Origin of the sequence: Stutzerimonas urumqiensis (assembly GCF_003640395.1) — a bacterium.
GTDB lineage: Bacteria > Pseudomonadota > Gammaproteobacteria > Pseudomonadales > Pseudomonadaceae > Stutzerimonas > Stutzerimonas urumqiensis.
Map to the genome: position 1 here is coordinate 1 of NZ_RBZQ01000010.1, position 57,671 is coordinate 57,671.

A 57,671-nucleotide genomic window follows, 5' to 3' on the forward strand; every position below is an offset into this window, starting at 1 on the left:
CGCATTCTACAGCAGCCCTTCTTCGCGTCAAGCACTTTTTCGAAAATCTCTTTTCTACTCAACCGCTTGCCCCGCAGCCAGTACAACCTCCCTGACTGCGAGGCCGCGAATCATACAGCCATGGATTTTACTGTCAACAGTTTTTAGCAGCCGTATTTCATCTGACAGCCTGCCAGGCTACTTGACCCTCACTAACCCTCAAGCCCAATATACTGTATATGCATACAGTTATCTGAGTTGCCATGCTGCCTGTATTTATCGGTACTCCTCCGATTGATGATTGGGAAAGCGAGGGAAGCCTCCCAAGAGGCATCCTGCCCACGGGTCATACCATGCTGGATCAAAGTTTACCCGCCGGTGGCTGGACTTCCTCTGCGTTGAACGAAGTGCTCATCGATACGTGCGGGGTCGGCGAGTTGCGGTTGATGTGGCCGGCGCTGGCAGATTTGACAGCCCGCGGTGAGCACGTGGCGCTGATAGCGCCTCCATATCGTATCTACCCTCCAATCTGGATCAGGGCGGGTATCGATTCACGTCGACTATTGCTCGTTCAGGCAAACGAGCCCGAAGCCGCATGGGCTGCCGAGCAATGTCTGCGTTCAGGCAGCTTTGGCGCCGTCATATGCTGGCCGCAACAAGCGAACGATCGAGCACTTCGCCGGCTGCAGGCGGCAGCAGAGGCCGGGTGCGCTTTCGCTTTCGCGTATCGCTCCATTCACGAAGCAGTGAACCCTTCGCCAGCGGCCCTGCGGCTGGTCATAGAAACCAATCCGCTCCAGTTGCGCATTCTCAAATGTCGGGGCGCTCTCCATAAGACGAGGCCGCTTCCAGCCTCCGCGTGGTCATGAGATGCGAAGCCATATGCTCTGGGCTTGCATTCTGCTACCGCAACTGGCGCTGGATGGCGTGCTACGCACTCGCAGCGATGCCGACACGCCCCTAGCGCTGCTGACTGGCACTTCGCAACGGCGCACACTCAAGGTTGTGAACCCAGCCGCACGCGCGCTTGGCCTGAAGCCAGGGCAGACACTGCGTGCCGCGTTGGCACTGACCAATGATTTCGCCACAGCGGAATACGACCTGACCGAGATAGACCGCTCGCTGCAGCTCCTTGCCGCCTGGGCGTACGGCTTCAGCTCACAAGTCAGCTTGCGTTATCCGCGCTGCTTGTTGATGGAAGTAGGCGCCAGTCTCGATTTGTTCGGCCCCTGGCCGCGCTTCGAAGCGCGACTTCGGCAGGAGCTGGATACGCTGGGCTTTCGGCACCGCATAACTGCTGCCTCCAATCCGGCTGCTGCACGCGCATTGGCGAACAGTCATGAGCGCTTGGCCGTCACCGAAGACACTTCCTTGCGCGCGGCGCTCGAAGCGCTGCCCGTCGCCCATTGCGGACTGTCGCCAGACGCCACAACAGGCCTCATCCGCATGGGGATCAAAAATCTCAAGCACCTGCTTTCCATGTCTCGCGACAGTCTGGCCAGAAGATTCCCTGCCGAAGTGCTGGTGCAACTCGATACCCTGCTGGGTCATCGCGCACTCGCCCTGGATTTCTACTCCCCGCCCGACCTGTTCGATGCGCGAGTCGAGTTGAATTTCGAAGTTACCTCTCACCAAGCCCTGTTGTTCCCGTTGCATCGCCTGATTGGCGACCTTGCGATCTACCTGACGGCTCGTGATAGCGGCGTGCAACAGTTCGACCTCATCCTCGAGCATCGTGATCGGAGCGAAACCCGGGTCCCCGTGGGCCTGCTCAATGCTGAGCGCGACCCAGACATGCTGCTCGAAGTGACGCGAGGGCGCCTTGAGCACTTGCAACTTCCTTCGCCGGTTTTGGCCTTGCGGCTCGTTGCCCGAGACCTGCCCGCCTTCACCCCGACTGCCCGCGGGCTGTTCGATAAACGCCCTCAGCAATCGCTCTCCCGGGATCAACTATGCGAACGCTTGCGTGCACGGTTGGGAGACGATGCCGTGCAGAGCGTCGCCGCGCTGGCTGATCATCGGCCCGAGTGCAGCGGGCTGTTTCAGCCGATCGGACAAACTGGGCATGACGAGCAGATCGCAGCGTTGCCGGAGACAGGCCCCCGTCCTGCCTGGTTACTGCCTAAGCCAATCCCGCTCAATGAATCTTCGGTACGGATCCTTTCCGGACCCGAGCGCATCGAATCGGGTTGGTGGGATGGCGACGATATCCGGCGCGACTATTACCAGATCGAAACCCGCAAGGGCCAGGTGGGCTGGGCCTATCGTGACCTTCGCGGCGATGGCCGCCTGTACCTGCATGGCTGGTTCTCATGACGCCCGCCTATGCCGAGCTTCATTGCCTGTCCAACTTCAGCTTTCAGCGCGGGGCCTCCAGCGCCGAGGAGCTGTTCGAGCGCGCCGCGCGTCTTGGCTATCACGCACTGGCGATCACCGATGAATGCACGCTGGCCGGTATCGTGCGGGCTTGGCACGCGTCTCAGCAAACCGGTATTTCACTGATCGTGGGCAGCGAATTTCGGATCGAAGGCGGGCCCAAGTTCGTTGCGCTGGTGGAGAACCTGCTCGGTTACCAAGCGCTCTGCCGGCTGATCACCCGCGCACGTCGTCGTGCCGCCAAAGGCCAATATCGATTGCTGCATGAGGATCTGGACGAATCGTTGGAGGGCCTGCTGGCCATCTGGCTACCCAAGCGGGCCGATGAAGATGCCGATGGCCATTGGCTGCAGGCCCGCTTCCCGGAACGCCTGTGGCTGGGCGTCGAATTGCATCGCGGAGCCGGCGACCAGGCTCGACTACAGGCATTGCAGGCCCTCGCCTCGCGCATGGGCATTGCCGCCGTGGCCTGTGGCGACGTGCACATGCACGCTCGCGGACGCCGCGCGCTGCAGGATTGCATGACGGCGATTCGTCATCATTCGACCGTCATGGCCAGCGGCGCCCATCTATATCCCAATGGCGAACGTCATCTGCGTACCCGCGACGATCTGGCCGGCCTTTATCCCGAGCCGCTGCTGGCCGAGACACTGAGAATCGCCGCCCGCTGTCACTTCGATTTCGCGCAGCTCCAGTATCAGTACCCCCACGAGCTGGTTCCGGCCGAGCACGATGCCGCCTCCTGGTTGCGCGTGCTGGTCGAAGAGGGCATGCAGTGGCGCTGGCCCGACGGCGTGAGCGCCTCTATCCGAAAGCAGCTGGACCATGAGGTGCGGTTGATTTCCGAGCTGGAATACGAAAGCTATTTCCTAACCGTCCATGACATCGTCCGGTTCGCCCGAGAGCGAGGCATTCTCTGCCAGGGCCGTGGATCGGCCGCCAACTCGGCGGTCTGCTACGCGCTGGGCATCACCGAGATCGACCCCACGCAGGCCAATTTACTGTTCGAACGATTCATCTCCCGCGAGCGCAACGAGCCGCCCGACATCGATGTCGACTTCGAGCATGACCGGCGGGAAGAAGTGATCCAATACATCTTTAGCCGCTACGGCCGGCAGCGTGCAGCCCTGACGGCCGTCGCCAGCACCTACCACGCCAGTGGCGCCATCCGTGATATCGCCAAGGTCCTCGGATTGACACCCGAGCTGATCGATACGCTGGCCGGTTGTTGCGGACGCTGGAGCGATCGAATCCCCGATGAAGAGCGGCTACGCGAAGCCGGTTTCGATCCCGCCAGCCCCTGGCTGCATCGGATATTGGTGCTGGCTGGCGAATTGATCGGCTTTCCGCGGCATCTTTCGCAACATCCCGGTGGTTTCGTCATTTCCGAACATGCGCTCGAAACTCTGGTGCCGGTCGAGAATGCCAGCATGCCCGAGCGCACGGTCATTCAATGGGACAAGGACGATCTCGACCGGGTCGGCCTGCTCAAGGTCGACATCCTCTCCCTCGGCATGCTGAGCGCACTTCGGCGCTGCTTCGCGCTGATCGAGCGCTACCGGGGCATCACCTGGACACTCGCCAGTCTTCCCAAAGAGGACCGGGCGACCTACGAAATGATCAGCCGCGCCGACACGGTCGGCGTCTTCCAGATCGAATCACGTGCACAGATGGCGATGCTTCCGCGGCTGCGCCCAAAAACCTTCTATGACCTGGTCATTCAGGTCGCCATCGTGCGCCCGGGGCCCAATCAGGGCGACATGGTCCATCCCTATCTGCGGCGACGTAATGGAGAGGAGCGGGTGGTGTATCCCTCCGACGAGCTCCAGCCTGTTTTCGAGCGCACGCTTGGCGTACCGCTCTTCCAGGAGCAAGTGATGCAACTGGCGATCATCGCGGCCGACTACACGCCCGGCGAGGCCGATGAACTTCGCCGGGCGATGGCCGCCTGGAAGCGTCATGGCGGGCTGGAGCCCCATCGGAAAAGACTGACCGAGCGCATGCTCGCCAAGGGCTACGAGCAGGCGTTCATCACGCGCATCTTCGAGCAGATCAAGGGTTTCGGCAGCTATGGCTTTCCCGAGTCCCACGCGGCCAGCTTCGCCCTGCTCACCTATGCCAGCAGCTGGTTGAAATGCCACGAACCGGCCGCCTACGCCTGCGCGCTGATCAACAGCTGGCCGATGGGCTTCTATAACCCTGACCAGATCCTTCAGGACGCACGCCGCCACAGCCTGGAGATCCGCCCGGTCGATGCCTGTCGCAGCGATTGGGATTGCACGCTGGAAGCGAGCGAGGGCGAACAGCCGGCCATTCGGCTCGGACTGCGCCTGATCCGCGGCTTCCGCCAGGCCGATGCACACCGAATGACGGAGGCTCGACAGGGGGGTCCGTTCATGGACGTCGAGGACCTCTGCAAGCGCGCCGCACTCGACAAGCGCGCCCGAGCAAGCCTGGCCGATGGCGGGGCTCTGCACAGCCTGACCGGTCATCGCCACCAGGCACGCTGGACGATAGCCGGCATCGAGCCGCAGCTTCCGCTGTTCGCCAACGTGGTAACGCCCGAACCGTCCGCATCGCTTCCGCCACCCAGTGTCGGCGAAGACCTGCTGGCCGACTACGCGAGCCTCGGTACCACCCTCGGCCCACATCCGCTCGCCCTGCTGCGCCAGGAATTGCGCGCCCGCCGCTGTCGCAGCTCGCGCGAGCTCACCGAGCTTGCACAGGGTCGACTCGTCAGCGTGGCCGGCGTGGTGATCGGGCGGCAGCGGCCACAGACCGCCAGCGGCGTGATCTTCGTCACCCTGGAAGACGAGTTCGGCATGATCAACGTCATCGTCTGGCATGACCTGGCCGAGCGCCAACGTCGCGTGCTGCTGAACGCCCGCCTGCTGCGCGTCGACGGCAATCTGGAAGTGGCCAGCGGCGTGCGGCATGTCATCGCCGGCCGCCTGAGCGACCTCACGCCCCTGCTGACCGGCCTGGACGTGCGCAGCCGCGATTTCCAGTGAACGCGCTCCAGACCGAGACGCGCTCCCTGATTGCCGTTGCCGCACAGGTTCTTCGCCAAACGCTCGTTTCGAAGAGCGCCGACTGGTTATCACTTTGCCGCCTCGCCGCTCCGCCGCCGATGACACAGTCACGACCTCACCGCATCATGCCCGGCAGTTCACGAGCGCCATGTTTCGCAGGACAAGGATCGACCCTTCGCAATGCTCACCCTCGTCACGACCGATTCGCTGCACGCCGCCGGACTCACGTCGCCGGGGCGAGTACGCGAGCACAACGAAGATGCCCTGCTCTGCTCTAGTGCACTGGGCCTTTGGGCCATTGCCGACGGCATGGGCGGCCACCAATGCGGCGAAATTGCCAGCACCCTGGCGCTGACCGCGCTGGAGCAGGCGATCGGGCGCGGCGAAACGCTCGAGCAGGCCGTAGGAAAGGCAAACGATGCCGTGCTGGCCGCCACCACCCAGCACGACATGGGCACCACCTTGGTTGCGGTGCATTTCCAGGGCGCCGACTTCCAGCTCGCCTGGGCCGGCGATAGCCGGGCCTACCGGATCACCACGAGCGACATCACACCGCTGACCCGCGACCATAGCTGGGTTCAGGCGATGATCGATGCCGGGGAGCTGGACCCTGCCACCGCCCATTGTCACCGCCTGCAAAACGTCATTCTGAAATGCCTCGGGCGAGACGAAGCACTGGAAGCGGGCATCCTCGACGGCACCCTGCAGGCCGGCGAACTGCTGTTGCTGTGCAGCGATGGCCTTACCCGCGAACTGAGCGATGCGCAGATCCATGCGCTGTGCCGAACCACCGACACCCTCGAGTGCCTGGTCGAGCAGCTGATCGAACACGCCAATGCCCAGGGCGGCCGAGACAACGTGTCGTGCATCGTGATCGCCCGCACGACGCCACCGGCAGAGGCGCCGTCCCCCGGCCGCCGATTGCTGGACAAACTGCTGAAACCCCTCAAGCCGTAGAAGTCGAGCGCTTGCATGACTGACCGAATGCTGCAAATACCCGGCTATCGCCTGCACAAGCGCTTGGGCAAGGGCGGAATGGCCGAGGTCTACCTGGCCACCCAGCTCTCCCTCGATCGCGAAGTCGCGCTCAAGATTCTGCTGGACACCGAGGATGCCGCCTTTGCCGAACGCTTCATCCAGGAGGGCCACATCGTCGCCTCCCTGCGCCACCCCGCCATCATCACCATCCATGACATCGGCCAGCTCGACGGAGGCCGTCATTACCTGGCGATGGAATACGTCGGTGGCGGTGACCTGGCTCAGTACCGCGGCACGGTCCTGGCCCCCGCTCGAGCGCTGGACATCGTTCGCCAGTTGGCCGGCGGGCTGGCCGTGGTGCACGACAACGGGCTTGTCCACCGCGACGTGAAGCCCGGCAACATCCTGTTCCGCGACGACGGCAGCGTCGTGCTCACCGACTTTGGCGTCGCCAAGGCCCTCGAGCTGGACAACGAACTCACCCAGTTCGGCATCGCGGTCGGCAGCCCGGCCTATAGCAGTCCCGAGCAGGCCAAATGCGAAGCGCTCGACGCGCGCAGCGATATCTACAGCCTCGGCGTGATCCTGGCCGAGATGCTCACCGGCGCCAATCCATACCGCGCCGCCAGCTATCCCCAGACCGTCATCAATCACCTGCAGATGCCCGCGCCTCAATTGCCTCCCGCGCTCTGCATCTACCAGCCCTTGCTCGAGCGCATGCTGGCCAAGGATCCGGTCGAACGCTTCGCCAGTTGCCGGGACCTGCTGCAGGCGATCGATGCGCTGAGCGAACTGGACATGGACCTGACACTCGTCGCGCCGGCCATTGCGCTCCCTCCGACGCCCGAACGACCGGCTCGGCCTCGCCGGCCGAGACTCTGGCTCACGGCGATGGCCACGCTCTCGCTTGTGGCGCTGCTCGGTGTCGGTGGCTACCAGTGGCATCGCCACGAGCGCATCGGTGCGCTGCTGACCCTCGCAGAACAGCGACTGGCCGAGGGCATGCTCGTCTCGCCGCCCCTCGATAATGCCGACCATTACTTTCGCCAAGTGCTGCACCTGAATGCCGACAACGCTCAGGCAGCGGACGGTTTGTCGCGTGTTCTTCAGGCCCGCATCGCCGGGTACCTGGCCCTGGCCGAACAGCGGCTTGCCGAAGATCACCTCTACGAGCCGGCCGAAGACAACGCCATCCACTATTACCGCCAGGTGCTGGCCTGGATGCCGCAGCATGAGGCAGCGCTCGACGGACTCGCCCGCATCGCGGCGCGCTATGTCGAGCTGAGCGAAGGGGCCTTTCGCCAACGCGAGTACGGCATGGCACTGGAATACATCCATCGCGGCCTGGAGGCCAGCCCGGACGATCCCACCCTCCTGGCCCTGCGAGACGACCACCCGCGTCGCGTCGCCGATGCCAGGGCCACCCGGGTGACCGCGCGAACCCCTGCCGTGCACGCATCTCGTAGCGAATCGGCGGAGCCACCGGCCAACCCCATCAAGCGCCTGTGGAACCGCGTGTTCAAGCAATGAGCGGACACCCCCACGCGACCACCGTCACCCCTTCAGCGTCAGGTAGAGGCAGACATGCTAAGAATTCACTTCGTGGACAATCGCCAGGCCCCGGTCTGGCTTGCCGACGAACAGGTCACGCTCGGCCGCGACAGCCGCAACGACCTGGTGCTCGATGCGCCAGGCATCGAGGCGTTCCATGCGAAGTTGTACAAGGAGAACGGCTTCCATTACCTGACCGACCTGGGCTCGGCGGCTGGCAGCTATATCAATGACGAGAAGGTCGGCGAGCGTTACCAGATCCGCTCGGGCGACCGGTTGCGCCTGGGCACGCTCGAGTTGCAGATCGTCGATCCGGCCAAGGTCGGCGCAAAAGTCCGCACGGCGCCACGCTGGCTGCTCGAAGTGCTGCATGGCGAAAACCAGGGCCACAAGTATCACGTCACCGGTTCGATGACGTTCGGGCGCTCGGTCAAGTGCGAACTCTGCTTCAGCGACCCGCAGCTGTCGCGCCGGCACGCCGAGTTCTACCTCAAGGGCGACATCCTCGAAGTGAAGGATCTGGCGTCGGCCAATGGCCTGCGCGTCAACAACCAGAAGGTCGCCAGCGCCGTCCTGCAGCCCGGTGACAAGGTCCACCTGGGTGGCATCACCCTCCTCGTCATCGGCCCGAAGGTCAGCGTGCCGGAAGCCATCGACGAGGATGCGACGGTGTTCATGCGCGCTGCCGAACTGCCCACACCAGCGGCCACGCCCGCGAAGCCCGTCCCGCCGCGTCCTGCGAGCCCCAACCCGCTCCATGTCGCTCCGGCGGCGCCAGCCCCTGCCGCCTCGACCGGCAGCGTACGGTTGAAGCTCATGCTTGCCTGCCTGGCGTTCGCCCTGCTCGCTGGCGCAGCGGTGCGGCTTTGGCTCTAGCCATCCGAACGTAGAACGGAACGCCGTGCCTCATCAGAGGATCGGCCCCTCCGACGTTCCGCCACCGCGTCGGCATCGCGAACGAAACCCTCCGTCACATCCGCTAGCCCAACCCCACGATGACGCCATGCAAGGCCACCACCGCCAGGCTGGCGGATAACACGGCCAGCATGAGCCCGGCCGCCACGCCAGGGTGACATCCCCGCCGCGCCAGGACTCGCAGGTAACCGGCGTAGCGCTTGCTACCGCTGCCCGCGATGGCGCCGACAGCGACCAGCGAGAGGCCCGCCAGCACGCACGCATGCAGTGGCAGACGCTCGTACCAGCGAAGCGCCAGGCAGGCTATCAAGGCCAACGACACTTGGGTCCTGCGCCAGGCAAGCCAGGTTCGTTCGGCCTGGAGCCCTTTATCCGCTTGCGCTTTTCGCACGATGGCTAGGGCAACAACCAGCGCAGGGTGAGCGCCGCGCCGGCTATCGTCCCGACCGATAGCACCGGCACGAGCAGCGGCACCGGCAAAGGAGCGCTCTGCCTGAGTGCCCGCTCGATGCTGAGCCATCGCCAGCACGCGCCGATGCTCAGCACCGCACTGAGAAGCAACAGGCCGATCACCAGGAGGGTTCGCTGCGCTGCCGAAAAGACACCGACCGCGAAACTCTCGAGCGCGATGGCGCCGCCGAGTAGCGCCAGCGCGGTGCGAGTCCAGGCCAGGTATGTCCGTTCGTTGGCCAGTGTGAAGCGAGGGTCTGGCTCCTCGCCCCCGCCCAGCAACAGTCGAACCGGAGCCGGGCGCGGATGCCGCCCGCGTCGCGTCTCGTCGCTCATCGCAACCCGGCACTGCGCAAGGCGCCCGGCGAGTAATCCGAAGCGGTCGCCTGGTAATCGAAGTCATACGGTTCCGATTGCTCGTTGGTCATCCCCGAGGCGATGTAGCGGCCGCTCTGCAGGTCGTAGAACACCTCCATCGCCGTCAGCTGGGCCTGCACGCCAGGATGGAAATAACCGTGGCTCTCGCCGACCCGCCAGAGCTCGCCGCGGCTGTCGTAATGGTCCGCCTCGACGATGGCCCAGGTGTCTTCGTCGATGAAATAGCGGCGCTTGGAATAGATGTGGCGCTTGCCGGGCTTGAGCGTCGCCTCCACCACCCAGCAGGCGATGCGCAGCGGCACGCTCAGGTCCGGCAGGATCAGCGCCATCGACAGCAGCCCGCTGGCGATTAGGCATACCGAGACGAATACGCCGCGCGACAGACTCGACGGCACGCCCCGGCGCAGCAGCCGCTGCGACCACCAGGCCATGAACAGGCTGAGCGGCGTGGTGACCAGCACGAACAAGCCGAACAGCCGTCCGGTGTTCAGCGAATCGATGCCCAGGCCTGTCTCCAGATACGCCGGCACCCAGGTCAGGGTCAGTGCCAGCGACCAGTTGGCGGCGAAGTGGCAGAGGTAATTGCCCAGCACCGTGCCGTCACGCAGTAGCCGCCGGTAGGGCATCGGCGCCGAGCCCGGGCCGGCCGGTGCCTTGCCGACCAGCCGATCCAGCCCGCCTTCGCGACCGAACTTGAGCCAGAGCAGACACCAGACGAGGCCGACCACGGCCAGCACGGCGAAATTGGCTCGCCAGCCATAGTGCAGGCTGACCCAGGGAATCATGATGCCGGCCACCAACAGGCCCATCGCGCTGCCCGAATGCAGGAGCGCCACCGGCAAGCTGCGGCGATCGTCGGGGAACCACTTGTACAGCGCGTGCGTGGCGACCGGCGAGGCCGGGCCTTCGCCGATGCCGAGCAGCACGCGACAGGCGACGATCGCCCACAGCGACGAGACGAACAGCATCGGCAACTGCACCAACGCCCAGAACAGCCCAATGCCGAGCAGCAGCGTGCGGGTCGGCTTGCGGTTGGCGAGAAAGCCGCCGGCCACCGCCGAGATCGCGAACAGCCAGTGCAGGCTGCCGCCGATCAGGCCGAACTCGGTCGGCGTCAGCTCGAGGTCCTTCATCATCGGCACGGCCACCAGCCCGATGACCACCTTGTCGAGGAAGTTGACCAGCATCATCACCGCCAGCAGGCCGGCGATGGTCCAGGCGGCGCGCGGCCGATAGCTGTTTTCGAGATTGTTCATGGCGCTCTCTGATTCTTGTTTTTGGCCGCCCTCGGGCGGGTATGGGCGCGGCTACCGAGCGGGCATCAGCAGCCCTTTGGCGATGGTGTTGCGCTGGATTTCGCTGGTGCCGGTGAGGATTCGCATCATTCGGGTCGCACGGAACAGCCATTCCACCGGATGCCCCGGGATCAGCCCGGCGCCGCCATGCACCTGCACGGCGCGATCGGCGATGCGGAACGCGGTCTCCGAGCAGAACAGCTTGCACATCGAGGCCTGCACCTTGATGTCACCGCCTTCATCGTTCAGCGCGGCGGTGGCGAACATCATGCTGCGCGCCGCGTACAGCTCGGTCGCCATGTCCGCGAGCATGTGGTTGACCGCCTGGAACATGGCGATCGGCTTGCCGAACTGCATGCGCGTGCGGGCGTGGTCGAGCGACAGGTTCAGCGCCAGCCCGGCCATGCCGAGCATGGTGGCGCAGTGCAGCAGCCGGTTGAGGGTGATGCGCCCCATCGCCAGCTTGAAGCCCTGCCCTTCCTCGCCGATGCGATTGGCCACCGGCACGCGCGCGTCGCGCAGCACGATGTCGCCGTGGCTGCCGGGGCCGGACATCACCTGGTAGTCGGTTTCCACGCTGACGCCTTCGCCGTGCAGGTCGACGAAGAAGGCGGTGATCCCGTCGCTGCCGTGGCTGCCTTCGACGCGCGCGATCAGCACCGCGATATCGGCGTAGGGCGCGCCGGAGATGTAGCGCTTGGTGCCGTTGAACACGTAGCCATCCTCCTCGCGCCGGGCGCTGGTTTGCAGGGCGCTGACATCCGAGCCGGCCTCGGCCTCGGTAACGGCGAAGCACACCGCGCGCTCGGCCTGGCACACCGGACGCAGGAAGCGTTCGGCCTGGTCGTCGCTGGCGACTTTGAACAGATGGCCGATGCGCGGCGGGCCACTGAGTTCGCCGAGCACGTGCGGGGCCAGCGGCGAGCCGGTCAACAGTGCCGCTTCCTTCAGCGCGCAGAGGTCGACCACGCTGAGCCCGCGCCCGCCAAGCGCTTCGGGCAGCATGGCGTTATAGAAGCCGCGCTCGCAGGCGCGCCGCCAGATGTCGGCAAGCAAGGCGCGTGGGTGCGGGCGGCCCCAGTCCAGCTGTTCGCGGGCCTCGATGGGTTTGATCTCCTGCGCGATGAACGCCTGGAGGTCGGCGATGAGCGCCTGGGCCTTTTCACTGGGTTCGATCATGTCGGTCTCCTGCTCAGATGCGCCGTTCGCTGTGTTGCCAGTAGGGTTCGCGAACCAGCCGGCGCACGACCTTGCCGTTGGGGTTCTTCGGCAATTCGCTGACGAAGTCGACCCCGCGGGGCTTCTTGAAGCCGGCCAGCTCGCGGCCGCAATGCTCGATCACCTCGGCTTCGCTCAGCGTGGCGCCGGGTTTGAGCACCACCACCGCGCGCACCGCCTCGCCCCATTGCTCGTCGGGCACGCCGACCACCGCCGCCTCGAACACCTCGGGCAGGCGGTAGAGCACCTGCTCCACCTCGCTGGGGTACACGTTGAAGCCGCCGGAAATGATCATTTCCTTTTTGCGGTCGACGATGAACACGTAGCCGTGCTCGTCCACGGTGGCGAGGTCGCCGGTGAGGTAGTAGCCGTCGCGCATCACCTCGGCGGTCAGCTCCGGCGCCTGCCAGTAGCCCTTCATGATGTCCGGCCCCTTGACCACGATCTCGCCGATCTCGCCGGGGCGCACATCCTCGAACTGCTCGTTCACCACGCGCAGGTCGGTTTCGAAATAGTTGCGTCCGCACGAGGCCAGGCGCGCGGGCTGCCCGTCGCCGGCGAGGTGATCCTGCTCCGTGAGGATGGTCACCAGCGAACAGGTTTCGCCGGCCCCGTAGCCTTGGGCCAGAATCGGCCCGAACACCGCGATGGCGCGCTCGACCAACGCCGGGGCCATGGGCGCGGCGCCGTACATGACCAATCGCAGGCTGCTCAGGTCGTATCGCTCGACCTCGGGCACGTTGACCAGCCGGTTGATCATCGCCGGCACCAGGAACAGCCGCGTCACCCGCTCGCGCTGGATGGTGTCGAGCAGGGCCATGTCGTCGTAGCGCTCGACAAGCAGGTTGCAGGCTCCGGCGGCCAGCAACGGCATGATCTGCATCCCGCTGGCATGGGTGATCGGCCCGACGTGGGCCATGACGTCGCCCGGCCCGGCCCGGCGCGTGGGGCTGGCGATGCTCTTGCGGATCAGCGCCTTGCGGTTGCCGAAGGTGAGCATCGCGGCCTTGAGCACACCCGAGCTGCCGGAGGTGTAGTGCAGCACGGCGAGTTGGTCGTCGTCCGGCTCGCTGATCACCGGCTCGTCGTTGCCGGCAGCGAGCACCCGCTCGTAGCCGATGTCGCCCCCCTCGCCGAGCGAAATGACCCACTCGAGCAGGGGCAGCCTGGCCCGTTGCGCCACGATCGCGTCGCCTAGGCGCGGGTCGCAGATCACCGCCTGGCTGCACGAATCGGCCAGCACGCGGAGGATCTCCTCGACCGACAGGCGGGCGTTGATCGGCACCTTGACCATCGCCGCCTTGTAGAAGGCGACTTCAGCCTCCACCAGCTCGGCCCGATTGGGCGCGATCAACGCAACATGCGCGCCGGCACCGAGGCCCAGCGACTGCAGCCCGGACGCCAGGCGGTTGGCCCGGTGCTCGAGGTCGGCAAAGGTGAGGCGACGGTAGGCATCCACGACGGCCTCGTGACGAGGCCAGTAAAGAGCGCTGCGGCTCGAAATCTTCCCGAGGTTCAATTGTTCTTCTCTGCTGGTCAGACTTGAGCCTCGATGCTACGTGCGCGCCTTTTTCGCTCGCCAATACAACAAAAGGATGCGAGCCATAACACTCTGCGATAAGCCGTGCGCCCGCCCCGGCTGGCCTGGCCTGGCCTGGCCTGACGCTAAACGATGGGCCTTTGCGCGCGGGTCAGGCGAGCCTTGAAGGCTTCGCCAGCGGGTGACAGGCAGTGGCCCCGGCGGCTGACGAGGCCGTAGGCCGAATGGTGAACGAGCCTATCGGTCAACGGACCCAGCTCGACCACGCTGCCGTCATCCAAGGCCTCCTGAACCACATCACGCGGAGCCATGCACACGGCATCGCCCTGCTCGGTCAGCCTCATCAGCAGCAGGAAGTTCTCGCACTGGACACTGAGCATCTCTCGCCCCGTGTCTTTCAGGACGGCCCTCGCAACGGGCGCCGGCAACTGCGTGCCGGCCAGCGGGAAGCGCGCCAAATCGGAAAAACCGATTCGAGCCTGTGCAAGCAAGGGGTGCCCCGGGCGGCAGAAGAGCACGCCGGGATAGACCGGCAGCTCGATGATGTCGAGCACGGTGTCGGTCTGAAGCTCGCGCACGTCGGCGACGAACATCTCGATACGCTCGTCGAGCAGGGCTTCGCGCAGGCCCCACCAGTCCCCGACCGTTACCGATACCGCCAGCCGGGGATGCGCCGCGAGCAGGTCCGCCAGCGCATCAGGCACCAGGCGTGCCGCTGGGAAGGGACCGGCGCCCAAACGTAGCTGACCGGCTTCGAGATTGTCGTATTGCTGCACCGCCTCGATCATCGCCCGGCTGCCCGCCAGCAGGCGGCGGGCATGCGATTCGACCAGCCGGCCCGGCTCGGTGAGTGTGATGCCACGGCTGTGACGGTTCACGAGGGTGCAGCCGAGCGAGGCCTCCAGCGCCTGCAGGCTGCGGGTCAGAGCAGGCTGACTGAGGTGCAGGGCTTCAGCCGCACGGGCGAAATGGCCGTGATCGATCAAAGCGATGAAATGTCGTAGCTGGCGTAAGTCACTCATGCGCTTGATGCATTGAAAGTCCGAGTCGATTGCATTGGAAGTATTGCCTCCGTCTGAGGCAAATTCCAGGGACAGGCTTAAACAAGAATTCACGGCCCGGAGTCGACAATGTCGTTGCGCACCCTCACCGCAGTAACCGCCCTTTCGTTAGCCGTTGCGGCAACAGCCGAACCCAACCCACCCACCATGGCGACACGCGAAGCGAACGCCGCGGTGCTCCAGCAACTGGACTTCAGCGATCGGCAGGCTTTCGAAAACGCACGCCGCGGCTTCATCGCTGCGCTGCCGGACGCAATGGTGAAGGACGAGCAAGGACAGATCGCTTGGAGCAACACGCGGTATGCCTTTCTCGATTCGGAGCAGGCCCCCGCAAGCGTGAATCCCAGTCTGTGGCGGCAGGCCCGCCTGAACGCGATCCATGGGCTGTTCCAGGTCGCCGAAGGGATCTATCAGGTCCGCGGAATGGACCTGGCGAACATGACGATCGTCGAGGGCGAAACGGGGTTGATCATCATCGATCCGCTGCTTACGCCAGCCACGGCGAGTGCGGCCCTGCGTCTCTACCGGCAACATCGACCGGATCGCCCGGTTGCCGCGGTCATCTATACCCACACGCATGTCGACCATTTTGGCGGCGTCAAGGGCGTCACCACGCAGGCAGACGTGGACTCGGGTCGGGTGCGCATCTATGCCCCTGACGGCTTCATGGAACATGCCGTCAGCGAAAACGTGATCGCAGGCGCCGCCATGACCCGACGCGCCAAGTACATGTACGGCACGGAGCTGACAGCCGGCCCGCTCGGGCATGTCGACACCGGCCTCGGCAAAGGGCTCGCACGAGGACCGCTGACCCTCATTCCGCCCACCGACCTGGTACGCCAGGGCGGTGTCCAGCAGATCGACGGGGTGGACATCGACTTCCAGTTGGCGCCGCATAGCGAGGCCCCGGCAGAGATGATGATGTACTTCCCCGCCCAGCGCGTACTCAACACCGCCGAGATCACGTCTCAGCACCTGCACAACATCTACACACTGCGCGGCGCGGAAGTTCGCGATGCCAATCGCTGGTCACGCTACATAGATCAGGTGTTGGCCCGGTATGGCGAGTCGAGCGACGTGGTGATCGCCCAGCATCATTGGCCGGTCTGGGAGACGGCGCACATCCAAGCCTTTCTCGCTGAACAGCGCGATCTCTACAAGTTCGTGCACGACCAGAGCGTGCGCCTGATGAACCACGGTTACCGTCCCGGCGAGATCGCTGAAACCCTGTCGCTACCCTCGACGCTGGCCAGCCGCTGGCATGCGCGCGACTACTACGGAACGCTGCGTCACAACGCGCGCGGGGTGTATCAGAAGTACCTTGGCTGGTACGACGCGAATCCAGCCAATCTCAACCCGCCTACGCCCGTCGACAACGCGCGCAAGACCATCGAATACATGGGTGGACAGGAGGCCGTGCTCGCTCGTGCCCGGACGGATTACGAAGCCGGGCACTATCGCTGGGTAGCCTCGGTCATGAGCCAGGCCGTTTTTGCGGACCCCACCAACCAGGCGGCCCGAGACCTGGCGGCCAGCGCACTCGAGCAACTCGGTTACCAGGCCGAATCAGGCCCCTGGCGGGACGCCTACCTGTCAGGCGCCCAGGAGCTTCGCGAACCCCTATCTCGGCAGACCACCAAGCCGGCGATGCACACCGACCTGTTGCAGGCGCTCGATACCGGCATGTTCTTCGATCTGCTGGGTGTTCGGCTGAACGGTCCCAAGGCCGAGGGCAAGCGTAGCGTCATGAACTGGGTATTCACCGACAGTGGCGAACGCTTCCGGGTCAATCTGCAGAACAGCGCCTTGACTTGGCTGCCTGACCGGCAGGACGAACGCCCGGACGCAACGATCACCCTCACCCGCGCCGTGCTCGATGACATCCTTGTGCGCAAGACGTCGTTTCCAGAAGCCATCAAGACTGGTGTCATCAAGATCGATGGCGATGCTAGCAAGCTGATCGAACTCTTAGGTTTGCTCGATACCTTCGAACCCGACTTTCCAATCGTCACACCGCGCCGTTAACGGCAGGCTCGAGCGTCGACGGCGGTCGGTGTCGACTTCGGGCACGCGATGCCGGATTAACTTCATACCAGCCGCTTCGGTAGCACCGATCCATTAGCGCCGATCGTGGCGATGCGATTCGACGACACGCGCGACGGCTACCTGTATGTCGTGCAGCAGAAGACGGCCAAGGCCAGCGATGCGGCATGGATACGGTTCGCGGTCACGCTACAGCTTCAGATGATATTGAGCCGATGCCGGGACAACATGCCCTCCCCGTTCCTTATTCACCGCAGGCCGGAGCGCAAGCGACAGAAACAAGCCGAGCAGAAAGAGCATTGGACGAAGGTTGAAGAGCGGTATCTGACGCGGGCATTCAAGGAAGCGCGGGAGGCGGCAGGCTGCTACGCCGACTGGAAGGAAGAGGAACAGCCAGCGTTCATGAGATATGCGCCCTCTCGCTGCACCTTTACAAGAAGGCAGGCAAGGACGGTCAGAAGATAGCTGGCCACGCCAGTGAGGATATGACCAAAAACTACCAGCGCGACCATGCCGAAGTGGTCTGGTCAGACGCAGTCCCTGACCTCGATATCGCAGAAATCGCCGGATAGTTTTGCGCGCATTTTGCGCCAGTTTTGCGCAAGACCATAAACGAAAACGGGACCAGAGCCGTAAGCTACTGATCCCGTTAGGTTTTTGGTCGGGACGGAGTGATTCGAACACTCTACCCCTTGCACCCCATGCAAGCTTCCAAAAGCCAATTAAACAACACAACACATTGATTTATAAGGGTTTTCAATGAAAACCGATTGAATTTGATTGGCGTAAATTGACAAAAATCTGCGGCTTTGACAACGCAAAACCGCGGCTCCCAGAGGGGTTTTGCAGCTCATAACGGGGAGTTTAGACATGCCCATGGCCCCTCCAAACTCTCAGCGATGGCGCCTATTTAAGGCGGATTTATTGCGCAGCCAAGCGTATTGGATGGGATCAATACCCAGCAGTTGCCCAATCACAGCCCCTCGTTTCTCCGGAGGCATACGCCCCAGGAGTGAGCGAATCTCAGACTCGATGCTGCCTGGTTTCGCACCCCGCTCCTCGGCCTTTGTATACCATTCGTGACCCAGAGCAATGTTGCCCATCTCAAGATTCAATGCCCCGAGAAGGGTGCACGGGCGAAAGCTATTCGGCAAAAGTCGATGAGCTTCGTCCGCCAACTGAAGTGCTTCGTTGTGGCGACCTAGATCTCGCAGCACCCCACCATGCGTAGTGCGAACTGCCGACTTCAGCTTGGTTTGCTTGAGAGCACCATCCTGGATCTTTACCAAGAGGTCATGCGCTTCGCGTGAGGCATCGCATTTGCGCAGGTGACCACTGGCATTCACTAACTGCCAGACATCGCCCGTCTTGCGAAACTCACCCAGGTAGTAGTCGGCTTCAAGACGATTATGGACACGCAGGATTTTCTCAGAAGCGTATCCCCTGCCCTCGCTTTTCAGCCAAACAGCTTCTTCCTCGGAAAGCCGCCTTGCGCTATCCAGCTTGCGCAAAATCGTCATCACTTGCTTGAAGTCGACCTCGTCGACGAAGCCGTCAACACCATAATTTTCTCGTAGCTCGCGATTCTTTTGGCGAGCAATAAATTTAGGATCGCTTTCGCGCTGGAGCCTTTCAGCATGAAGGCGAGCCATCATGGCAGCGTGGCGAGCCTCAGCAGCTTCCTGTTCAATCTGCTTCTGTTGTTCAGCTGCCTTCTGTCGCACTAAAGCCGCGGCAACCCTGGACACCTGTTCGACTGGAGCAAGCTGGAGAAACTGTGATTCAGAAATCTCGCCGGTAACGAATTGCGCCAGGGTCTTGAGCCCGTTTTCAGTCAGGAAACGCTGCCCTAGGACACTCAAAGAATTACCCCGGGCTAAGGTCTCCAAAAGGTTAGACAGGCGCGAACCAGATACAGAAGAACCCGGCATGTCATCGACCCAGAATCGTTTGGCGAGGGTCAAATGGTTGTCTGACATCAGCACTCCATGCTTCGATAATTGAACAACGTATCAGCGTCAGGCTATGCAGCCTCTTTATATGAGCACCTAGAAAAATTTCTCAACCACCTCATAGCGCCTAACCTAGCGAACGCCTAACGTTCTCAGAAAAACACATCCGCTGGGACGCCAAAACGAACCGAGAGCGCACGAATGTGCCGTACATTTAGCTGGCGTTTACCTGCCAAAACCTCAGAAATAACTGACTGAGTACCGACCTCAGGCAAGTCGCCTTGGCTCAGGCCATGCTCCTGCATGAGGTAACGAAGTACCTCCACTCCGCCCACTTTGGGTAGTGGCCTATGAAGCTCATCGTAAGCTTCGATCATGTCACCCAGCTGAGAAGCCAGGCTGCCCAGCGGATGATCTTCATCATCGCCGACCACGGCCAGCAGCTCATCCAACGCCTCAACCAGAGCATCATAGTCATCTTCGCTCGTCGGCTTGGTGAGTAGCGGTGCAACGTAACGCCAGTGCTCACAAGCCTGCTTGATCAATGCGGACATGATTACTCCCTCCACTTGCCTTTGTCGTATTCAGCATGATCCAGCACATGCTGAATAAACACCTTCTGTGCCCTGTAATGAACGATGGCAATCAGCCGCAGCTTGTTGCCGCCGATGTCGAATACATGCTGAGGCCCTACCTTGTCAGTCGCCGGAAAGAGCCTCTTCATCTCAGCGAAATCTCGCGGCGCACTTGCCTTCACCAGACGATACCAAGCCTCAAGCGCAGTCGCCGAGCGAGGCCATTTGGCCTGAGCCTCCCAGATACGCTTCTGTGTAATGACGTGCATAGCCCCTCTATCGCACCTTGCGATAGATGCATGGTAACGCGCCCGCCATAGCATCGCAAGGTGCGATACCCTGATCCATCGATCATAAAAATATCATCAGCTTTAGCTAGCGATGTTCCACCATACCAAGAGGGATAGATTCAATAATCCTAGAAGAGAAACCAGCCAAATAAATGCAGTGAGCTTTCGCAATACTATCGAATTATCTTGCTGCTTTCTCAGCCTGGTCGGTTCATAATCAATTAATTTATCTAAAATAGACTCAACCCTGGCCAATCGAATAATAATATTTTGCACATCTGAATTTGATGGCCTACCAGCCCTGCGCTCGACTCGATTTACCTCATAAGTCAAAGACTCCACTACTTCAATGAGCCCTGGCGCTCCATCAAATCCATTTATCAGGAGCTCAACGCGATCCAGCTTCCGAGCCGATTCATTCAAGAACTCCAACTTATCAATTATCTCATCTGCGTGCTCAAACAGAAGCCTTAAAAGATTTTCATGTTTCGTGAGAGGCCTAGAGTTACCTGACTGCATCTTCGGCCTCGCCAAACAAGGCGCTAAAAGCGTCATCTAACTGACCCGATGTATTTACCGCCTTCTTAGCAACATTAAGCAGCCTTGCATAGCGAAAATATTGCTCGGAGAATTTCGCCACCTTTCTCAAATCAGCCTTTAGTTTATGCAAACTATTCTCAGCTAAAACACATGCCTCATTCAATGGCATTTTTAAGCCAGCCAAATCCGCATAGATATCATTCTCAAAAACCATACAATCCGGATTAGCAATAAAACAATCAAACTCCTTAGCAGCATTCAAAACGACAGGGAACTCTTCCTCAACACTCCGACGCACTCGATTAAATACAATCTGAATCTTACTTTTATCAACTCCCATCGCTGCAAGCATACGCGCAGTTAAAATCGACTCATCCTGCTCCTTCGAGCCAGGCACGGTAGGTATAAGAAAAAAGTCAACCTCATCATATCCCTGATTCAACGACGTTAGCCCTGAAAAAAAATCCTCAGCGTTTGACGCACCTACATCTACAACCAGGTCATCATTCACCACCAACTCTAAATATATTTGCCTAAACTTCTCACCACGTACCGTCTCAAAATCATCAACCAGATCTTTGGTGTCTTGATTGATTGACTCAACAATTAGGAGTTTGGCGTTATTCATACGAGGCACAAGCAGATGCGCAGCCAATGTTGACTTCCCTACATTACCACCTATGCCAGCTACAATAATTTTCATAAAGCATCACCTATTATCAAACATAAATTTATTGAAATCTTTTTGGTTAAATATTCTGGCATCAGCTGACTCCCTGCTCACCGTCGCCTTTAGCCTTGAGGCTCCCTGTCCTCGGCTCTGAATCTGGCCCTGCCTGCTCTTCAATAGCCCACGCCCTGTATGCCAAAGATATTCCTTATACTCTTCGGATAAATCGCTAAGCATGTATCTATACAGACTTGAAATGGATACCTGTACGCCAGCCCCTCTCAGAACCAAAGCCATATCACTTAGAGTCACATACTCCTTAAGCAATTTAATTAGAACGTCCCTCTGCCCATGAAGCGATATTCTTGCTTGCCCTTTAACCATAACTCCCCCTTACCTTTATTAATCATTACAGCAATCCGCGGGCAATGGAATCTACCGGCCGAGTTAATTTCAGTTATAAAATGATAAATATTTGAAAAGCATCGGCGGCAGCCGAACAAACAAGACAAGACAAGACAAGACAAGACAAGAGACGAAAAAACTCGGCAGCGAGAGACCACAATACAAATTAAGAAAAAAGACATGAACAGAAGAGGAATTCATTTAACACTGCTGCACCTTCTCCGAAGGTTGCACCAGCGTCAAACTCAAATCCACAAATTAACTATTGCACAAGCTCATGCTCATGTGCCTCTACTAATAATGTAGTAGGCACATTCAATGAGGCATGTCATGAGAAAAATCTACAGCCAGAACATAGAGAGTCATGCGAACCAAATAGCATTGGTTAATCTAGCCACATCCCTTGGCATCGCTCAAAGCCGTGTTCTTGAAAAAATAATAACGTCGATTGAGGTTGACGACCTTGTAGCCATTATTAATCGCCGATTCTCTTTAAAGACAACGAAAGTAATCCAGCTAGATCGCGCTACAGCCAAGGTTATTCAGGATGAAATAGCTCGCTCAATTTCCCTGTTGAGCGCCAGGGTCACTGATGCCGCGGGCGATGGCGTAAAGGCCGGCCTGATGTCGATCCTCGATCTTGAGGATCAAATATGAGCATTTTTACAATCGATAAATTCAACACAGAAGACATCCAAGCGCGTGCCGAATACCATGAAACTGGAGAGGAGATATCTCATAAATCGTCAGGTGCTGAAGACTATTACTTCAAGCTCGATGGCGATACCCTACTGGCTGCTTTTGTTGGCAACGGATCAAGCGAACTGAAACTTGGTGCCAGACCAAAGAACGGGGACTATAAAGCCCTTATGTCTGGCATCAATCCAAGGACGGGGAAATCATTTTGCAGCAAGACAAGGCGAACTCAGCTAAGTAATGAGAACCGAGCCCTAGCCGGATTTTCTACATCTTTTAACGTCGAAAAGTCGCTATCACTGTTGTACGCCACACTTCCCCGCGATCAGCAAATGAAATTTGAGCGTGCAATGATGGAAGCCACCGGTCGAACCATCTTGCACCTCGAAAGCCGTGGCATCTTCGCTTACCGCACTGGCGCACAAGGCAGCGAGACTCATCCGGGCGAAGTCGTGGCAGCGACTTATCTTCATTTCACGAATCGCAACCAGGAGCCGCACCTTCACGTGCATGCGGAGTTTCCGAATCTGGTTCTCGGCAGCGACGGCCAATGGAGAACGTTGGATGCCCGCGAGCTATACCGCCGCCAAGTGGAGATTGCCGCTCTGTTTGATGCCAGCCTTGCCAGCATCCTGCAACGCGATCTCCCAGGAGTCGCCAATCATCTTGAGTGCGCTCCTGAACGCAGCGGCCTGGTCGTCGCCGGTATTGATCACAGCATAATCATGCGTTTTTCCACACGCCGCCAAGAAATTCAGAATGCCCTGAAGGCCATGGGGGCATCAGGCGCTGACGCGGCACGAGCAGCCGCGAAAAGAACTCGCCAAACCAAAGCCGGGGTTGGAGGGGAAACGTTGCGAGAGGAATGGAAATCCTGCCTGGCTGACCTGTCACCCGAGCCTGGAGATCTCACGCCAAATACCCTGCTCGCCGCCGAAGCCCTGGTATTCAAGAACAACTCTGTCTTCAGACATCACGATCTCGACCGCGCTGTCGCCATGCTGAGCATCCTGCATGGCGGTATTGGATCACTCTCCGAGATTGAGTCCGCCGTCTCCCAGCAACTGGGCATTGTGCGCCTGCCAGACAGCCCTGGTGAGGAGTCATATTTCACTACTGAAATCTTCAGGCAGCTCGAAGTCGATCTGCTGCGCTTTGCTCGCAAAGCTTCAAGACATAGGCAGCGCTTCACCCTGTCCGACGTTCAAATTCAGCAAGCATTGCGGCAATGCGAACAGGAGAAAGGATTCTCCCTTCGAGATGAGCAGGTTCAGGCCATGCTGCATACCACCGATGGACGCCAAATCGCAATCATCCAGGGTGCTGCTGGCACTGGAAAGTCCGCATCACTGGCCGCGTTCGAAATTGCCTATAGCGCTGCCGGGCATCGCGTACTCGGGTTGGCTCCATCAGGGGCAGCTGCGGCCGAGCTGCAAAAAAGCGCCGGTATAGACTCCCAAACCATCCATGCGCTGCTCATGCGCCTGGAGAGCGATAACGCCAGAAAACCATTCACCTTGACCAATCGGGACGTGATCGTGCTGGATGAAGCCGGCATGGTGGATACCCGCACGCTGCATAAACTCCTCAGCCATATCGAGGCTGCGGGAGCCAAGATTGTGTTAGTAGGAGACTCTAAACAGCTCGAAGCTGTTGGCTCGGCATCCACACTGCATATGCTCACACAGCACCTCGGCGCAGCGCGGCTTGAGCAAATAGCCCGCCAGCGCAGCGCTGAGGATAGAGATATCAGCCAGGCCTGGTTTTCCGATACACAGGATGCCCCTGCAATGATGCAACAACGCGGATTGCTTCGCGGAACCAGCCCCGAGCATCCATCCTCCCTTGAACGAATGCTCAACGATGCCGCTCAGGTACACAAGGCTGGCACTGACTGGAGCGAAATCCTCCTGCTGGCTGATCGCAACAGCCATGTAAACCAGCTCAATCAGCGTGTACGGGAAATACGCATGGCACATGGCGAGCTGGACGAATCTGTCGAAAAGGTTATCCAGGTGAGCAATGACAGAGGATATTCCCGACAGCTTGCGCTCTGCCCAGGCGACCGGATCATGCTGCGCAAAAACGCGAAGCTTGGTCAGACGCCAGTGTTCAATGGAGACCGAGCGACGGTCACCCATATCGCGTTTCACGAATCGGGTACTGATGAAGCACGGGTTGAAACGCTCGTGTATGCCCGTCTGGATCGTTCAGGCACCGAAATCTGCTGGCATCTCAGCGACTACGACAAGCTCGATCACGCTTACGCCATGACCGTTCACAAATCCCAAGGGCTTACCGTCGAGCATGCGTTCTACCTAGGCAGTGAAACAACCGACCGCCGTTCTGCCTACGTCGCCTTCACACGCGCCAAGACCGCCTGCCCGTTTTACCTGTCCCCGGAGTGCGAATCCGCTTTCGCGAAGCGGGCGAGTCGCTTCAAAGCGAAAATGACAGCGCTCGATGCTGATCCTGGAACGAAGCGGCGGATGCTCCAAACGCCCTTCCGCACAGATGACACCGCTATCAGAGCACAGCAGCCAACAACAAAGGAGCTGCTGGAGAAATCAGGAGTTCTTTTTTCATACACTGAGGCACTGGAAATCCTTCGGCCTGCTGCCCATGATGCGGTAGCAAAGCAGATTAGGAGCCAGCCAGCCTACCGACTTCAAACCCGCTCACGTGCAAAGCTCGACCTCCTGCTGCAACGCCTGCGGGAACGTTTGAGCACCATCAAGTTGGCAGGGAAAACTATTCTCAAGAGTAGGTTTATTCCTGAGAAACCCGAATCACTCGGTGAAGCTCATGCACAAACAATGCTCCGATCTCGTGAGACCCAAGGTTGCATATTGCGACACAACCTTCAGCCGGGCAGCCAGAGGAGCGCGCATGATGCGTCTGTACCTGGATACTGAGTTCACCCAACTGAACCGCTTTACCTACCGGCTGATCAGCCTTGCGCTGGTTTCTTCGGACGGTCAGGAGTTCTATGTCGAGCTTGCAGATAATTGGACGGAAGACGAGTGCTCAGACTTCACCCAGTCCATCGTTTTACCCCAGCTCGATTTGCCTCAACATGGTAGAAGCACAGAACAAGCCAGGCTGAACTTACTCTCGTTTCTCCGCTTGGTTGGCTCAGCTGAAATCATCAGCGATGCCATGGCCTGGGACTGGCCGTTGCTCCTATGGCTGGCAGGGCCACCAGGCCTCCCTGAAGGTATTGAGGCTGGGACTTTTCCAGCTGCGATCCAGAGCGATGCCGAAGAGCTCGACGACGCTCCGCACCATGCACTTTTAGACGCTAGGCAACTAGCCGAAACAATAGAGCGTCATATCCACGGCTCCAGCCCCCGGGACAGGAAAGAATAGATGACAGTCGCCCAATTGATTCAGTGGCTACAGCAATTTCCCGACGACATGGCGGTGCTCGTGGAGAGCTACGAAAACGGCTACGACCCGATCCACTCGCTATCCATCCAAGAATTGGCCGGGGTTCAAAATGTCGCTGATTATGATGGTCTCTTCGACACCCCGAACAACCTTGTGACGGAGATTCCAGGCGAGAAACTGACAGGCATACGAGCCATGGCGCGGAAGGATAACGGGGAGCGGCTGAGTTGCGTGGTGATCGCAGGGCTTAGGGGGCAACGGAGATAGCATCGATGTGTCAGACAGCAAAGACCCAACTCGGTCTCTACTGCCCGGTAATCATGGCCAGGATACCGGGACTGAGTACTTCCAAACGCTTTGCCAGCTCACGAAGTAGCTCTCTATCGAGCTTTTGAGCCCAAGCCTCGTCATACCTCATCAGAAAGATATCACCACCACCTTGATAAAACGCTATCAGGTCTGGCTCCAACTCAGGGCTAAGCCAAAGCAGTACCCGGTCATTGAAATGCCACTTTCTACGTCGAGGCAGATGCGAAGCTATGAGTGGCTTAAGCTGCTCGGAAAGCTCAAAAGTAAGGGGAAAGCAGTCCCCTGAAAACCCATAGCTGAGGCGCATCTCAGTAATTGGGATGACTGCTGGCCTTGTGAAATGCACCTTGCCCATTGCTCCTCCGAGCTTGTCATCCTTGATTGAAAAATCTTATGAATCAATAGTTAGCCAGCCTAAAGTACCTTGAACTCCCCTTTCACTTGTCTGGCAGTTCGTCAATAGCTCGCCGGGTAAGGTCTGGAACTTTTTAAATCGCTCATAGGCAGGCGGGATGTCTTTCACACCGGGCAACTAGCATGCATTTGGTCAGGTTCTCAAACCCGCTACTATCACGCTTTCGCTTTGAAGATATCGACCTTAGTCTCCAAGCAACGCCTTAGGGTCAGGTCATTCGCACCAATGCCGAACCAGCTATCGGGCTTCTGGAAGAAGTCGAGACCACGACCGATCTTGATCACCCAGCCGTTATCGAGCCGGATCTCTCGATCATGCAGGTTCTCGTTGATCTTGATCTCCAACGCAATATCCATCTCCAGTAGGCTCTGCTTAAGCTCCTCTAGACGCTCAGCAACATCCTTGAGATCGGTATCCTGGTCATAGCTGGTCGTCAGCTTGATTGCCCTGACCGTGGGCGACTTGATCACCGCCTCGCAGAAGCGAACAAAATTATGGATCTGGTGATTGGCCCGAATATAAGGGTCTTCAATTTCCACAATCTTCGCTCCCTGTAAATAAGGGAGCGCAATAGACTCGTAGCTGTAGCCTGTGTCACCGTAATGGATGGTGTAATGCTGCTCTTGCAGCTCAGCACCGCGACCACTGGGCTCCACTAGACCAGGCTGCTCAACCCTCACAGCTGAGACGACCGGCTGATCGGACGGAGCTAACGCCGTTGGCGCCTCGTCACCCGAGCCTGCATGAATGCTCTTACGAGTCGGCTCCTGGGTTGCAGGTGCGTTACGTGATTCAGGGCAATAGACCACCACATCGTTGCCTGAAGCATCAATGTAGGACAGGTTGATCCGCGCGTACTCATCATCGGTCTTGCGCTTATTCATCTGCTCCTTGACCCGACGCCGTCCCTCTACCGCGTAGGCCACGTACTCAGCGAACTCCTGATCAGACGGAGCTCCATTCGGGTGAAGGATCTTCAAGAAGGCACAGACGGTCTTCTTGATGCCCTTCTCGTCTCGCCCCTCAACCGCCCTCCCCAGCTTGATGCGTTTGCTGACCTCCTCGTATCGGTTGGTCTGCTTCAACTGATAGTGAAAGGCCTCAGCTAGGTAATCCGTGATAAACCCATAGTTACTGGTCAGGAACTCGCTGCTGTTCTTCGGCATCTCCCAGCCAGGCAGGTAGCAAGCAAAGCGATCCTGCACAGCCAGGTCGAACTCCTTGGGCAGCGGCTGGAACAGATCATGGACTTCAGAGTTAACCACCTGCTCAACCGAGAGATCGAGGTTACCCACGAAGGCCATGGAAGCATCGGCAATCACCTCAACACCACGAGAGAAACGTCCGTTGGCCATAAAGTCCTTCATGATCTGGATGGTGTCCTGATCCTTGACCTTGATCCCGCCTACCTCGTCAAAAGCCACTGTGTCCCAGTAACCAACCAGCCCGATCTTATGGCGCTGATTGTTGTAGAACAGCGTCGCCTTGGTTGCTTGGCCACCGCTGATCAACGTCGAGTACGGCGAGAATTCGCTGAAGAAATAGGACTTACCGGTACCACGCGGCCCCAGCTCGATGAAGTTGTAGTTGGGCTCGATGAGAGGAGCCAAACGAGCAATAAAGTGCAGCTTCACCCGAGGTGACAGCTTGCTGGGCTCCAATCCAACAGAGCGCAGAACGACATCTAGCCACTCGTCCCGAGTGAACTGCTCGCGACCTTCGCAGTAACGTGCGAAGTCGAAGCGGCTCATCTGGATGGGGCGCAGATCCTCGATATAGAAGGCGTAGTCATCATCTTCGATTTCGTTAAAGGCTAGAGTCACCTCTGCCCACAAACCGCCCTGTAACAGACGATCATGGTCGCGGTAGTACTTTTCGCTGATCGCGACTTTGCGCGAGTCGAAGTTCTCCAAGGCTGCCCAGTGACGGCGATCTTTTTCGACATAGTTGACGTGCACCTTGTCGATGAAGCGATGCTTGCCCTTGGTGGCAACCTTCGACTGAGCTGAGTTTGCCTCATTGGGTCGAACGTAGTTATCGTTCAGGGTGTCGAGCACTGCCTCCAGACCAGCCTGAATCTCCGAGTCATCGTCACTGGCACAGAAGCGGGCCAGGAGAAACTCCAACACGAACGTCGGGACGTTGGTGCCTTTCTTGATTCGGTGCAGCAGATCCTTGCGAACCACCTTGCCGTCGAAGGTCGATGTGAGCTTCTGATCCAGGGTATCCATGATTTACACCGCGTAGTCCGTTTCCAGCTCAATTTGGCTGTATATGGCATTAGTCTTCGGGTTCAGAGCCTTCACCTTGAATTTGCCCTCGAACTCCATCTGCATTTTCAGAGTGACCTGCACCTTCTGACCTGCCTGAAGGGTCAGCGTACCCGTTGCAGGGTTCACAGCGCCACCAGCCTTGGCCTCACCGACCACCTCGCCCTTGCTGTTCTGGGCTTCTAGCAGAATCTCGAAGTCACTCTCCGTAGAGAAGATATCGGCAGCATCAACGACCACATCGATCACCGGCACACGCGTAGTAATGCGCGTTGCACCGTTCTTGTAGGAGATGTTGATGGCAGCCTTATTCAGACTGGGCTGCTCCTGGGCTTTCAGCTGCATGGTAATGACCGGCACCACGCACTCTTGCAGCGATGCGCCACCGTGGTAGTACAGCAGGCCATTGCGATAGGCCGCTAAGGTCTGCGGCCCCGCGAACTTGGCGAAGTCGCCCCGTATTCCCAACTTTTCAGCGCTGACAATCAGGTGATTGGAATCGGCACTGCCGTCTCCCAGTGCGCACCGGTCATGAACAATTAACCAATCCCCAGATGGCTTTGAACTCACATCACCGGCACCAGCATGATTGTTCATGAAAAAACCGTGGTCAGTTGCGATCACGACTTCATGGAAACCACGCTGGGTAAGCTTATGGATCGCCACACGAATACGCCGTAACGCATTAGTGATTTCAGCGGGAGCGGTATCAGGGTGGTTCTCGAAGTGGCTATCGATCTCCACAGCGCGCAACACCAACAAATCGATGTCCGCATCAAAATCCGCCCGATCCCGAACAAAGTCTTCAAGCCTGCCTTCGGCGAACCGCTGACCGTAGCGCTTCCTGATCACATCCATGCGTTGCGCCACAGTGTTGACCACCTGATCGCCCAGCATCGGCACAATGCTCTGATCGGCATTGCGCAAGAACAGCTGCTGCCCAGCTCCGGGCAATAGGCTGGCCATACCGACCGGCGTCACACTGGGCAGCTGAGCCAGAGCTGTTTTCAGCTCGACAATGCCATCTTCGGCAAGCTGGCGCTCCAAGGCGACGCCCAGCTCATAGCGAAGGGCATCAATCATCAGGTAGGCAATCTTGCGGCCATTCTGTTGCAGCCTAGGGGCAACCAAACGGTCGAAAATATCTGCGTTGGCTAGATAGCCCGGAAGCGGCCATCCGCTATTTTGCAAATGACGAGTGAAGACCAGCTGAACCTTCTCGGCCAATTTGCCGTACTGCTTGCGAGCTTGCTGCTTCACCGAGGTCATCACACCATCAGTGTCCTGCCACTCGAAGTCGCTGACGGCCTGCTCGAACTCACGATGCAGGCGATCCACCTCGCGCAGTGAGCTCACGTAAAACTCCAGCAGGGCTTCCAGGCTACGAGTGTGATCCCCCAGTTGACGATCCAAGTCATCACAACTCTGGATCAAATCAAGTGCTGAACGAAGTAAATCCCATTGCCCACGACTCTCGCCCTTCCCCGTCCATACAGAACGTTGGTGCTGCTCAAGAATCCTGCGCACTTGGTCGGTGTCGTCAGCCAAGATTGCGGAGATGGCACGATTAAGGAAGGTGCGCTCCTCGAAGGGGAAAGTATCCCGCTGTCCCAAGTCAGCTAGCTGAGCACAGTGTCCGATAAGCCCCAGCTCTTCCTCAATTTCCTCAGCTCTATCGATATACAGGCCCTGGGTGCGGCGATCATTGCGCAGGTCGTCACAGAGCCCCTCAATTACGGCCCTGGCAATGGTGTCTGCACGCGGAATGTCGACCAACGCAGCCGGCAATTGGTCAGGTAAATCAAAGACAAACTCGCTGAACAAAACGAAGCGCCACAACTCAGTGGCAATAGAAGACCAGGTCTTACCCTTCGTCTTGAGAGACAACCCAATTGAGTTCTTCAGCAGGTCACGCGCTTCGCTCACCCAAGCATCACTCCCCTTTAGGGCAGCCTCTTGCTGGGTGCTTGGCGCCAGCAGCGCAAAGAGGATGTCGCGACTCGACTCTACCTTGAGAAGGGCACGCAGGTTCGGCCAACCAAGGCCGCCACCGACGGCATCTATCACAGCAAAGCTCGGGTTGGGATCTGACTCAAAAATTTGTCGGATGGCCATGGTCTGATCCGGCTTGGCTTTAAGGCAGAGGCTAAAGAAGCTATCGCTGTCGCCACCTGGGAAAACCTCACCACACGCGCCAACAGCTGCAAAAGGATCAGCCTGCTTGGCCTCCTCAGTCAGCGGCTGCGCAGCAGGAACATATACCAGCAACTTGTCGACCAGCCCCTTGCCCAGGGAAAGCAACGTCATGATCGCCTGCTCACGACTCAGAATGCTGCTCTCGGAAGCGTCAACTACCTCGCAACGCTCATCGGCCATCGCAAGGCAGGCTTCCCGATAGCGCCGCTCTGGGTCGTAAATGACCAATACACCACGTTTAGCGAGTCGCGGAGCAAAGATTTCCTGTTGAATGAACGTCTGGATACTCATTAGGCTTCCTCTGCGACCATTTCTGCCGACTCTTTAAGGATCTTCTTATTCCCCAAGAAGCCCTTGAGCGACCATCTTGACTCAGCAAAATCAATATAACGCTGCTCTTGACGGTTATTCAGCTCATCATAGAGATCATGATAGAAATTGATTCGTCTTTGACGCCCCTCCATCGAGCTCATAACAGCAGCAGCATCACTACCCATTTTACGGACTTGCTGTAGATCAGTCGGCGGCTCATCTCCACCTTTAGCCAAATACTTAACCAGCTTGTCCTCCAGGTCATCGTTACAACCCTGAATATTCAACCGAAGTTCAAGCAACACAAAATTGCCAAGCCGGCGACGCTGATACCAGTCTTGCTTACGATTATTCTCGCCGTCGCCAACTCTATTTTTGGTTGCCCAGATATGTTCCACAGAAAAATAATCAGCAGTCTTCTTTCCGTTGACTGAAAGCAGAATTTTATCGATCTGAATTGTTTTCTTTGGCTGAAGCTTGGCTTCATAATTCATCAAAAAGTAGCGCAATCCGCCCCACTTATAAAAATCATCTGGACTTTCTGCATCCAAGGTGAACGATGCTTTGAAACGCCCTTCAGCCGCATAAGCATGAACAAAATTCACCAGGAAGAACTCCAGCGCATCCTCATCACTCTCGACGACTTCGCGCCCCATCTTTCTGTACTCCGGTGAAACTTCACTTACCAGTCCACCGTGATAGTAACGAGCGGCATACCAGTACAAATCCCCCTGACCAGTATCATTTCGCGCTGTCATATTTCGCGCCATGTAGACCCTGAAATTCAAAATCTCAAGCAGGCGCAGCAGCTTCTGTAATCGCTCTCCCTTACCACCGAGCTTGATCACCAATGCCAGAAAAAGCGGCATAATTGAGGCATGACGGCCTTGAGCACGAATCTGGTCGAGCACGTCGATGATCCCTTGCTCAAGACCATGATGTACTGGCCCATAGAGACGCTGGTACCAAAGTGCAGCTGTTTTCATAAATACTACGAAACCAGCTATACGCTTAATAGCTTGGGGCTTCGACTCAGGTTCAGCGAGCAGCTTATCAAGGCTAATTCGCTTCTTCAGTTCTTCATAACCATATTGGCTATCCGTCTTATTGAGCTTGAAATGCACAACCAGGCAGTAGCGCAGGAACGCCCCTTCATCCCCTGAAGAGGTTTTCTTGGCAACGTTGAGAGCTTTGAGTATTTCTGACCAGTCTTGGTCTATCGACTCCCGAAGTGTGTTTGCCGAGAGTTTCACACAGCAGTAAATTAAGTAGTTCTTGACCTTCTCCAGCTCGCTGAGCGGCTTGCCTCGATTGTTAATCACCTCGAACATGATTCCGGTTTCGGCATCTTCTTTCGGGGCGTAAACAAGGAAGCCAAGTCTATGCTCTAGCGTTTGCTTGATTGCCTGCAACGCCACGCCTGCATTGAGCTGCTCGTCCAGCCAGCTGCTTATTTGGTTTCGAGCATCCAATAGCCGCTGCTGGGCCTCTAAGCAGATAGGGCAATGCTCAGTATTGCCATCAACCAGAACTACTCGCTCGAAAAACGTCCGAGTGTCCGAGTTCAAGCGCAGTACCGAGCGTTCATTACCTAGACCACCACGTTGCAGATACAGCTCCGCAAATGAGGTTTTCTGGTCATCAGGCAAGCGTTCGTAAAGCTGACGGAGAAAGATGACTAGTGTTGTCAGCCTCTGCTGACCATCCACCACATGAAACTCGCCCTCAACTCCCCCTAGCGGGCGGCCAAGGACAAGCGTGCCGGTGTAATGGCGCAGGGCCGCACCGTCACTCATCAGATGCTCAACATCCTTAAGAAGCTCGTCTACCTGTTTCTTCTCCCAGGCGTACCCGCGCTGATAGTCTGGAACAGTGAAGGAATTTCCTGAAAAAATCGCCGGCAAATCCAGAAGCTGAGCGCCAAATCCTTGGGTAGTCATTCAAACATCCTGTTTTGTGGCACGACCACGCGCCTTCTTTGGCGCTACTTCGGGCTCGATATAGAGGTGTTCCAGGCTGTGGGCGATGGCCAACGACTTGTCGGTGACACACTTGTCGCGCACACGATCAGGCCAGTAATTCATCGCCAGGTGCGCCCAGTCGTAGTCGCCTTTTTCCAGCTTCGCCCAAGTGTCTTTCAGCACCTTCTGCCAGGCTTTGTGGCGGAATAGCTTCCACAGCGGGGCGGCGGTGATTTGAACGCCGTCGTCGTGGTTGGGGCGGTAGTTAGGAGTGATTTCCAGCAGGCTGTCGCGCAGGTCGGCCAGTTCATGCTCCAAGCTGACCAGCGCCTCCAGACGTTTCTCGTCCTGCTGGCTGCGGCCAGCACCCTTGTCGCGCAAATCTTGCAGCTCCTTGCGCACATCCTTCAGCTTGGGATCAACGAAGTCGTTGACGGCGCTGAACAGCGTCTGGTCGCTCAGGCTAGGGTAGTAGAACCACAGCGTGTAGCTGCCGGATGCGGTCGCCAGCGGCCAGTAGATCGGCGCCTTGCGGCGGCTCTTGGAGTATCTCTTTAGGTGGAAGGCAAAGAAATCCTTACGCAGCCAACGCCGCACGTCCTCAGCCACAGGCGCATCGACACTTTCCAGCACCTGCTCGACCAAACGGGCCAAGTCGTAAGGGTGGCCCTGGTCATCGACTAGGATGCCCGCATGCTTATGGAAAGGCGTGGCTGCATCCGGCATCATGCCGGGACTTTTCACCGGCAGCGGATCGAAGGGTTCTGGCTCAGGCGGTAACGTGCGCTCAGCAGTGGCCAGACGCCAGTCAAAGCGACCAAAAGCGACACCGACCGCCCAAGACAGCAAACCGTCGCTGCTCTGAGCATCATCAATAATATCTTCTTGGTCGTCTTCGTCGCCTTCATCGCCCTCGTCGTCTTCGCGGGGTTCATCGACGTCAACTTTGGTGCCAGCACCGCCCAATGCAGCAGCACGATCAGACTCGGAAAAGCCGTAGAGATCGAAGGCGATATCATCGATCTCTGCCTGGATGCGCGAAAGTTCCGCTGCGATAGCAGACGGGGCGTAATCGCCCAGGCGGGCGCGCAGAGCGGCAGGCAGCACGAAAGCATGCGAGGTTTCTTCGATAGTGTTGAGCGTGCGCTTATGCGACCAAGCGCGGAGAGCCAAGGCAGCAAGCGTGGCTTGCTGGTCGTCGCTTATGTCGGGGATTGGGGTCTGCTGGATCAACCCAACTTCAAAGGATTGTGCCAACTCCACACGTGCCAATTGCACCGACACCAGTAGGCCAAAGGCTTTGCTGTTGACCAAGGCGCACAGCGCAAGCAAAGTATCCGGGGCGTCGGCGTCGACAAAGGCGGCGGGGCCTTTGTCGGCAAAGATGCAGCCCTGAGGCATGAGACGAAAGCTCAAGCCGTTGGTACGCCGCGGCCAAGTGAGGCAAGGGCGAAAGAAGAACGGAAAGGATGCTGGCTGAAGCGAAGGACGGTGGGGCAATCCGTTGAATGAAAAGAAGGTGTTCCGCACGAAGTCCCAGCGAGCAACAAGATGCAAATCTGAATAGAAAGTTGAGTAACTCCCCCCCTTACCGATTGGTACTACCTCGCAATCGGAGACTGACTCGACAGGCGCTTCGTACCAGAGGCGCAACCAGCGAAAGTCATCACCGTTGACCCCACCTTGTCTTGCCTTACGCAGCTCGGACTCGAAACTCGGGAATGCCAAAAAGGACTCTCGCACCGCGTCACTCACCCAATATGCAAACGGAGCCCCCGGTACATTCCGAAAGGATTCCGGTGCCAATTGAAATACCCGCGTATCTGCATCCCCTGCCCGCAGGGCAGTGCAACTAGCCAGCAAGTTATTGGCTTTGTCTTTATCCGCCAGCAGACGCAAGAAGGTGGTCATGCCTGTTTCTCCAACACATAAGCTGCCGCCTCAACAGCAGCATCGTCCATCACGCCAAAGCCCAAATCAGCCATCACTTCAGGGCGGGCGATGCTCAGCACCACCTCCTCCCGCCACTGTTGAAAACTAGAGAGGAAAAAACAGGTGCGCGACGTAATGGCTCCAATGCGACCACCAGGGCGCAGCAAATCCAACCCTCGCTCGACCATGATGGCCAGCAGATCGTTCTTGCTGCGCGGGTAGGCTTTGGTGAGTTGATTCTTGGTATTCGCTGCGAGCGCACCGAACGGCGGGTTCATCACCACCACATCAAAGACTTCGCGGCACAGATCGATCAGGCGCAGCCCCTCAAGGGCATCCTGCGCGAACAGCCGCCCCTGGTAGGTCGATTTCGCAGTCTGGGCAAATTCAACCAGCGCCATGCGCAAACGGGCTTCTGCCTGCTCCCAGCCTTCCTGTTCCTCTGCGGCAAACAGGCCAGTACCGTTGCCGGCATAGACCTGGCGGATCAGGCTGGGCAGTTCGCGCTCCACTTGCAGCAGTACGCCGAGTTCGGGCAGTCCCTTTAGCAATTGCAGGGTCTTTTCAAACAGCTCGGCATCACGCTTGTCGAGGTTAGCAACGAACTGTTGACGCAGCCCGCGCTCTGCGGGCGGAGCCACCGCAGCCACCACATGGCCACGCCCGACCTCCGGGCGTTGTTGAGCTTTGACCCCAGTATCGTGCCAGGCACGTTGTGCCCTCAGCCAGAGCGCCAAGGAAGCGATCTGCGCGGCACGAGGGTCGATGTCCACCCCATAGATGTTGTGCTCGACGATAAGTCTCGGCACATCGCGCTGGTAGGCTTCGCGGTCGAGATAGGTCTGGCAGAGGGGAAGCAAGTCGGCATTCAGTTGAGTGGATACATCCAGGGAGCCGGCGCCATGGGTCTGCTCCCAGTCCCAGGCTTCCTGGTAGAGCTGCAAGAATAGGTCGAAAGCGTACAGGCCGAAGTGCATCGATCCGCATGCCGGATCGAGCAACTTGAGGGTACGCGGGTCGCGCAGGCGGACGCTTCCCTGCGGCTGTTCGTCCGGCTTGACCAGAAGGTACCGGCAACGTTCGCGCAGCTCGGTTTGCCCACCAGTGACGTTGAACCACAGGCGTCCCAGGGTGTTGTCGACTAGGAACTCCACCACATAGCGCGGGGTGAAGAACTGGTTGCGTACCGCAAGTTCCCGGCTGTTGCGCGGAGCCTGGCTAGCTCTGCGCATTTCTTTCCGCTCTTCGAGGGAGTTGAAGTACTGGTAGATCCAGCCAATGGTTTCGTCTTCAGCCCACAGCGGCTGAATCTCGTGGTGGTTCAGCGCGCCCAACACTTCAAGCAACGCAGGCTCGCGAGGGAACAAACGTCCCTGAGCGGCATAGCGGTCGAACAATGCCGGCAGGTCGATAGCGAACTCATCGAACAGGCTGAAGAGGAAGGTGCGGTAAGCCTCACCGGTTTCACCCAACGAACTGCCCGAGACCATTTTGTACAACTCAAAGGCCTGGGACTGCTGTCCCTGACTAACCACCGCCGCAGCAAGCAGGCCACGCGCCTCCATCATCAGCAAGGCGGCCAAGCGGTTAAGAACGGTAAAGGCTTGTTCGCGAATAATGCGGTCGATGGAAGCGATGCGATGAGCATTGTCATCCGCATCCACGGCCAAGTAGTGCGCGAGGGTGTCGCGCAGCAGCTGGGCGGTCTGCCGATCCCGGTCACTCAGGTGAGTCAACCGGTCTAGGCCAGCTACCTCACCACTATGGGGATCGATGCCATAGGTTTGCTGCAATTGGATGCTGAACTCTTCGCTGAGCAGTTTGCGGCAATCGCTGACCAGTTTTTGCAGCCGATTGCGCGTGCTTTGATCAAAGGCCACGTTTACTCCTCCACCTGCACATCCAGCTCAAAGGCGTGGGCAAACTTCAGTTCGCTCTTGAGCTTTTGCAGCGCCTGGATCATGGCGTCCAAGTCGGACAGCGAGGTGATGCGGGCACGGGCCTTGAAGCTGCGAGTAATGGTCTTGGCTTCTGGAGCACCCTCCTGCTCCTTTTCCTGCTGCTCGGACTTTATCCGCTCTTGCAGGCGCTCGCGCCCCAAGCGCTCGATACGCTGCTTGAGCTGTTGCACCTGGTTGTGAATCTCGTAGTCGCGATTGACCAGTGCTTGCAGGCCAGCGATATTCGGCTGCACCTGGAGAATCAATCCCTCCAGCTTGCCAAGCAGTTCCTGCTGCTCTTGCAGGGTCAACTCGACCCACTCAGGTACGCGCTGCAAATCGACTTCCGCCTCTTTCAGACGCTCGGCCTGCGCCGACTGCATGGAGGTAGCGGCTGTACTTACTTGGGCACGTAGGTGGGTCAGGCGGGTGTTGAAGTCGGCTGAGTGGCAGTGGAAGTCCAGCTGTTGCAAACGCTGCTCTAGCTGAGCAAAGGGCTCGGCCAGTTCATCCTTCAACTGTGCAGGAATATCAGTTTGCGGCAGCCCTTCGATGGCGCTGCGATGCTGGAGCAAGTCACGCAGGGTCTGCTCAAGCCCCTGCTCAAGACTATTGCGTACCTCGGCAGCCCATCTCAGGTTTTCGTAAAGTGCCGAGTCCTGCTTACCCAGCCGTTGGGGCGCATCAGAGGCATCCGTGAGCAACACATCAGCGATATCGCGACTCAAGCTGCCCAGCCGATCTACACCTGGCAGACCTAGGCTTTTGAGCTTTTCTGCCAGGGGCGCATAGCGCTGTTGCAGGTTGGGGAACAACTTGGTGGTCGCCTTACTGATGGCATCCTCAAGGGGCACGACCAAGTCACCACAAAGCTCGGTCAGCCTGGTTGAGGCCAGAGCGAGCATCTCCATGGAAGGCTTGTCCTCGCGCAGGGAGACACCGACGCTCTTGAAGGTGTTGTTGGTCTTCAAAGCGTCAATAGCCTGCTGGCCATTCACGGTGACTTCGCGCCCACCCACTTTCAGTTTGACTTCCCCCGCCAGCAGCAAAGCAGCAAGCAGGTAGCGCAGCGTGTCCTGCGACCAGCCGAACGGCGCATCGGCAAATCTGTCGCTCAGGCTCTTGCCCTCAACGACACCCAGGCGGTCGATATGATCTCGAATGCTGACCAGCGCCTTATGGTCGGTGCGGATACTCGCCTTGCCGGCGTTGACCTGCACCAAGCCGAGCGGATCGATTGGCGTTGAAATAGCGGTAAGGCTGCCAGCTCGCAGAAATTTCTCAGCAAGCTCAGTGGCCGCCCGCACAGGAGCTTCGCCGTAACGGTCGAAAACCTGCTCAGCAACTTCGCCCAAATGCTTGCGTGCAGCATCTACAAGCTCACTGCCCAAATTTTCCACCGCGTTGATTTGACCGCGGAAGATGAATGAGCCTTGCAGCAAACTGCGTTTGATCAGGCGCTCCAATTCGGCAGTCAGACGGTTGGCACGATCCGACTGGCCGTTGCAGTACTCCTTGATCTCCTGGTCGGGATCGGTGCGGTATTTGTTGGCGATCTCTTTACAGCGATATATCTCCGCAGTCAGATCATCAATTTCCGGAGTGGTACGGCCAACCAGGAAAATCTGGTACTGCGCCTGCTTGTGTCGCGACTCATCAACCAGGCGGGTGCGGGTGGTGTCGTAGTCCTTGGGATCAACCAGCTCGACGATGGTCTGGATGGTGTTGCGATCACCAGCCAACGCCACCGGCATACCGCCTTGGGTCTGCGCCTTAAGGCCGGTTTGCACGGCCAGTGAGCCATGTAGCTGAGTGCTCGGCAGCGGATTGTAAGCAGCCGTCAGGGCATTGTTGGCAAGGCGCTTGAGCTCAACGGCTCGCAGCGGAATCTGACTGCGCTCTTGCTCGATATCGTTCAGCTTCTCGCTGAAGAAACGCAGGAAACCATCCTGCTCGCCAAACGGTACGATGGAATCGGTAATCAGCTCCTCAACTGCCTGCTTGATCGCTTCCGCCTGGCTAGGTGAGGCGATGCTGTCATGCATCAGGCTACTGACGTTTTGCCGAGTGATCGGCAGGTTACCGAGAATTTGCAGAACACCAACGGTCTTGGCGATGTTCTGGTGGATTGGCGAGTGGCTGAAACGGATCTTGCAGACGCTATCGACTGCCTTGTGGATGGTGGCGAAAGCGCGCTGAATATCTTTTTCCAGAGCGTCGTAGAGGGTCACGGTGGTAGCGAGCCAGCCCACTGGCTGATCGGCAATCGGAGTCTTGCCCTCGCCTGGCTCGACAAGCACATCCTGGATTACTTTAATTGCTGAGCGCAGGCCGATACCACCCGTAGAGCGAGCCAGTGCGCCCAAGAGGTGAAGCAGGATGTCGAAGTGCGCAGGTAGGAAGGGATAGAGGTTGGTGAAAGTGGCCTTGTCGAAATCCGTACCGTATGCACGAGCATCCTCTAGCTTGGTGTGATGACGCAGTGCCTGACCATGCTGATCGAACAGCGCCCCTAACTCGGCAGCACCTTGTGGAGACTTACCCAGAAGACGCGTGTAGCAAATCTCTTTGATGTCGTTAGCTTCCAGATCGATCTGGATCGGGAAACGGTCTTTGAGCTTGAACAGCTGCGGCGAGTTAAGTGAAGCGCGCGGATCGTCTTCAGTCAGGGTCTGCTGCGCAGTACCGATGATCCAGACCTTGCCGTCGCCCAATGCCTTGAGATTCTTGGCCAAGCCATCAAGGTTGAGAATGAGGTTGGGACGCGAGCCGACGTACTGACCCACTTCGTCGATGATGAAGACGATGTAATCCTTGCCCGATGCTTCGCGAGCAATTTCCAGCATCTCTTGGACACGGTCATTCTCGAAGCGAATGACCTCGCTGGCTTCGGTGCTGAACGAGTTCTCAGTCTTGAACAGGTTCGGGTAAAGCTGGTGAGCCAGGGCTGGAACCAGGCTGTCCACGACCAACTCGTCATTGCGGTAGTTGTGCCACTCCTCGCCCCCGGCCATGTCCTTGAACAGGTCGAGGAACTCCTGATAACGCCCCTCTTTCTTCAGTCTGCGCTCCAACGACGCGACCTTGAGGTTGCGTGAGTAGCCAGCCCATTGCAGCACCTTGTAATAGAGGACAGTGGAGACCTCTTCCATGGTGGCCCCAGCCACCTGCTCACTGGCCAGGTCAAGCATCAGGACAGCCGCCGGGAAGCGCTTGGCGACAGTACTAAGCAGCTGGCGAGTGGTGGTCTTCTTCAGGCGGTCTTGCAGGTGCTGAATGAACGGGACGCCATCGATCTTGATGCTGTCATCGAAAGCCAGACCAAGGTATTTGGTCAGCGAGCTCTTACCCGAGCCGTAGAAGCCAGAAACCCATACCCCCACCTCGTTCTCACCGCCAGCATCCATGGCAGCCTGCATCTTGAGCAGCAGCTTGTTGAATTGCTCATCGATGCTGTCAGTCACCACATACTCGGCGATCTCGGCCTTGAGACGTGCCTCCTGAGAGACGCCATAGGTGATGACCTTTTCGATGCTGCGGTAGATGTCTTTGCTGGGATCGAAAAGCTGTTTGATTTCCATACTTGCCTCTATTCCTTAGCCGCCGACATGTACCGAGCGGTAGTTACCGTCCTCGGGATAAAAACCGAGGAACTTCAGACGGGTTTTACCAGTGCGCACACCCGGATAGAAAAACACGGTGGGCACGTGGAATTTGCCTTGCAGCTTCCCCTCAATCACACCGATGCGCATGAAGGGATGCAGGGCTTCTAAATCGGAGACCAACAAGATGGCCTTGGGCTTACCTTCGAGAGTGGTTAGCCTGGCTTCCAGGCGATCCTGAAGCGCGCCGTTTGCTATTGCGTTGGCCAGGGAGGCATTGGTCTTTTCCCAGGCCTGTGGGGCACGCTGGTCTGCTGCCAGCCAGATCTTGCGCAGCGGCGCTTTGCCGAGAATGTCAGCAATTTCCTCTGCGATGGAAAAGGTGTGTACATCCCAGCCCTCGTTGCGCAGACGCGCCTCCCAAGCCGGCTGCTGGCGCTTCACTTCCAGGATCTGCTCCGGGTGAAACACCAGATAGAAAATCGGCTCGAAACTGGCGTGACCGAACTCGCGCCCCTGGCGGATGCGCTCGATCAGCTCATTAAAGTCAGCCTTGAGTGAGGACATCGATCACCTCGTCCATGTGCTTGTGCGTCCAGCTGATATGAGTAACGTCGGCAGCGGACTGCATGATCAGAAAGCCTTGCAGCGAGAGGCGCTTGAATTCTTCACGCACGTCTTCACGCTCAAGGCCAAACAATTGCCAATCGCTGTGGCCAACAATCTGGTTGTCACCCAACCCCTGAAACTTGAGATCGTAGGCTAGATAGGCAGCCACTTTGGGCAGGATGCGAAATGGCAGAATCCGACGAGGCCCCCGAGTATTGGCCGATAGCAATTGGTAGTCAGCGCAGCAGCCCATCAGATAGGAGGAGATCCGCTTGATGGTGGTGTCAGACCAAGACTTCTGAGTCTTACCCTCGCGCACACCTGTCAGCACGAACTCTCGCGCTTCGTCCAAGGTCAGGCTGTCTCGACCGGCGCTGTAGTGCTGCCAGTATTGCTTACGGACGAAGTCGTCCAGAATCAGGTTGGCGCGCGCGGTGTGCAGGAACAGGAGCTGGCTGAATTCTTGACGCGCCAGACTGGCTGCCAGTGTCTTAAGCGCGCCAGCAGTACCCGGCGTTCGCATAAAGCGCGGCGCAAAACACTCGCTGACAATATTGTGCAGTCGACGCGCCGAAACCAGAGGGAAAAGACCGGAAGCTAGTGCCTTGTCCGACAACTCGCTCGTGCTCATACCAGGCTCATAGAGCCCCAGCAGCAAGCGCGTTTCTTCAATAAGCCCCAACCCTGCTTGGAGCTGGGTGGTGTAATAACGCACTGCGCTCACTGCGCCTCCCGCAAGAATGGGAAGCACTGGATATCTTTGTTAAAAGCATCTAGATACAGCGCGGCGCATGACTTCAGCGCATCGCTCAGCTCATCAGTCAAATCACCGACAACCACCGGCCCTTCAGTGGCGTTACCAGAGTCGCCTGTAAGCTCTCCAAGGCGAGCTACTGCTTGATCGCGACTAGCGACCAATGAACGGACTCTAGACTCGAAGGCTTCATCTGAGAAAACCCCAGCAGCTGACTGCTCGAAAATTTCCGGGAGCCTGAACAAATGGAATGTTCGCCCCTCACCGATGTGCTCCTCATGCTTACGGGCAGCAGCAGCAGTCACGCCCTGGTACTGGGCGAGAGAGGTTGAACGGGCGAAAACTGGCCCAAGGAAAGCTGCGGCGGTAGGGCTAAAGAACTGGCTCGGCCACCAGGCTGGCTGCTGCTCACCGAGGTAACCGACGAGCACTCGCAGCTCGGCAATGGTTTGTGCGTCCTTGATCATCGCTGTGAACTCATCATGCTGCGCAAAAGCGCAAATCATAGTGTCTATCACACGCCGGGGGGCAGAAATCTGCTTACAAACCCGCATTGCGGCCAGAATGTTATGTAAAGGCGCACTACACATCCACCGTGTATGCACATACAGGTAACCTTTGTGAACGCTTGCAGCCCAGGGCTCTTTTGTCGCGGCAGCGTCTTGCTTGTCGGCAGACGCCCGCGAAAGCACGAAACCTCTTCAGGCCAGCGCTGAAAGCGCAATTCATCGCTTCCTAAGCTGGATAATTAGCGTGCTTTTGCTTTATTTGAGAAAGGCCGCACCCTAGAGGTTTGGATGAATTAATTTCCGAATCCATCAGAAATCAGGCGCGTAATAATGGTGCCCCACACTTAGTCTCATGCCAATTCATAACTATTGACATGACGCGTTTAGAAAGAATTGCAGTAGCGAACTGACGCCTCAATGCGAGCGATGGTTGAAGCTTGTGCGGGTTTGTGGAACACAAACCCGCACAAGCTTCAAGGTTTTTTTAAAATTCATTATCAGCTTTTGAGTTCAAATCTTAAGCCGCAGCCGTTCGGCTGCAAAAAAGACGATCCCTAGGAGGCGGCGTTGCAGGCGACACAAGCTCTTTAGCTTTTCGATAGATGGCAATGACCGAAGCCGATAGATCTTCGTTTACCTGAAGCAAACCACTGCCAGTAAATCACCAGCTTTTTTTTGTCCTCAAATATAAAGATCCGTCGCGGAAATTTTTTTTCAACCCCCTCCGCTTTGACGTTCCGACGAACGGTCGCTATTGGCAAATAGTCAATACTCATAAGGGCGTTACTTTCCTTTTAAAATCAGGATGTTACGAATGTATCTAGCCAAAACGACGCTGCACTTCAATTCGTGTTTATTTTCGGTTCCGACTGGCTTAAAAAGACAAATCTTCGCGTCCAGCTGCCACTGCCACCCGCTCCCAATCGACTTTAAGCGCAGAGCATCTTCTTAGGTATTCGCTGCACACGGTGAAACTCAGCTTCACGCCAGCCCCAATAAAAGACATCGCGCCCGAGGACAAAATGATCTCCAGGCACAATTTCGGACGCGGCTTACGGCACAACTGAAGTTGCAGGCTGCTCTCAGTGCATGCCTCCTAGGCTAGATACGCAGCACGGTCATCTCGATCCGATACTAAGGCCTCTGTGCAGCTGAAGGCCAACTAATATGGGAGCTTCCCCCATTAGCAGAGCAGCGCTCTGCACAGAGCCGCCTGGGCTTATCCATATCAAATGACTGATATAAACCCAAAACTGAATATAAGTAACTTTCAATATACGGCAAGCCTCTAACCGATTGACAAAGTAGAAACGTATAGCTCACCATATATACATTATAAAAATAATAAGGATAAAAAATGCGCTATCATTATCTGATAAACGGAACAACGTGCCACTTTCATTACGACAAGAACGAACCTCTTCATGAGGTAGAAAGCATCACCAGCCTGTTTAACCTAAGCCAGGAAAGCAAGGAGGCCTTAATTCAGGCTTGGCATGCGCGCATTGTTTTCATGCCCGATAAAGATCCAGCACTGAGCTATGCCCCAGTCAGTTTCTTAAAGTGCATTCCGGAAAGATTTTTGGATGACTTTATTCATCAGGCTGATGCCAAACAAACAGCCGCAAGCATCCTTCGCCCTAGCTCACTAGCCGCACAAATAATTAATTACCGTCTTGATGCGATAGTTGGCAATACCACCGCTCAGCATGCATATGCTAGCGCTGCCGTTCGAAAGAATGTCGAAATCGTTTCTGGAAAGATTTATCGATTCGCCTATGAAGCAATGGACACATATGAGGGAAACAAAAAACTCAGCGAAGACCAAGTCAATGCGTGGCAGCATATAAAAACTCTGCTACCAAAAAGGTCAGTACCCATCAACGAACGTCATTTGTTCGCTTTGTTTTTCATGATTGCGCCGCATTGGCCGGCTCAGGGAGTCCTTGCACTGACTCATCAGCAGACAAAGATAAACGATGTCGTCTGCAAGGTTATTGAGGTAATGAGGAAAAAGGAACTCACTGATAACGAGAAGTCTTTTGTGTTTCTCGAAGCCATTAAGAATATCACTGTTAGCCAAGCGCTTAGAAAAGGATCTACGGATACTGAGCTGGAACGATAAAGCCTGGCGCAGAAGCACCAGGCATTAACCTATTTAATCCTTAGTTACACAGCTCGCCCTCTATCAGTTTTCTTTTGACGGGTTTGGATCTAAGGAAGTCATCAGCTGCACTCATGCCATCCTTCTCCAAGCGATTTGTAGCTCTGCGAATTATAGAAATATGTTTTTCTAGACCAAACTCGTGAGCTATATGGGGCAAGCTTCTGCCATGTGTCATCTCTGAAAACGGAAACGACCTAGAGGGAGTGCGTATTCCGGTACAACAGTCGTGACGATTAGACAACGTGAACCGCTTGGCTGAGTCGAAGTACCCCTGTGGGTGGGTTCGCCGAACACGTCTAGCGATATACTCAAGTGCACATTTTTTAATTTTCTCAATCAGCACGTCATAACCGCTCTCTTGGACGTCATTCGCGGCGATTGCTTCATCTACAGCGGAAACATGAACACACATGGTCAACCTCATTATCTGAATAGGAATTGTCGAAGGCCGTGCCTATAGCGATTAGCGAACATAAATAGCGATGGGTATACATACCTATCGCACTTAACTTCCCAATTGCTTCCATTTCACGACCTCCACTGTCTATCCAGCAGGGCGTACCAATCCGTTAAGGCGTCAGAGCCATCACGCTCAAATTATCACATTGGCGATCATTGTCAACACGCGTTTCGCATGGTATCGTTTTAACGATATTAATCACTCTGACTCGAACCACCAGCACAGCACGGAGGAACCGCGCTTTGCACATCACATGAACGGAGCATTGATCCCATGAGCGTTTCCGCCCTGCAAACCACCCAAACGATTACCCCCTCACCGCTTCCACCGGGCGTCGAACGCCATGGAAGGTCGCTAAGGATCAATTTCATGTATCGCGGAAAACGGTGTCGTGAGGTCGTCGAGCGCGGTCAGTTTGATGAGCTGAGCATCGCGATGGCAGCGCGCTTACGCCAGCAGGTGGTCGATGCGATTGCAGAAGGACGTTTCGACTATTCAAGACGCTTTCCTGACTCCATCACGGCCAAGCAGCTGCTTGCGATGGAGGTTGGGCAGGAGCAGGCAGTTTCCACCGAGCACGCTCATGAAAACATCCGTTATATGACCGTAGCCGAAGGGGTCGAGGCTTGGTTGATGACGCAATCGTCAGGCAAATCGAAAAGTACGGCTATCAATTACCGAAGCCGCGCAAGGCATGTCCTTCAGAGATTCGGAGATCGGCGCCTGGCGGACGTTACGACTCAGGAGCTACAGCAGTTCAGGAACCAGCTGGTACGAAGTAGAGCGAACCCCGCTGGCTTATCGCCAAAATCAGCAAACGACGTTCTGACCGTCGTTCGAGGAGTTTGGGAGGATGCCAGGAGGAACGACATCACCCTCTCCAACCGGGCTGATGGCATCACCAACCATCGCATAGAGGCCAAAAGCATTGCTGATCCGTTTGATCTCGACGAGATGCAGAAGCTCCTTTGGGCCGATCCGCAAAACATGGCATCAGCCCGGATGGTGGTGTGTAACTGCTGGCTCGGACTGTCGCGCTCGGAACTAATCGCATTAGCAGTCGAGGACATCGACCTACCGCGCAGGAAAATCTCAGTCCGCCGAGCGTTCGTGCAAGGCGAACACAAAGCACCGAAGGTTTTGTCGAGAGCCCGAGAAATCGACATTCTGGATCCGGCAGTCGATCTGCTTCGTCAGATTCTAACTGATGCGCAACATGCACCGATTGAGGAAGTAGAAGTCACTCACCTGGACAACCTCACCATCGGCAAGGAACAGGTGCGCCTGCTCTTTCGCAATCCACGAACAGATATGCCCTGGAGCCCGTCTGCGCTGGATCGATGGTTCAAAAAACACACTGCAAAAGCTGGCGTCAGATACCGAGGATTCAATCAAAGCCGGCATACGTTCGCGAGCCGGGCGCTTTCTCACTTTGCAGAGCCCCAATGGATAATCAGGCAGCTGGGCCATACTGACGATCAAATGCTCAGGAATCATTACGGAAAATGGATGCCGAGCGAGATGGATGCCGCCTCCTCTGCTGTGATGGCACTCGACAAGGCCTTAAGCGACAAGTGGGACAAACACCGCACCCAGCCCAATGCGGAAGTAGAGGCCCGGCGCGCTCACGTGGCATGAGTAGCCGTGCGAGGCAGCCGCTTCCGGCAGCTTGAGCGCTATGGTGTTACTGGAAGCGGATCCAAAGCGACACAAACCTGTTGGCCGGTGTCATTGTCGAGGTAACTGACGCCCATCTTGAGTGCCGGATCCAGCTTCGCGATGAATGCAGAAGTTACGTAGCTCAAATACCTGTACTGATGCCCCTCGTACATGAAGGCTGTGATCCCATGGCCTGCGTTGTAACGATCATTCTCCTCTCGCAGCCACTCGACAAAGCCTTTTTGCGACGCAGGGAGCTTGGCGTTGCGTACATTCTCCAAGTGGCTCCCCAACACCGACGCCACACCCTCGGCAACCAGGAACAAAACCCTCGCCCTCCTGACCAACCTTTGCTGATCGTACGCGCGCACGTCAGCAGCGAATATTTTGTTCGCCTCCCACCGGGATAAAAGCGTTGGACTACCGACCTCAAACGAGATGAGCGACTGCATCTTCCCACCAAAAAATAAGACATGAGCTTGGATGAAACCGACCGGCGCTGATGGCCCTACATCAGCATCAGTGAAGGGACGGGGGAGCTGAATGAATGCCGTTCAGAAGAATCGTCAGCATCGTATAAAGCGACTCAAGACCGCCCTCCTCTCGAAATGTCACCACGACATACAAACTACCGCTATACGTGTGCAGCAGCCAAAACTCTCCGTAGCGGTGCGCCTCGACTACTTGCGAGGTTCGAATCCTATGACCGTCCGCGAATCGCCCATGCATATCCTTTCGAGCATGGCCGTAAGTGATGCCGAGGCCGCATCCAGCAAGGAAATAACAGTCGCTCAGATAAGCTGTCACCGGGCGACCGAAGGACGTATTCAGGGCACGTCGCAGCTTGGCTGCTATAGGCTCGTCCTTGGTTGGGTTTGGCATCTTCATATCGTCAGCTCCAGGCCAGGATTGAATCCAGTTTCTTCACCTGGATAACCACGAGGGTTTCGCCCGCCAGGATGACCACATCGGCGTGCGTGAAACCGGCCAGTAAAGGGCGCTCCCTTCAAGATGCAAATCTGACGGGAGATGAATACGCATGACAGGACTCGCTTGTGCGTGGAAAGCATCTGGGGCCACTAACGGCTAGCTGTCCAACCAGTAGTCGTCGCGAGCAATACGCCCAAACTCACAGTCGTCATGCTGCTGTGTGTCGTCGAATAAATGGTGTATGCGCCGCTCCTGCCGCAGGTACGCCAAGGTCATGAAGAAGCAGGTCTCACACATTCGGACGCGGTAACGCTCCCCGTCATGGCGTGCGCCATATCCCCAGTGCGCTTGCAGCACACCGAACTGCTCACCGTACCCAGGCACCCGCGTGGAGGTACCACAGATGTCGCATGGCACATCAGGGTGCCGGTTGTCTGGTACGTCCATGCTCCCCAATATCGGACTGAGCATCAGAAAATCCTCAACACCGTTGTGAGCTCAGCGCTTTTGCGAACCCCCGGGCCAGCAAGCACATAACGGGTATTGCGCGTTCTGAAAATGCACCCGTCAACAAACTCAACCAGTTGCGATGTTCGTACCCAGTCACCCTCATCGAAACGATGGGCACTGTCGTACAACACGCGGCCGGCATACACCATCGCGGGCTGTTGCCCGGACGCCTGTAGCGTTTCTCGAATCGAGTCAGGCACGATGAGATCGATCCAGATCCAGTCACGCACAACACAGAACGGCATCTCATCAAACAACGCAGCCGCTGAACCGCGAGCGCACGCCTCTGCCAACGACATCTCGATGCCAGGCATTACCTCACCCGGGGCGTATAGCAAATGAGATACTTTCTTTAAATCGTCCATATCTTCTTCCCTCACTGAACCATCAACATCTAACGGGGCAGAATTTTGGCGAAACTTCTCTGCCCCGGTGAACCTGTCCCAAGGATGAATAATCTGTGTCCCAATGAATGTCAGTTCTGACTGTTATCTATATATAGCTTGAAGATCGAGTAGGCGGTTTATAGTTATTAACCCTAAACCACTATTAGTACCTAGGCCGGACAGGCGACAAGCCGATCAGGTTGGTCAGGGCTAAAGATCCACTGCTCGTTAAAGCGGCCCCGCTTAATGTCATCAATCAACGGCTTAGCTTCGCTGTCAAAATATGATGACGTGAGATGGCAGTACCTAAGATCAGCTCCGGTCATGGAGGCACCTAGAAATGAGCAGTGCGAAAAATAGGAGCACCGAAGATCTGTTCGCTCAAGATTAGCGCCCCCGAAGTCGATCTGGCCAAGCCGAATCCCAGGCGCGACCACCCCTGTATCGTCGGACGAATAGAACTTGGCCTCGCGAAAGTCAGCGCTAACGAAGCTGCTCACAGAGCTGGCCCACAGGCCCGAGACCAGCGCGCCATGGGCTCTCAAGCCAGCGAAGCTAATGTTAGCCCTGAGCAGCCGCGCACCAAACCGCCACGCGAGTGCGTCACTGAACTCAAAACCATCGAAGTCGGCACTTTTAAGTTGTGCGGCTACCGCAAGGGGAATTCCAGTGTTTAAGGCTTCTTCAATCGCCTCAATGCAGCGCAAGTACGCTTGTATAGAAGGTTGAACAGAGCGGAAAGTATGCCATATCCCCGCTTTAAGATTGAGGTCAATGTACGCCGCCAGATTTTCCTGATTTATAAGAAAATGGTCATAACTGTCGAATCCCCATTGTTGGGCGATCAGCTCAAGGAGTTGGTCTTGGCTAAGAATGCAACCGGAAACGAAGCCTTCCTTACTGTTTATCTCAATAGGAGACTTATGGCCTAGCCCTATAGACCGACTAAGCTTGGCAGCTTCTAACCTTAAAGCCATCAGACCAACCAGCCGACTCGCCATTTGTCGTCTCCGACCAATTCAAAGTGCGTGAATAATCGGAGCGAGACAGTTAGACGTCAAGCACTTTTTATGGCAAAGACACAATTAGCCGAAGAGCGGTTATTTATAATTAACCTTTATTGACAAGATGCCAGAGGAAGCGTGACAGATAGAAAAACTACAATCTAAACTGCGAGCCTGGTGTATTGCTGGTTGGACAGTCATCGCCCCTGACCAACCTTGACAAAGGCTAAGCGTAGAAACTGAGCGCGGGATCACGTGCTACCCAAGCTATCAAAGCGCAACGAGAACCAGGAGCTGAGATGATTACCTTCGATTTGAGTACCAACTACGCCGAAGCATTGCTGAGACATGCGTGTACGTTCCAACCTCAAAGCGGCGATCCTCGTGAGGACATGCGACTCAGGGACGCCCTTGATGATCTAGCGGAAGCAGTTCAAAGGCACCTCTATCCAGTGACTGATGGGGAACCTTGAGGAGTCTTGCTACCGCCTTCGGTCGTAGCGCTTCTCTGATTCAGCTTTTGCAGTGCTCACGGAGGGCTGAGGAGCTCGGGTTGGTCTGAAGAAACCGTGCGAGGCGACTCAATCACTTTGTTGCGCATCCGCCGCCGGCTCGCCGCTACCCCTCCGGCCTCGCCATCGAACGCGTTATTGTGCTTTCAAGATCAAGTGCTGGCATTCATCAAGCACGCCCGCTCGCCGTGGTCAGGACGGATGCATCTTTCGACACCGGATCCGCCACCCACCTAGTCGATGACCGCGCGGCTCACACGGAGCCTTCATACCCAGATCGCAAGACCCATAAAATCGTTTTTGCGCTAATAAATTATCGTATTAGCGTTGACAAACAGGCCAGAGCTCCTTACGATCCGTCGCACGTCAACAAGGAACCCGCCATGGATTTCAGTCTCGATAGCGTCGGCAAGCGAGTCGCTTGCGCGCGAAAGTACCGCAGTCTGACTCAGCAAGAACTAGCTGATCGTGCCGGCATTGCGCAGTCGAGCCTGGCGTCCCTAGAAGCAGGGCGAAACAAAGGCTCGCGCAGCCTTGTGAGCCTCGCGAAAGCGTTGGACGTGCCTGCCGAATGGCTCGACAGTGGCCAAAATCACGAACAGATCATGGGGCTGCTTCGCGGCAATTTGCATCAGATACCGTCGGCGGCCGATCAGAGCGTGCAGCGGATGCTCAAGAGCGCCGTTCCCGGTGAGCAGAGCGCGGCATATTGGGAATCCAGCACCGTTCCTAAAAATACAGAGACTTCGATTGGCCTAAAGCTTCTGGCCTGGACAGCTCGCTCTCTACTTGATCCCGATACGGCTTACAAACAACATTTGGAACAACAGCGCCGTTTTCAGTGGCCCTTCCCGCACAGCTCGCGCGCCTTTCTGCTCCGGGCTACACGAAACTTCCACATTCCAAATTTGCGCGAAGATGATTTTCTGCTGATTGAGCCCGACGCTCCAGTTTTGACTGGGCGAGACGTTGTGGTCGTACGCTCTGATGACGCCATTCTGCTAGGCCGCGTCATGGACACACCAAGTGGGCAGTTCCTGTTTTTCGCGATAAACGCCGGCGAGGAAGAGCTGCTTCCTTTGGATGCGAGCATGCGCGTAGTAGGGGTCATCGCTAGTCGACTTCAGAGGTTTTGATTTTTCGCCTCAAATTATCGCTTTTACGATATAACGTACATTGTTCAAATAAGGTTTTATAGCTAATGCGCCGAATAATGCGAATCAAAGAGGTGATCCACGTGTGCGGGATAGCACGTAGCACCGTTTACTTGTGGATGAGCCAAGGACGATTCCCTCTGAGCCGGCGAATAGGTGGCGGCTCAGTAGGGTGGTGCAGCAAAGAGATCGAGCGATGGGTAAGCCTTCAACTCGATGACGAAGAGGTTGTCCAGGAGAAAGACCATGAGCACTCATCAAGAGCTCATCAGCATTAAAGAATTTCAGAAGCGGGTATGGGGAGAGAATGGTACACCCTTAAGTCGCCAATCTATCCGCAACCATTTACTCAACTGCAAGCTGCCGGGCAAACAGGTAGTGGGTAATTGGTACGTCGACTGGAACCAGTACCAATTGCAAACCGCTGACATGTTTGTCGAGCAAGTACTTGCGGGTAGGTATTGATGTCTCGTCCCCGTAAAAAAGCAAATCGTGACCTCCCCTTGAATTTGTACTACAGCAAGGACACAAAGAGCTATCGCTATAAGGATACAATTAAAAACAAATGGCACAAATTTGGGCATGATCGCCAGAAAGCCATCAAAAGCGCACAAATTCTCAATGCTAAGCTGATGGTCAGCAGAGATTTGATCGAGGCAGTGATGGCGGAGCACACCCTCACACTACGACAGTTCATTGATGACTATCGTGAGAAGGTTCTACCAGAGAAAAAGCTCAAAACAGCGACGCTCGATCTCTATAAAATCCGACATCGTCAGATTGGTAATGCTCTAGGTGATAAACCCCTAAACATGATCACGCTGAAGCAAATCAGTGATTTTCTGGACGCGTTCTCGCCGCGCGCTAGCAACCAGACACGCGCCACTCTCATCGATCTCTTTAACCATGCAGTTGCACGAGGCCTCTTAGAGACCAACGTAGCTGCCAAAACCATGAAAAGGAGCGAGGACAAGCAACGTAAACGCCATACAAAGGAAGGCATCAAGGCAATCCGCGAGCATGCCCCGCAGTGGCTTAAGAACGCCATCGACCTGGCACTGGTCATTTCGCAACGCCGCTGCGACCTACTGAATCTCCGTTTCGATGGAATCAAAGATGGCTACATGTACCTTATCCAGCAGAAAACAGGCGATCAAACCGACTCTGCCTGGTTAAAGCTGGAGATCACTCCAGCGTTTCAGAAAGTGATCGATCAGTGTCGGGATGATGTGGACTCACCTTTTCTGATCCATAGAAAACCAGATCGCAAGCGCGAATATGCCAACAAAGAGCATCCCACTCAGATCACTGGACACTATCTGAGCACCGAATTCAAAAAAGCCCGGGATGCCGCACGGTGCTACCCACAATACGGCGCAAAAGAGATGCCGGGTTTGCATGAAATTCGCGGTACGTCATTGAAGATGTACCAAATGGCGGGCAAAGATGCACAGAAGATTGCCGGCCATGCCAGCCCTGATATGACCTTGAACTACCTCAAGGGCCACGAGTTCGCCGAATGGGTTGAAGTTTCTCCCGATCTCGACATTAGCGAGTTCACAGACGACTAAGCCGCATGCCGCTTCTACTTAGCTGTCACTGCCAAGATACATGTTGAGCAGCACAACTTCGGCTTTCCTTCGGCGCCAGCTCTCGCTCCAGCTCGGTTAGTCGTCGGTGACGTCTTTCAGCGCATGAAACCCATGGAGCTCCTCATCCCAGAGGTAGCCGCCAAGCTTCGAGATACTGGCAAACCATTCGCGGCGCTCGCCATCAATGTTGAGAACAATCCGGCGATTGTTGACGAAGTCACCGTCGAAGCTCATTGAGTACTCATCGATCTGCAATCTATCGCCCGGCGCAATCACGGCAGAAACTGCAATCCCATCCTTGAACGCAGAGCCCGCTGCCTGATACTCATCCACAGCATCATCTGTGCTCGCATACGCATACACTTATCGACTGATATAGGTGATGGGCTTCGCTGTTCGATTCACCAGCCATACCGGTTGCTTGTCCGAGCACCGCGGGAAAAACGGTATTGCTAAGTACAAGCCAGAAGGCAGCTCCTGCTCGTAGGCGTCAAGGTTAGCCCCCGCGATCAAATCGGCGATCTGTGCTCGACGTTGCGATAGCAGAGCGAACACGTCGTCATCCATTCGGGGGCGAGCGCCGAGAAAAGACTCAAGGGCATCGCACGCAGAGGTCACCCGGGCGTAACGAGCCAGCGTATCAACGTGACGCTCCGCCACCATTGGATGGCAGTCACTGGCCAAGCGAGATGCCCGGCTCATGACTTCATCATAAATCGGTCGGTGATACATCTGATCCTCGCAGTGGTAAGCCTTTATCGCCTCAGCAGAAAAATTTCCTCGTCAGTTCCCTATCGCAGCCACCAGCAGCGAACAAATACTGAGCCCGTCTTCACCGCAGGCCTTAGACAGGCTGACTCCTAGAGGAAAATCACAATGAGCGATAAAAGCGACCGCGACAACCATGCAAACCAACTGAATGAAAACAACGATGCGTACTGGCAGTCGCGTGGCTATGACGAGCGCCCGGAAGACTGGGAAGACCGTTCCGACGAGGATCAATGAGACGCCTCGAGGCGTCCCGCTGGCAGCCGTTATGGAGTCGATAATCGACTAGACCTAGCGCGTTTCATAACACCCGAAAAAAACTTACTACTGACAGCTCGGCTGATTGCCCAAGAGCAGCGCCTGCTGTCGCCCAGGAAAGGGAAAGGTCATGTTGAAAATCAAATTCGTAGGCGCAATCGAGGGCGTCAGCGGCTCGTGCACCTGGCTGCATCACACCGACTCTGACACTCAGTTTCTGGTGGACTGCGGCATGCATCAGGGTACGGAGCGCGAGGAATGCGCCAATAGCCAAGCGTTTCCCTTCCAGGCTGCGCGACTCAAATATGTGCTACTCACTCATGCCCACATCGATCACTGTGGCCTGCTGCCCCGACTGGTACGTGAGGGTTTTACTGGCTTGGTATATGCCACCCGTGCGACCCGCGAACTCACAGAACTGATGTTGCTGGACGCAGCACGGGTAAGCGGCATGTTTACTGAGCACGAGGTGAAGCAGATTCGCTGGAGCGTTCTGGATGATGATCTCGGTTTCAAGTGGGGCCGCAGCATCCGATTGGCCGAAGGTATTTGGATGGCCTACCTGCGCAGCAGCCACATCTTGGGCGCCTGCTTGATCAGCATTGGCTGGAAGACGAATGATAGTAATCGCACCATCTGCTTCAGCGGTGACGTGGGTTGTCAGACGGATGAGAACGCCTACCTGCCCCTGATGAAGAGCGGCCAACATCCGTTTGCCGATACGGATTACATCGTTGTTGAGTCCACTTACGGCGGCCGAGTGCGAGCGCATGAGCATCAGGATTCCCAACTGCGTTTGGCACGCCTGGCAGAAGTTATCGCCCACACCCTGTTCGTTAAGGGCGGCAAGGTTCTGATACCGACCTTCTCCCTGCACCGCGCTCAAGAATTACTGACGGACGTTCTGCACTGGATGAAAGTTAGCCTACCCGCTAGCAGGCAAGCGCTCGGGGATTGCGGTAATGATCGACCGATCACGGCTAATGTTCATGCGCCACTAGGCCATGCGGTTACTCAGGTGTATGCAAAACATCTTTGCAGCAAGTCCCCTAATGGCAAGTTCAAATATCTGAATGCTGAACTATGTGAATCACTGGCCATGCATGCCGATGAGATTCAAACCATGTTGCAGCAGCTGGTAGAACATGGCCGTTTCAAAGCAGACGATGGAAGCTACCTGAGCATGACAAAGCCCAAGCAACCCTCCAACTTTGACGCTGATATCGTGATCGCTAGCGCCGGCATGTGCGACAACGGGCCGGTGGTTAGCTATCTAGAGCGCTGGGGTAACGATCCCCGTAATACTGTGATCCTCACTGGCTACCAGTCTGTCGGCAGTAAAGGTGCTGAACTGATGCAGCGCGCTACAGCATCTCCTGTGCCCATGGATAGCCTTGCATCTCATCTGGCAGAGGTGATTGATATGTCACCGTACTACTCCGCCCATGCCGATCAACAGATGCTACTGGATTTCCTGTTTCGTACCGATGGTTTTGGCTGTAACAAAGCCGCGACGGTATTGATCAATCATGGAAGCCCGGAAAGTAAGTACGAACTTCGCAAAGCCGTTCAGATGCGTGGGGAGGATAGAAGAGGAAATGATCGTCAGATCAAAGAAATAAGAATTGCTGACGCCCGCTGGCTTAACCTGGATACTGGTGAAGTGATTGAGCAGAGCTGCGTCGAACAAGCATTGCTTAATGAGATTGAGGTTCTAAGACGGCAGGTCGAGCTTCTCAGCGATAGCTAGGACAAGCAGGATAACCTTCGATTTCACGATTCCACCGTTCTGCAAATCTAACGATTCCTCGGCCAGATTGCTGGTGGGACTGCCGGTTGCAGCTCCTTCCAACGTCGAAATTACCCTCATTTGCACCCGCCCCCCCCCAGCCAGCCAGCCACAGGCGGACATTGATAGTGGCCTGGCATAATTTGTATATTTATAGCGGCGTGGACAGTGTGATAGCAATTCAGTAGCCTGCCTGAGGACGTCCACGTCTTGAGCTGCATCGCGCGCCCATGGACTGGATCAGCGCTCTTCGGGGGACAGGATGCCTTTTGCAGCAATTCGCGGCGGTACTGCTTTAGCAGATGAAACGGAGCTTGAGGCACATCTCGCTTCTCTCCTGAGACTAGAAAACATCGGCCTCCTTTTAGGCGCAGGCGCATCAGTAGCTGCTGGCGGCCTTACGATGATCGCGCTTTGGACTAAGTTTGTTACGGAGTGTCCAGTAGACGCTGCCTGGATGGTGGAGCATGGCTTCATCCGAGAGGATGCCACCACGCTTCCAAATCCCGTTACACCTAACTTCGAGATTCTAATCGATAGCCTCGAAATCGCCCTGTCCGACTGGACTCGGCAAATGGGCATGTTCGGCGATGATCCGATTGACTATGCGCCAGGCGAGCGGGAGCTGAAGGAAAACCTCAGCGACCTGAAAAAGGTCAAAGGGGCACTTTTTAGAGCCGTTGTCAGCGCTGCCTTACTCCAGCAGCAATGGTGGCTCTCCCCCAGCGGCGTTGAGTCGGACGACGATGGTCTTGCGAGCCAGCGGACAATTCTTCAGAAGCTGGTTTCGGCTCGCCAACCGGGCCAGTCATCCCCTTGGGTGTTCACCACAAATTATGACCTAGCCATCGAGTGGGCAGCGGAATCCATTGATCTACAGGTCTCTAACGGCTTCCTAGGCATCCACACCCGGCGATTTTCCCCGCAGAGCTTCGACCTTGGCTTCCGAAATACCCAAGCTAGGGGCGAAGCTAGATTCGGCGTCTATAACATCTATCTCGTAAAACTGCACGGGTCATTGACTTGGAAGCAAGAGAGCGGCCAGGTATTTGAGGTGTCTGCGCCGCTTGCCCATCAACGCATTGAAGCATTCATGGATGAGCGGGACGGCGAAGATTTGGGCCTGATGGTGATGCCGAGGGCAGCGAAGTACATGGATACCATCGGCTACGTTCTAGGAGAGCTTTTCCGCCGGTTTGCAGAGTTCATGTCCAAACCGCAGAGCTGCTTGATCTTATGTGGCTACGGATTTGGGGATGAGCATATCAATCGGCTGATTAGGTCGGCTTTGCTCAACCCCACGCTCCAGTTGGTCGTCTACTCCTCCGGGTTTAACGGCGATTCGGCTGATGAGAGCCTGCCGCCGGCATTGCGAAAATTACTTTCATTGAAGAACCCACGTATCACTGTGGTGGGTGGTGGTTCCGCTCACGCTTACATTGATTCGCTCGCGCGTCATCTGCCTGACCCTCTCATATATGACGAGGACATGCGCAAATTTGAGAAGGCTTTGCGGGAACCGCGTGACCTTAAAAACGAGGCAGCAGCACCGAGGATTGGGCCATGAAAGGGCGCCTTCCCGTCGGTTATGTGGTCAGAATTGAAGGATCAGATATTACCCTCAATTTGCTTGATATGCACCGAGGTCAGTTAGCATCGCATGCCCAGGGCGTATCGTCAGTGACGGAGGTGGGTAGCCTGTTGGTACTGGATGCCGGAAGCCGGGCTCTGATAATGAAGGTTGTCTCCCTCAGCTTCGACGAGCCTCGCGAGGCGCATCGACTGGGGATAGGTTCTAGCACTCATCAAACTGAGCCGCTGCGTAACATTTCAGGTGCTGTCGTTGGACGGCTGTCGAGAGTAGAAGGTAAACCGCGCTTTACCAGTGACTCACTCGCAACCCCTCCGCTTGGAGCTGAAGCCTTCCCTCTGAGCACGGAGGAACTGGCCGCTATCCTGTGCTCTGACGATGAGGAAGACATTCCACTTAAGTTGGGTGATGACTTACGTGGGGGCGGCAGCTTGAATGTGGGGCTCAAAAATTTGATCTCAAGACATGTCGCGGTGCTGGGCAGTTCGGGCCAGGGTAAGAGCTGCTTCACAGCAGCGGTGCTCCAGCAGATAGTGAAACTGCCCCGTGCGCGGATTGTTGTCTTCGATATCAATGGTGAGTACGAAGCTGCGCTCAACGTTCCAGAGCTTCCAGACGGTGCCGTGAAATGCACGACCATTGGAGGGGGGCCGAGCCGCTTTAAGATTCCTTACTACGCACTGGGGCGGCACGGCCTCAATAGACTTTTAATTCCTAGCGAAAAAACACAGCGACCAGCGCTAACATT

Annotated in this window: 48 protein-coding genes and 1 pseudogene (1 of these 49 running past the window's edge); 22 read left to right on the forward strand and 27 right to left on the reverse strand. The window is 56.8% G+C overall.

Going from position 1 to position 57,671, the window contains the following annotated elements:
* Nucleotides 1–242 precede the first annotated feature (242 nt).
* From imuA to D7325_RS17255, 6 genes are all read left to right on the forward strand, one after another.
* A complete protein-coding gene (imuA, locus tag D7325_RS17230; protein WP_120997692.1) occupies nt 243–848 on the forward strand; it encodes a translesion DNA synthesis-associated protein ImuA in 606 nt (201 codons plus the stop codon).
* Between the two features lie 13 nt (nt 849–861).
* Nucleotides 862–2,295 (forward strand): Y-family DNA polymerase, encoded by a 1,434-nt coding sequence (locus D7325_RS17235; RefSeq protein ID WP_120997693.1) that lies wholly within the window; start codon nt 862–864, stop codon nt 2,293–2,295.
* Nucleotides 2,292–5,366: an error-prone DNA polymerase gene (locus D7325_RS17240; RefSeq protein WP_120997694.1), complete on the forward strand. Its 3,075-nt coding sequence runs from the start codon at nt 2,292–2,294 to the stop codon at nt 5,364–5,366. Before D7325_RS17235 ends, D7325_RS17240 begins: the two co-directional genes overlap by 4 nt.
* A 201-nt stretch (nt 5,367–5,567) precedes the next feature.
* The gene (locus D7325_RS17245; RefSeq protein ID WP_120997695.1) at nt 5,568–6,344 is read left to right on the forward strand and encodes a PP2C family protein-serine/threonine phosphatase; all 777 of its coding nucleotides are present in this window, start codon (nt 5,568–5,570) and stop codon (nt 6,342–6,344) included.
* Nucleotides 6,345–6,359: 15 nt separating this feature from the next.
* Complete coding sequence (locus tag D7325_RS17250; protein WP_120997696.1) at nt 6,360–7,895, forward strand: serine/threonine-protein kinase; 1,536 nt, start codon at nt 6,360–6,362, stop codon at nt 7,893–7,895.
* A 54-nt stretch (nt 7,896–7,949) separates the two neighbouring features.
* Complete coding sequence (locus D7325_RS17255; RefSeq protein WP_120997697.1) at nt 7,950–8,792, forward strand: FHA domain-containing protein; 843 nt, start codon at nt 7,950–7,952, stop codon at nt 8,790–8,792.
* 103 nt (nt 8,793–8,895) lie between these two features.
* Here D7325_RS17255 and D7325_RS19180 read toward each other — a convergent pair whose 3' ends face one another.
* The 6 genes from D7325_RS19180 to D7325_RS17285 form a co-directional block, all read right to left on the reverse strand.
* Nucleotides 8,896–9,153 (reverse strand): hypothetical protein, encoded by a 258-nt coding sequence (locus D7325_RS19180; protein WP_177431810.1) that lies wholly within the window; start codon nt 9,151–9,153, stop codon nt 8,896–8,898.
* A gap of 74 nt (nt 9,154–9,227) precedes the next feature.
* On the reverse strand, nt 9,228–9,617 hold the full coding sequence (locus D7325_RS17265) for a YidH family protein (protein ID WP_120997699.1): 390 nt from the start codon (nt 9,615–9,617) through the stop codon (nt 9,228–9,230).
* The gene (locus tag D7325_RS17270) at nt 9,614–10,915 is read right to left on the reverse strand and encodes an MFS transporter (protein ID WP_120997700.1); all 1,302 of its coding nucleotides are present in this window, start codon (nt 10,913–10,915) and stop codon (nt 9,614–9,616) included. Before D7325_RS17270 ends, D7325_RS17265 begins: the two co-directional genes overlap by 4 nt.
* Nucleotides 10,916–10,966: 51 nt before the next feature.
* Nucleotides 10,967–12,133, reverse strand: coding sequence for an acyl-CoA dehydrogenase family protein (locus tag D7325_RS17275; protein WP_120997701.1), 1,167 nt, complete (start codon nt 12,131–12,133; stop codon nt 10,967–10,969).
* Between the two features lie 13 nt (nt 12,134–12,146).
* Nucleotides 12,147–13,691 carry an AMP-binding protein gene (locus D7325_RS17280; protein ID WP_120997702.1) on the reverse strand — a complete coding sequence of 515 codons (1,545 nt, stop codon included), beginning with the start codon at nt 13,689–13,691 and terminating at the stop codon, nt 12,147–12,149.
* A 146-nt stretch (nt 13,692–13,837) separates the two neighbouring features.
* Nucleotides 13,838–14,734 carry a LysR family transcriptional regulator gene (locus D7325_RS17285; protein ID WP_120997703.1) on the reverse strand — a complete coding sequence of 299 codons (897 nt, stop codon included), beginning with the start codon at nt 14,732–14,734 and terminating at the stop codon, nt 13,838–13,840.
* A gap of 108 nt (nt 14,735–14,842) precedes the next feature.
* Between D7325_RS17285 and D7325_RS17290 the strand changes: the two genes are divergently transcribed.
* Entirely contained in the window at nt 14,843–16,798 is a 1,956-nt protein-coding gene (locus tag D7325_RS17290) for an alkyl/aryl-sulfatase (protein ID WP_120997704.1), read from the forward strand.
* 102 nt (nt 16,799–16,900) lie between these two features.
* Nucleotides 16,901–17,388, forward strand: a pseudogene (locus tag D7325_RS17295) (site-specific integrase); the annotation flags it as partial.
* 321 nt (nt 17,389–17,709) lie between these two features.
* Here the strand turns inward: D7325_RS17295 and D7325_RS17300 are convergent.
* The 5 genes from D7325_RS17300 to stbB form a co-directional block, all read right to left on the reverse strand.
* Nucleotides 17,710–18,795, reverse strand: a complete 1,086-nt coding sequence (locus D7325_RS17300) for a tetratricopeptide repeat protein (RefSeq protein ID WP_120997705.1) — start codon at nt 18,793–18,795, stop codon at nt 17,710–17,712.
* Between the two features lie 125 nt (nt 18,796–18,920).
* Nucleotides 18,921–19,322 carry a helix-turn-helix domain-containing protein gene (locus D7325_RS17305; RefSeq protein WP_101152257.1) on the reverse strand — a complete coding sequence of 134 codons (402 nt, stop codon included), beginning with the start codon at nt 19,320–19,322 and terminating at the stop codon, nt 18,921–18,923.
* 2 nt (nt 19,323–19,324) lie between these two features.
* On the reverse strand, nt 19,325–19,612 hold the full coding sequence (locus D7325_RS17310) for a type II toxin-antitoxin system HigB family toxin (protein ID WP_101152259.1): 288 nt from the start codon (nt 19,610–19,612) through the stop codon (nt 19,325–19,327).
* A 102-nt stretch (nt 19,613–19,714) separates the two neighbouring features.
* Nucleotides 19,715–20,152, reverse strand: coding sequence for a hypothetical protein (locus tag D7325_RS19140; protein WP_162988067.1), 438 nt, complete (start codon nt 20,150–20,152; stop codon nt 19,715–19,717).
* A complete protein-coding gene (gene stbB / locus D7325_RS17315) occupies nt 20,139–20,876 on the reverse strand; it encodes a StbB family protein (RefSeq protein WP_162988068.1) in 738 nt (245 codons plus the stop codon). The genes D7325_RS19140 and stbB overlap by 14 nt, the downstream gene beginning before the upstream one ends.
* Nucleotides 20,877–21,578: 702 nt before the next feature.
* On the opposite strand from stbB, the gene D7325_RS17320 reads away from it, so the two are divergent.
* The 4 genes from D7325_RS17320 to D7325_RS17335 are packed head-to-tail and all read left to right on the forward strand — an operon-like array spanning nt 21,579 to nt 25,601.
* The gene (locus D7325_RS17320) at nt 21,579–21,905 is read left to right on the forward strand and encodes a hypothetical protein (RefSeq protein ID WP_120997707.1); all 327 of its coding nucleotides are present in this window, start codon (nt 21,579–21,581) and stop codon (nt 21,903–21,905) included.
* Nucleotides 21,902–24,859, forward strand: a complete 2,958-nt coding sequence (gene mobF / locus D7325_RS17325; RefSeq protein ID WP_120997708.1) for a MobF family relaxase — start codon at nt 21,902–21,904, stop codon at nt 24,857–24,859. The genes D7325_RS17320 and mobF overlap by 4 nt, the downstream gene beginning before the upstream one ends.
* The gene (locus D7325_RS17330) at nt 24,834–25,313 is read left to right on the forward strand and encodes a hypothetical protein (RefSeq protein WP_120997709.1); all 480 of its coding nucleotides are present in this window, start codon (nt 24,834–24,836) and stop codon (nt 25,311–25,313) included. Before mobF ends, D7325_RS17330 begins: the two co-directional genes overlap by 26 nt.
* A complete protein-coding gene (locus tag D7325_RS17335; RefSeq protein ID WP_120997710.1) occupies nt 25,314–25,601 on the forward strand; it encodes a hypothetical protein in 288 nt (95 codons plus the stop codon).
* A 37-nt stretch (nt 25,602–25,638) separates the two neighbouring features.
* Here the strand turns inward: D7325_RS17335 and D7325_RS17340 are convergent, their stop codons facing one another.
* The 10 genes from D7325_RS17340 to D7325_RS17385 form a co-directional block, all read right to left on the reverse strand.
* Nucleotides 25,639–25,998 (reverse strand): hypothetical protein, encoded by a 360-nt coding sequence (locus D7325_RS17340; protein WP_120997711.1) that lies wholly within the window; start codon nt 25,996–25,998, stop codon nt 25,639–25,641.
* A 215-nt stretch (nt 25,999–26,213) separates the two neighbouring features.
* Nucleotides 26,214–28,289, reverse strand: a complete 2,076-nt coding sequence (brxL, locus tag D7325_RS17345; protein WP_120997712.1) for a BREX system Lon protease-like protein BrxL — start codon at nt 28,287–28,289, stop codon at nt 26,214–26,216.
* A 3-nt stretch (nt 28,290–28,292) separates the two neighbouring features.
* Nucleotides 28,293–30,815, reverse strand: a complete 2,523-nt coding sequence (locus tag D7325_RS17350) for a PglZ domain-containing protein (RefSeq protein ID WP_120997713.1) — start codon at nt 30,813–30,815, stop codon at nt 28,293–28,295.
* On the reverse strand, nt 30,815–32,776 hold the full coding sequence (locus tag D7325_RS17355) for a DUF262 domain-containing protein (RefSeq protein ID WP_120997714.1): 1,962 nt from the start codon (nt 32,774–32,776) through the stop codon (nt 30,815–30,817). Before D7325_RS17355 ends, D7325_RS17350 begins: the two co-directional genes overlap by 1 nt.
* On the reverse strand, nt 32,777–34,708 hold the full coding sequence (locus D7325_RS17360) for a type II restriction endonuclease subunit M (RefSeq protein ID WP_120997715.1): 1,932 nt from the start codon (nt 34,706–34,708) through the stop codon (nt 32,777–32,779).
* A complete protein-coding gene (locus D7325_RS17365) occupies nt 34,705–36,609 on the reverse strand; it encodes an Eco57I restriction-modification methylase domain-containing protein (RefSeq protein WP_120997716.1) in 1,905 nt (634 codons plus the stop codon). Before D7325_RS17365 ends, D7325_RS17360 begins: the two co-directional genes overlap by 4 nt.
* Nucleotides 36,610–36,611: 2 nt before the next feature.
* Nucleotides 36,612–40,250, reverse strand: a complete 3,639-nt coding sequence (gene brxC, locus D7325_RS17370; RefSeq protein WP_120997717.1) for a BREX system P-loop protein BrxC — start codon at nt 40,248–40,250, stop codon at nt 36,612–36,614.
* Nucleotides 40,251–40,265: 15 nt separating this feature from the next.
* On the reverse strand, nt 40,266–40,838 hold the full coding sequence (locus tag D7325_RS17375; RefSeq protein WP_120997718.1) for a BREX protein BrxB domain-containing protein: 573 nt from the start codon (nt 40,836–40,838) through the stop codon (nt 40,266–40,268).
* On the reverse strand, nt 40,819–41,604 hold the full coding sequence (locus D7325_RS17380) for a BrxA family protein (RefSeq protein ID WP_120997719.1): 786 nt from the start codon (nt 41,602–41,604) through the stop codon (nt 40,819–40,821). Before D7325_RS17380 ends, D7325_RS17375 begins: the two co-directional genes overlap by 20 nt.
* On the reverse strand, nt 41,601–42,101 hold the full coding sequence (locus D7325_RS17385; RefSeq protein ID WP_120997818.1) for a BrxE family protein: 501 nt from the start codon (nt 42,099–42,101) through the stop codon (nt 41,601–41,603). Before D7325_RS17385 ends, D7325_RS17380 begins: the two co-directional genes overlap by 4 nt.
* Before the next feature lie 1,399 nt (nt 42,102–43,500).
* Here D7325_RS17385 and D7325_RS19145 point away from each other — a divergent pair.
* Together D7325_RS19145 and D7325_RS17395 are read left to right on the forward strand one after the other, a co-directional pair.
* Nucleotides 43,501–44,268, forward strand: a complete 768-nt coding sequence (locus tag D7325_RS19145) for a hypothetical protein (protein ID WP_162988069.1) — start codon at nt 43,501–43,503, stop codon at nt 44,266–44,268.
* 775 nt (nt 44,269–45,043) lie between these two features.
* Complete coding sequence (locus D7325_RS17395) at nt 45,044–46,408, forward strand: Arm DNA-binding domain-containing protein (protein ID WP_120997721.1); 1,365 nt, start codon at nt 45,044–45,046, stop codon at nt 46,406–46,408.
* 38 nt (nt 46,409–46,446) lie between these two features.
* On the opposite strand, the gene D7325_RS17400 is transcribed toward D7325_RS17395, so the two are convergent.
* From D7325_RS17400 to D7325_RS17420, 5 genes are all read right to left on the reverse strand, one after another.
* Nucleotides 46,447–46,881, reverse strand: a complete 435-nt coding sequence (locus D7325_RS17400) for a hypothetical protein (protein WP_120997722.1) — start codon at nt 46,879–46,881, stop codon at nt 46,447–46,449.
* Between the two features lie 67 nt (nt 46,882–46,948).
* Nucleotides 46,949–47,317, reverse strand: coding sequence for a hypothetical protein (locus D7325_RS17405; RefSeq protein WP_120997723.1), 369 nt, complete (start codon nt 47,315–47,317; stop codon nt 46,949–46,951).
* A 198-nt stretch (nt 47,318–47,515) separates the two neighbouring features.
* Nucleotides 47,516–47,830 (reverse strand): hypothetical protein, encoded by a 315-nt coding sequence (locus D7325_RS19325; protein ID WP_120997724.1) that lies wholly within the window; start codon nt 47,828–47,830, stop codon nt 47,516–47,518.
* Nucleotides 47,830–48,234: a DUF6957 family protein gene (locus tag D7325_RS17415; RefSeq protein WP_120997725.1), complete on the reverse strand. Its 405-nt coding sequence runs from the start codon at nt 48,232–48,234 to the stop codon at nt 47,830–47,832. Before D7325_RS17415 ends, D7325_RS19325 begins: the two co-directional genes overlap by 1 nt.
* A gap of 191 nt (nt 48,235–48,425) precedes the next feature.
* The gene (locus D7325_RS17420) at nt 48,426–49,256 is read right to left on the reverse strand and encodes a pentapeptide repeat-containing protein (protein ID WP_120997726.1); all 831 of its coding nucleotides are present in this window, start codon (nt 49,254–49,256) and stop codon (nt 48,426–48,428) included.
* Between the two features lie 898 nt (nt 49,257–50,154).
* On the opposite strand from D7325_RS17420, the gene D7325_RS17425 reads away from it, so the two are divergent.
* The 4 genes from D7325_RS17425 (at nt 50,155) to D7325_RS17440 (ending at nt 52,496) form a co-directional block, all read left to right on the forward strand.
* Nucleotides 50,155–50,907, forward strand: coding sequence for a helix-turn-helix domain-containing protein (locus D7325_RS17425; protein WP_120997727.1), 753 nt, complete (start codon nt 50,155–50,157; stop codon nt 50,905–50,907).
* A 77-nt stretch (nt 50,908–50,984) separates the two neighbouring features.
* Nucleotides 50,985–51,203, forward strand: a complete 219-nt coding sequence (locus D7325_RS17430) for a helix-turn-helix transcriptional regulator (protein ID WP_239060840.1) — start codon at nt 50,985–50,987, stop codon at nt 51,201–51,203.
* Nucleotides 51,172–51,390, forward strand: a complete 219-nt coding sequence (locus D7325_RS17435) for a hypothetical protein (protein WP_120997728.1) — start codon at nt 51,172–51,174, stop codon at nt 51,388–51,390. The genes D7325_RS17430 and D7325_RS17435 overlap by 32 nt, the downstream gene beginning before the upstream one ends.
* On the forward strand, nt 51,390–52,496 hold the full coding sequence (locus tag D7325_RS17440; RefSeq protein ID WP_245962109.1) for a phage integrase Arm DNA-binding domain-containing protein: 1,107 nt from the start codon (nt 51,390–51,392) through the stop codon (nt 52,494–52,496). Before D7325_RS17435 ends, D7325_RS17440 begins: the two co-directional genes overlap by 1 nt.
* Before the next feature lie 96 nt (nt 52,497–52,592).
* Here D7325_RS17440 and D7325_RS19330 read toward each other — a convergent pair whose 3' ends face one another.
* On the reverse strand, nt 52,593–52,850 hold the full coding sequence (locus tag D7325_RS19330) for a hypothetical protein (protein WP_245962110.1): 258 nt from the start codon (nt 52,848–52,850) through the stop codon (nt 52,593–52,595).
* Nucleotides 52,851–53,393: 543 nt separating this feature from the next.
* On the opposite strand from D7325_RS19330, the gene D7325_RS19385 reads away from it, so the two are divergent.
* The 4 genes from D7325_RS19385 to herA all read left to right on the forward strand — a co-directional run.
* Complete coding sequence (locus tag D7325_RS19385; RefSeq protein ID WP_276203955.1) at nt 53,394–53,522, forward strand: hypothetical protein; 129 nt, start codon at nt 53,394–53,396, stop codon at nt 53,520–53,522.
* Between the two features lie 151 nt (nt 53,523–53,673).
* On the forward strand, nt 53,674–55,293 hold the full coding sequence (locus D7325_RS17450) for an MBL fold metallo-hydrolase (RefSeq protein WP_120997730.1): 1,620 nt from the start codon (nt 53,674–53,676) through the stop codon (nt 55,291–55,293).
* 301 nt (nt 55,294–55,594) lie between these two features.
* Entirely contained in the window at nt 55,595–56,899 is a 1,305-nt protein-coding gene (locus D7325_RS17455; RefSeq protein WP_120997731.1) for an SIR2 family anti-phage-associated protein, read from the forward strand.
* A protein-coding gene (gene herA / locus D7325_RS17460; RefSeq protein ID WP_120997732.1) for an anti-phage-associated helicase HerA crosses the window boundary here: on the forward strand, nt 56,896–57,671 show its 5' end (the start). The gene runs 1,060 nt beyond the window's last position; the window shows 776 of its 1,836 coding nt (coding positions 1–776); the start codon lies at nt 56,896–56,898; its stop codon lies off the right edge, out of view. Before D7325_RS17455 ends, herA begins: the two co-directional genes overlap by 4 nt.

Bases quoted from the DNA above. Each gene is read 5' to 3' on its own strand.
- D7325_RS17275 (WP_120997701.1), bottom strand. From the start codon at position 12,133: ATGATCGAACCCAGTGAAAAGGCCCAGGCGCTCATCGCCGACCTCCAG.
- D7325_RS17355 (WP_120997714.1), bottom strand. From the start codon at position 32,776: ATGACTACCCAAGGATTTGGCGCTCAGCTTCTGGATTTGCCGGCGATT.
- D7325_RS17250 (WP_120997696.1), top strand. From the start codon at position 6,360: ATGACTGACCGAATGCTGCAAATACCCGGCTATCGCCTGCACAAGCGC.
- D7325_RS17320 (WP_120997707.1), top strand. From the start codon at position 21,579: ATGAGAAAAATCTACAGCCAGAACATAGAGAGTCATGCGAACCAAATA.
- D7325_RS17455 (WP_120997731.1), top strand. From the start codon at position 55,595: ATGCCTTTTGCAGCAATTCGCGGCGGTACTGCTTTAGCAGATGAAACG.
- D7325_RS17360 (WP_120997715.1), bottom strand. From the start codon at position 34,708: ATGACCACCTTCTTGCGTCTGCTGGCGGATAAAGACAAAGCCAATAAC.
- D7325_RS17245 (WP_120997695.1), top strand. From the start codon at position 5,568: ATGCTCACCCTCGTCACGACCGATTCGCTGCACGCCGCCGGACTCACG.
- D7325_RS17400 (WP_120997722.1), bottom strand. From the start codon at position 46,881: ATGCAGTCGCTCATCTCGTTTGAGGTCGGTAGTCCAACGCTTTTATCC.
- D7325_RS17265 (WP_120997699.1), bottom strand. From the start codon at position 9,617: ATGAGCGACGAGACGCGACGCGGGCGGCATCCGCGCCCGGCTCCGGTT.
- brxL (WP_120997712.1), bottom strand. From the start codon at position 28,289: ATGGATACCCTGGATCAGAAGCTCACATCGACCTTCGACGGCAAGGTG.
- D7325_RS17385 (WP_120997818.1), bottom strand. From the start codon at position 42,101: ATGATCAAGGACGCACAAACCATTGCCGAGCTGCGAGTGCTCGTCGGT.
- brxC (WP_120997717.1), bottom strand. From the start codon at position 40,250: ATGGAAATCAAACAGCTTTTCGATCCCAGCAAAGACATCTACCGCAGC.
- D7325_RS17270 (WP_120997700.1), bottom strand. From the start codon at position 10,915: ATGAACAATCTCGAAAACAGCTATCGGCCGCGCGCCGCCTGGACCATC.
- D7325_RS17290 (WP_120997704.1), top strand. From the start codon at position 14,843: ATGTCGTTGCGCACCCTCACCGCAGTAACCGCCCTTTCGTTAGCCGTT.
- D7325_RS19325 (WP_120997724.1), bottom strand. From the start codon at position 47,830: ATGCTCAGTCCGATATTGGGGAGCATGGACGTACCAGACAACCGGCAC.
- D7325_RS19140 (WP_162988067.1), bottom strand. From the start codon at position 20,152: ATGCAGTCAGGTAACTCTAGGCCTCTCACGAAACATGAAAATCTTTTA.
- D7325_RS17285 (WP_120997703.1), bottom strand. From the start codon at position 14,734: ATGAGTGACTTACGCCAGCTACGACATTTCATCGCTTTGATCGATCAC.
- D7325_RS17405 (WP_120997723.1), bottom strand. From the start codon at position 47,317: ATGAAGATGCCAAACCCAACCAAGGACGAGCCTATAGCAGCCAAGCTG.
- D7325_RS17350 (WP_120997713.1), bottom strand. From the start codon at position 30,815: ATGAGTATCCAGACGTTCATTCAACAGGAAATCTTTGCTCCGCGACTC.
- D7325_RS17240 (WP_120997694.1), top strand. From the start codon at position 2,292: ATGACGCCCGCCTATGCCGAGCTTCATTGCCTGTCCAACTTCAGCTTT.
- D7325_RS19145 (WP_162988069.1), top strand. From the start codon at position 43,501: ATGCGCTATCATTATCTGATAAACGGAACAACGTGCCACTTTCATTAC.
- D7325_RS17430 (WP_239060840.1), top strand. From the start codon at position 50,985: ATGCGAATCAAAGAGGTGATCCACGTGTGCGGGATAGCACGTAGCACC.
- D7325_RS17425 (WP_120997727.1), top strand. From the start codon at position 50,155: ATGGATTTCAGTCTCGATAGCGTCGGCAAGCGAGTCGCTTGCGCGCGA.
- D7325_RS17255 (WP_120997697.1), top strand. From the start codon at position 7,950: ATGCTAAGAATTCACTTCGTGGACAATCGCCAGGCCCCGGTCTGGCTT.
- D7325_RS19385 (WP_276203955.1), top strand. From the start codon at position 53,394: ATGAGCGATAAAAGCGACCGCGACAACCATGCAAACCAACTGAATGAA.
- D7325_RS17310 (WP_101152259.1), bottom strand. From the start codon at position 19,612: ATGCACGTCATTACACAGAAGCGTATCTGGGAGGCTCAGGCCAAATGG.
- D7325_RS17395 (WP_120997721.1), top strand. From the start codon at position 45,044: ATGAGCGTTTCCGCCCTGCAAACCACCCAAACGATTACCCCCTCACCG.
- stbB (WP_162988068.1), bottom strand. From the start codon at position 20,876: ATGAAAATTATTGTAGCTGGCATAGGTGGTAATGTAGGGAAGTCAACA.
- D7325_RS17375 (WP_120997718.1), bottom strand. From the start codon at position 40,838: ATGTCCTCACTCAAGGCTGACTTTAATGAGCTGATCGAGCGCATCCGC.
- D7325_RS17300 (WP_120997705.1), bottom strand. From the start codon at position 18,795: ATGTCAGACAACCATTTGACCCTCGCCAAACGATTCTGGGTCGATGAC.
- D7325_RS17435 (WP_120997728.1), top strand. From the start codon at position 51,172: ATGAGCACTCATCAAGAGCTCATCAGCATTAAAGAATTTCAGAAGCGG.
- D7325_RS17420 (WP_120997726.1), bottom strand. From the start codon at position 49,256: ATGGCGAGTCGGCTGGTTGGTCTGATGGCTTTAAGGTTAGAAGCTGCC.
- D7325_RS17330 (WP_120997709.1), top strand. From the start codon at position 24,834: ATGATGCGTCTGTACCTGGATACTGAGTTCACCCAACTGAACCGCTTT.
- D7325_RS17440 (WP_245962109.1), top strand. From the start codon at position 51,390: ATGTCTCGTCCCCGTAAAAAAGCAAATCGTGACCTCCCCTTGAATTTG.
- D7325_RS17235 (WP_120997693.1), top strand. From the start codon at position 862: ATGCTCTGGGCTTGCATTCTGCTACCGCAACTGGCGCTGGATGGCGTG.
- D7325_RS17450 (WP_120997730.1), top strand. From the start codon at position 53,674: ATGTTGAAAATCAAATTCGTAGGCGCAATCGAGGGCGTCAGCGGCTCG.
- imuA (WP_120997692.1), top strand. From the start codon at position 243: ATGCTGCCTGTATTTATCGGTACTCCTCCGATTGATGATTGGGAAAGC.
- D7325_RS17305 (WP_101152257.1), bottom strand. From the start codon at position 19,322: ATGTCCGCATTGATCAAGCAGGCTTGTGAGCACTGGCGTTACGTTGCA.
- mobF (WP_120997708.1), top strand. From the start codon at position 21,902: ATGAGCATTTTTACAATCGATAAATTCAACACAGAAGACATCCAAGCG.
- D7325_RS17335 (WP_120997710.1), top strand. From the start codon at position 25,314: ATGACAGTCGCCCAATTGATTCAGTGGCTACAGCAATTTCCCGACGAC.
- D7325_RS17415 (WP_120997725.1), bottom strand. From the start codon at position 48,234: ATGGACGATTTAAAGAAAGTATCTCATTTGCTATACGCCCCGGGTGAG.
- D7325_RS17340 (WP_120997711.1), bottom strand. From the start codon at position 25,998: ATGGGCAAGGTGCATTTCACAAGGCCAGCAGTCATCCCAATTACTGAG.